Origin of the sequence: Serratia sp. CY32780, from assembly GCF_052169135.1 — a bacterium.
Classification (GTDB): Bacteria; Pseudomonadota; Gammaproteobacteria; order Enterobacterales; family Enterobacteriaceae; genus Serratia; species Serratia sarumanii.
In genome coordinates, this window is sequence record NZ_JBJNLI010000001.1 from 1794883 (window position 1) to 1852553 (window position 57671).

General features: G+C 59.5%; 45 protein-coding genes and 1 pseudogene. 14 read left to right on the top strand and 32 right to left on the bottom strand.

Annotated features, from left to right (window positions below):
• Nucleotides 1-8: 8 nt before the first annotated feature.
• Complete coding sequence (locus ACJ8HH_RS08675; protein WP_039565906.1) at nt 9-1319, bottom strand: MFS transporter; 1311 nt, start codon at nt 1317-1319, stop codon at nt 9-11.
• Nucleotides 1320-1349: 30 nt separating this feature from the next.
• Entirely contained in the window at nt 1350-2513 is a 1164-nt protein-coding gene (locus tag ACJ8HH_RS08680; RefSeq protein WP_033648468.1) for a M20 aminoacylase family protein, read from the bottom strand.
• Between the two features lie 385 nt (nt 2514-2898).
• Here ACJ8HH_RS08680 and ACJ8HH_RS08685 point away from each other — a divergent pair, with 385 nt between their 5' ends.
• The 3 genes from ACJ8HH_RS08685 to ACJ8HH_RS08695 all read left to right on the top strand — a co-directional run bounded on the left by ACJ8HH_RS08685 (nt 2899) and on the right by ACJ8HH_RS08695 (nt 6514).
• Complete coding sequence (locus ACJ8HH_RS08685; RefSeq protein ID WP_033653036.1) at nt 2899-4965, top strand: carbon starvation CstA family protein; 2067 nt, start codon at nt 2899-2901, stop codon at nt 4963-4965.
• Nucleotides 4966-5441: 476 nt separating this feature from the next.
• A complete protein-coding gene (locus ACJ8HH_RS08690; protein ID WP_033648472.1) occupies nt 5442-6053 on the top strand; it encodes a hypothetical protein in 612 nt (203 codons plus the stop codon).
• Complete coding sequence (locus tag ACJ8HH_RS08695; RefSeq protein ID WP_049233105.1) at nt 6050-6514, top strand: surface-adhesin E family protein; 465 nt, start codon at nt 6050-6052, stop codon at nt 6512-6514. The genes ACJ8HH_RS08690 and ACJ8HH_RS08695 overlap by 4 nt, the downstream gene beginning before the upstream one ends.
• Nucleotides 6515-6577: 63 nt before the next feature.
• Here the strand turns inward: ACJ8HH_RS08695 and ACJ8HH_RS08700 are convergent.
• The 10 genes and pseudogenes from ACJ8HH_RS08700 to fsa form a co-directional block, all read right to left on the bottom strand.
• Nucleotides 6578-6754 (bottom strand): annotated as a pseudogene (locus tag ACJ8HH_RS08700) (VENN motif pre-toxin domain-containing protein); the annotation flags it as partial.
• Nucleotides 6755-6811: 57 nt separating this feature from the next.
• Nucleotides 6812-7168: an immunity 8 family protein gene (locus ACJ8HH_RS08705; RefSeq protein ID WP_071883814.1), complete on the bottom strand. Its 357-nt coding sequence runs from the start codon at nt 7166-7168 to the stop codon at nt 6812-6814.
• On the bottom strand, nt 7168-7398 hold the full coding sequence (locus tag ACJ8HH_RS08710; RefSeq protein WP_223181994.1) for a hypothetical protein: 231 nt from the start codon (nt 7396-7398) through the stop codon (nt 7168-7170). The genes ACJ8HH_RS08705 and ACJ8HH_RS08710 overlap by 1 nt, the downstream gene beginning before the upstream one ends.
• 452 nt (nt 7399-7850) lie before the next feature.
• The gene (locus ACJ8HH_RS08715) at nt 7851-8240 is read right to left on the bottom strand and encodes a DUF6911 family protein (RefSeq protein ID WP_033648476.1); all 390 of its coding nucleotides are present in this window, start codon (nt 8238-8240) and stop codon (nt 7851-7853) included.
• Nucleotides 8240-9055, bottom strand: coding sequence for a cytidine deaminase-like fold-containing protein (locus tag ACJ8HH_RS08720; RefSeq protein WP_373275584.1), 816 nt, complete (start codon nt 9053-9055; stop codon nt 8240-8242). Before ACJ8HH_RS08720 ends, ACJ8HH_RS08715 begins: the two co-directional genes overlap by 1 nt.
• A gap of 42 nt (nt 9056-9097) precedes the next feature.
• Complete coding sequence (locus tag ACJ8HH_RS08725) at nt 9098-10612, bottom strand: VENN motif pre-toxin domain-containing protein (RefSeq protein WP_408987894.1); 1515 nt, start codon at nt 10610-10612, stop codon at nt 9098-9100.
• 24 nt (nt 10613-10636) lie between these two features.
• A complete protein-coding gene (locus tag ACJ8HH_RS08730; RefSeq protein ID WP_060427197.1) occupies nt 10637-10939 on the bottom strand; it encodes a hypothetical protein in 303 nt (100 codons plus the stop codon).
• Nucleotides 10926-21572 carry a hemagglutinin repeat-containing protein gene (locus ACJ8HH_RS08735; RefSeq protein ID WP_197766210.1) on the bottom strand — a complete coding sequence of 3549 codons (10647 nt, stop codon included), beginning with the start codon at nt 21570-21572 and terminating at the stop codon, nt 10926-10928. Before ACJ8HH_RS08735 ends, ACJ8HH_RS08730 begins: the two co-directional genes overlap by 14 nt.
• A 67-nt stretch (nt 21573-21639) precedes the next feature.
• On the bottom strand, nt 21640-23361 hold the full coding sequence (locus ACJ8HH_RS08740) for a ShlB/FhaC/HecB family hemolysin secretion/activation protein (protein ID WP_197766211.1): 1722 nt from the start codon (nt 23359-23361) through the stop codon (nt 21640-21642).
• A 268-nt stretch (nt 23362-23629) separates the two neighbouring features.
• Complete coding sequence (fsa, locus tag ACJ8HH_RS08745; protein ID WP_033647546.1) at nt 23630-24295, bottom strand: fructose-6-phosphate aldolase; 666 nt, start codon at nt 24293-24295, stop codon at nt 23630-23632.
• Nucleotides 24296-24444: 149 nt separating this feature from the next.
• Here fsa and ACJ8HH_RS08750 point away from each other — a divergent pair, with 149 nt between their 5' ends.
• The 4 genes from ACJ8HH_RS08750 to osmB all read left to right on the top strand — a co-directional run bounded on the left by ACJ8HH_RS08750 (nt 24445) and on the right by osmB (nt 29068).
• Nucleotides 24445-25344: a glycyl-radical enzyme activating protein gene (locus ACJ8HH_RS08750; RefSeq protein WP_060425815.1), complete on the top strand. Its 900-nt coding sequence runs from the start codon at nt 24445-24447 to the stop codon at nt 25342-25344.
• A gap of 4 nt (nt 25345-25348) precedes the next feature.
• Nucleotides 25349-27781 carry a formate C-acetyltransferase/glycerol dehydratase family glycyl radical enzyme gene (locus ACJ8HH_RS08755; protein WP_197766212.1) on the top strand — a complete coding sequence of 811 codons (2433 nt, stop codon included), beginning with the start codon at nt 25349-25351 and terminating at the stop codon, nt 27779-27781.
• A 50-nt stretch (nt 27782-27831) separates the two neighbouring features.
• A complete protein-coding gene (locus tag ACJ8HH_RS08760; RefSeq protein WP_004930631.1) occupies nt 27832-28578 on the top strand; it encodes a DeoR/GlpR family DNA-binding transcription regulator in 747 nt (248 codons plus the stop codon).
• Between the two features lie 271 nt (nt 28579-28849).
• Nucleotides 28850-29068, top strand: coding sequence for an osmotically-inducible lipoprotein OsmB (gene osmB, locus ACJ8HH_RS08765; RefSeq protein ID WP_004945176.1), 219 nt, complete (start codon nt 28850-28852; stop codon nt 29066-29068).
• Between the two features lie 190 nt (nt 29069-29258).
• Here osmB and yciH read toward each other — a convergent pair whose 3' ends face one another.
• Together yciH and pyrF are read right to left on the bottom strand one after the other, a co-directional pair.
• Entirely contained in the window at nt 29259-29585 is a 327-nt protein-coding gene (gene yciH, locus ACJ8HH_RS08770; RefSeq protein ID WP_033647552.1) for a stress response translation initiation inhibitor YciH, read from the bottom strand.
• A 10-nt stretch (nt 29586-29595) separates the two neighbouring features.
• A complete protein-coding gene (gene pyrF, locus ACJ8HH_RS08775) occupies nt 29596-30324 on the bottom strand; it encodes an orotidine-5'-phosphate decarboxylase (protein ID WP_049232982.1) in 729 nt (242 codons plus the stop codon).
• Nucleotides 30325-30653: 329 nt separating this feature from the next.
• Here pyrF and bhsA point away from each other — a divergent pair, with 329 nt between their 5' ends.
• Nucleotides 30654-30914 carry a multiple stress resistance protein BhsA gene (bhsA, locus tag ACJ8HH_RS08780; protein ID WP_033647554.1) on the top strand — a complete coding sequence of 87 codons (261 nt, stop codon included), beginning with the start codon at nt 30654-30656 and terminating at the stop codon, nt 30912-30914.
• Between the two features lie 172 nt (nt 30915-31086).
• On the top strand, nt 31087-31386 hold the full coding sequence (locus ACJ8HH_RS08785; protein ID WP_039565877.1) for an Arc family DNA-binding protein: 300 nt from the start codon (nt 31087-31089) through the stop codon (nt 31384-31386).
• 58 nt (nt 31387-31444) lie between these two features.
• On the opposite strand, the gene lapB is transcribed toward ACJ8HH_RS08785, so the two are convergent.
• The 11 genes from lapB to ACJ8HH_RS08840 all read right to left on the bottom strand — a co-directional run bounded on the left by lapB (nt 31445) and on the right by ACJ8HH_RS08840 (nt 42312).
• On the bottom strand, nt 31445-32617 hold the full coding sequence (gene lapB, locus ACJ8HH_RS08790; protein ID WP_033634721.1) for a lipopolysaccharide assembly protein LapB: 1173 nt from the start codon (nt 32615-32617) through the stop codon (nt 31445-31447).
• Between the two features lie 6 nt (nt 32618-32623).
• Nucleotides 32624-32926: a LapA family protein gene (locus ACJ8HH_RS08795; RefSeq protein WP_004930650.1), complete on the bottom strand. Its 303-nt coding sequence runs from the start codon at nt 32924-32926 to the stop codon at nt 32624-32626.
• A 291-nt stretch (nt 32927-33217) separates the two neighbouring features.
• Nucleotides 33218-34015, bottom strand: a complete 798-nt coding sequence (locus tag ACJ8HH_RS08800; RefSeq protein ID WP_060451612.1) for an SDR family oxidoreductase — start codon at nt 34013-34015, stop codon at nt 33218-33220.
• Complete coding sequence (locus tag ACJ8HH_RS08805; protein WP_060418846.1) at nt 34012-35535, bottom strand: FGGY family carbohydrate kinase; 1524 nt, start codon at nt 35533-35535, stop codon at nt 34012-34014. The genes ACJ8HH_RS08800 and ACJ8HH_RS08805 overlap by 4 nt, the downstream gene beginning before the upstream one ends.
• Nucleotides 35528-36592 carry an ABC transporter permease gene (locus tag ACJ8HH_RS08810; protein WP_039565870.1) on the bottom strand — a complete coding sequence of 355 codons (1065 nt, stop codon included), beginning with the start codon at nt 36590-36592 and terminating at the stop codon, nt 35528-35530. Before ACJ8HH_RS08810 ends, ACJ8HH_RS08805 begins: the two co-directional genes overlap by 8 nt.
• Before the next feature lie 10 nt (nt 36593-36602).
• Nucleotides 36603-38102, bottom strand: a complete 1500-nt coding sequence (locus ACJ8HH_RS08815; RefSeq protein WP_060427978.1) for a sugar ABC transporter ATP-binding protein — start codon at nt 38100-38102, stop codon at nt 36603-36605.
• A gap of 9 nt (nt 38103-38111) precedes the next feature.
• The gene (locus ACJ8HH_RS08820) at nt 38112-38729 is read right to left on the bottom strand and encodes a DUF2291 family protein (protein ID WP_039565865.1); all 618 of its coding nucleotides are present in this window, start codon (nt 38727-38729) and stop codon (nt 38112-38114) included.
• A 64-nt stretch (nt 38730-38793) separates the two neighbouring features.
• Nucleotides 38794-39726, bottom strand: a complete 933-nt coding sequence (locus ACJ8HH_RS08825) for a D-ribose ABC transporter substrate-binding protein (RefSeq protein WP_033647563.1) — start codon at nt 39724-39726, stop codon at nt 38794-38796.
• Between the two features lie 63 nt (nt 39727-39789).
• Nucleotides 39790-40590, bottom strand: a complete 801-nt coding sequence (locus ACJ8HH_RS08830) for a GolD/DthD family dehydrogenase (RefSeq protein ID WP_039565863.1) — start codon at nt 40588-40590, stop codon at nt 39790-39792.
• Nucleotides 40591-40600: 10 nt separating this feature from the next.
• Nucleotides 40601-41506 (bottom strand): transketolase family protein, encoded by a 906-nt coding sequence (locus ACJ8HH_RS08835; RefSeq protein WP_033647566.1) that lies wholly within the window; start codon nt 41504-41506, stop codon nt 40601-40603.
• Between the two features lie 2 nt (nt 41507-41508).
• Nucleotides 41509-42312 (bottom strand): transketolase, encoded by an 804-nt coding sequence (locus ACJ8HH_RS08840; RefSeq protein WP_033634732.1) that lies wholly within the window; start codon nt 42310-42312, stop codon nt 41509-41511.
• 388 nt (nt 42313-42700) lie between these two features.
• On the opposite strand from ACJ8HH_RS08840, the gene ACJ8HH_RS08845 reads away from it, so the two are divergent.
• Complete coding sequence (locus ACJ8HH_RS08845; protein WP_033647568.1) at nt 42701-43495, top strand: DeoR/GlpR family DNA-binding transcription regulator; 795 nt, start codon at nt 42701-42703, stop codon at nt 43493-43495.
• A 22-nt stretch (nt 43496-43517) separates the two neighbouring features.
• On the opposite strand, the gene pgpB is transcribed toward ACJ8HH_RS08845, so the two are convergent.
• Nucleotides 43518-44279: a phosphatidylglycerophosphatase B gene (gene pgpB / locus ACJ8HH_RS08850; RefSeq protein WP_197766213.1), complete on the bottom strand. Its 762-nt coding sequence runs from the start codon at nt 44277-44279 to the stop codon at nt 43518-43520.
• Between the two features lie 279 nt (nt 44280-44558).
• On the opposite strand from pgpB, the gene ribA reads away from it, so the two are divergent.
• Complete coding sequence (ribA, locus tag ACJ8HH_RS08855) at nt 44559-45152, top strand: GTP cyclohydrolase II (RefSeq protein WP_019452695.1); 594 nt, start codon at nt 44559-44561, stop codon at nt 45150-45152.
• Between the two features lie 56 nt (nt 45153-45208).
• Here the strand turns inward: ribA and acnA are convergent, their stop codons facing one another.
• The 3 genes from acnA to topA all read right to left on the bottom strand — a co-directional run bounded on the left by acnA (nt 45209) and on the right by topA (nt 52221).
• Nucleotides 45209-47881, bottom strand: a complete 2673-nt coding sequence (gene acnA / locus ACJ8HH_RS08860; RefSeq protein WP_197766214.1) for an aconitate hydratase AcnA — start codon at nt 47879-47881, stop codon at nt 45209-45211.
• A gap of 407 nt (nt 47882-48288) precedes the next feature.
• A complete protein-coding gene (gene cysB, locus ACJ8HH_RS08865) occupies nt 48289-49263 on the bottom strand; it encodes an HTH-type transcriptional regulator CysB (RefSeq protein WP_033634747.1) in 975 nt (324 codons plus the stop codon).
• A 360-nt stretch (nt 49264-49623) separates the two neighbouring features.
• Entirely contained in the window at nt 49624-52221 is a 2598-nt protein-coding gene (gene topA / locus ACJ8HH_RS08870) for a type I DNA topoisomerase (RefSeq protein ID WP_033647571.1), read from the bottom strand.
• Between the two features lie 427 nt (nt 52222-52648).
• Here topA and ACJ8HH_RS08875 point away from each other — a divergent pair, with 427 nt between their 5' ends.
• The gene (locus ACJ8HH_RS08875; RefSeq protein WP_033634749.1) at nt 52649-52900 is read left to right on the top strand and encodes a YciN family protein; all 252 of its coding nucleotides are present in this window, start codon (nt 52649-52651) and stop codon (nt 52898-52900) included.
• Between the two features lie 51 nt (nt 52901-52951).
• Here the strand turns inward: ACJ8HH_RS08875 and sohB are convergent, their stop codons facing one another.
• A complete protein-coding gene (sohB, locus tag ACJ8HH_RS08880; protein ID WP_033634750.1) occupies nt 52952-53998 on the bottom strand; it encodes a protease SohB in 1047 nt (348 codons plus the stop codon).
• Nucleotides 53999-54357: 359 nt separating this feature from the next.
• On the opposite strand from sohB, the gene ACJ8HH_RS08885 reads away from it, so the two are divergent.
• A complete protein-coding gene (locus tag ACJ8HH_RS08885) occupies nt 54358-55119 on the top strand; it encodes a YciK family oxidoreductase (RefSeq protein ID WP_033634751.1) in 762 nt (253 codons plus the stop codon).
• An 11-nt stretch (nt 55120-55130) separates the two neighbouring features.
• Nucleotides 55131-55721 carry a cob(I)yrinic acid a,c-diamide adenosyltransferase gene (cobO, locus tag ACJ8HH_RS08890; protein ID WP_033647573.1) on the top strand — a complete coding sequence of 197 codons (591 nt, stop codon included), beginning with the start codon at nt 55131-55133 and terminating at the stop codon, nt 55719-55721.
• A 37-nt stretch (nt 55722-55758) separates the two neighbouring features.
• Here the strand turns inward: cobO and rluB are convergent, their stop codons facing one another.
• Nucleotides 55759-56664: a 23S rRNA pseudouridine(2605) synthase RluB gene (gene rluB, locus ACJ8HH_RS08895; RefSeq protein WP_033647574.1), complete on the bottom strand. Its 906-nt coding sequence runs from the start codon at nt 56662-56664 to the stop codon at nt 55759-55761.
• Nucleotides 56665-56827: 163 nt separating this feature from the next.
• Nucleotides 56828-57625: an alpha/beta fold hydrolase gene (locus ACJ8HH_RS08900; protein WP_033634754.1), complete on the bottom strand. Its 798-nt coding sequence runs from the start codon at nt 57623-57625 to the stop codon at nt 56828-56830.
• Between the last annotated feature and the right edge of the window lie 46 nt (nt 57626-57671).

Consider the following 57671-nt stretch of genomic DNA (forward strand, 5'->3'; position numbering starts at 1 on the left):
CATTCCGGCTAGCGCAGCGGCTCGCCGCCGGTTTCGCGCAGCAGCGGCAGCACCGCCAGCGAAGCCAGCGTCGCCAGCATCAAATAGACGGCGGGCGCCAGCAGCGAGCCGCTCAGCGCGATCGACTGCGAGGCGATGTACTGGGCAAAACCGCCGAAGATCGCCACCCCGAGGCTGTAGACCAACGCAAACCCCAAAGCGCGAATGCGCTGCGGGAACAGCTCCGAAATCATCAGCATGGTCGGCACCGAACCGAGCGTGGTCAACCCGACCAGCAGCGCGACTATCAGCAACAGCACCGCCGGATGCGGCACCGCGCTCAGCCACCAAAACGCCGGCAGGGCCACGATCAGAATTGCGATCCTCGACCAACGGATCAGCGGCAGGCGGCCGTAACGATCGCACCAGTGCCCGACCAGCAGGCTGCCGCCGAAGGTGACAAGCCCCGCCAGCAGCATCGCGGCATAGCCGTAGGCCTGCGCCATCCCCAAGTATTTCACCGCGTAGGTGCCGAGATAATACATCGAGATGTAAGTGGCGACGGTGGCGCCGATGGTCAGCATCACGCCGAGCACCACCGCCCGCGAGTGCTTGCGCAACTGTGCGGGTGGCTCGTGCGCCCGCGGCACCGACGGCCGATCGCTCTCCAGCCCGAGACGCAGCCAGCAACCGAGCGGCGCCAGCGCCACGCCGATAAAGAAAGGAATACGCCATCCCCACTCGGCCATGGCGTTCGGCTCGCCGGAAAGCACCGGCAAGGCCGCGCTGAGCGCCAGCGCGGTGACGCCGCCAACCACGGTGGCGATGCCCTGCGTCGCCAACGACCAGCTGGAATAGAAGCCGCGACGGTTGGGCGGCGCCGACTCCACCAGCAACGACATCGACGCCCCTACTTCGCCGCCCGCCGCCACGCCCTGGATCAGGCGCGCCGCTACCAAGGTGACGGTTCCCCAGTAGCCGGCGCTGGCGTAGGTCGGCGCAAAGCCGATCATCGCCGTGCCCAGGCTCATCAAGGAAATCGTCAGGATCATCGCCGGTTTGCGGCCGCAGCGATCGGCATAGGCGCCAATCAGAATGCCGCCCAGCGGCCGCATGAAGAAGCTGACGCCAAACGTCGCGAACGCCAACAGCAATGCCAAATGCGGATCGCTGGACGGTGGAAAGAACAATACGCTGATGTAAATAACGAAGAAGTTATAAATACCGAAGTCGAAAAACTCCAGCGCATTACCGAAAGAGGCGGCGAATATGACCTTTTTGCCGCTGGCGTTCGGAGCCGATATTATTGCCGTTTGAGTTTCAGCCGTATTTTCACTCATCATTGTCTTCCCTGTTATTATTTTTCGCGTTTATTTTAAATACGCTTCCGCCAACGCTGCCCAATAATGGCTGCCGGCCGCCAGACAGCCGTCGTTAAAGTCATATCCCGGGTTATGCACCATGCAGCTGCCTTCGCCATCGCCGTTGCCGATGATCAGGTAACAGCCCTGCGGGTGCGCATCGAGCATGAAGGCGAAATCTTCGCTGCCCATCAGCGGCCGGGCGCCATAGTGCGCGCGAGCGGCGCCGAACTGCTGCTGTGCCACGCGGTGGGCGAAACGGGTTATCCCTTCGTCGTTGACCAGCACCGGCGTGCCGTTAACGTGTTCCACCACCGCGTGAGCGCCGAAGCTTGCCGCCTGCGCCTCGATCAGCGCCGGAATGCGCGCCAGCAAGGTTGCGCGCGCCTGGCGATCCAGCGAGCGCACGCTGAGCTTCATCTCCGCGCTGTCCGGGATCACGTTGGCCGCCTCACCGGCCTTGATGCTGCCGACGGTGATCACCGCCGCTTCCAGCGGATCGATATTGCGCGAGACGATGCTCTGCAGGGAAACGGTGATATGCGAGGCCACCAGCACCGGATCGATCGTCAGCTGCGGGATGGCGCCGTGGCCGCCACGCCCCTGCACCCGCACGTTGAACTGATCCATCGAGGCCATAAACGGGCCATGCTGGAAAAAGAACTCACCGAGCGGCATGCCCGGCATGTTGTGCATGGCGAAGATGGCGTCGCAGGGGAAGCGCTCGAACAGCCCCTGTTCCACCATGCGCGCGCCGCCGTTCAGCATCTCTTCCGCCGGTTGGAAAATCAGGTGCAGCGTGCCGTTGAAGTTGCGCGTATGCGCCAGGTAACGGGCGGCGCCGAGCAGCATGGTGGTATGGCCGTCATGGCCGCAGGCGTGCATGCGGTTGGCCACGCTGCTGCTCCAGGGTTTGCCGGTGTTCTCCTCGATCGGCAAGGCATCCATATCGGCGCGCAGCCCGAGGCTTTTCACGCCGTCGCCCGCCCGCAGCGTGCCCACCACGCCGGTGCCCGCCAATCCGCGGTGCACCTCATAACCCCACGAACTCAGATAATCCGCGACCAGATCGCTGGTGCGAAACTCTTCGAAACCCAATTCGGGGTGCTGATGAATATCGTGCCGAATAGCCGTGAGCTGCGGTAAATACCCTTCGATGATTTTATTTATCATAATTACATTCCTTTCGTGATTTTATTATTTATTTGGTGAATGAATAAACCTGAGGGTGAAAATAAAGGTATAACACGGCATGAATAATTTTATTTCGGCTCGCCTCGACAGATAAAATAATAATCCGCCAGACGCCGTATCCAGATAAAAAACGACAATGATTCGCTGTACGCGCCGCGAAAATGCAGAATGAATAACTGCCCGGGATTCTGTGGGCGGCAGCCTGCGCCAACGCTGTTTCATCACTTTGTTTTTACACTAAAACCCCACCTGCTTCACATTTCTCATCCGACCTGCCGCGGTTCAGCGGCAAAACTTCTACTGTTAAAACGTCATTCCAAATAACAACGTCGATTTTTACCTCTGTACGCCAAGGAGTTGTTTCATGAAAAACATCAGGTCCGGACTTATCTGGCTGCTGGTGGCGTTGGTCGGCGCCTTCGCCTTCGCCATGCTGGCGCTCAGCCGCGGCGAACACGTCAACGCCGTCTGGCTGGTGGTCGCCGCCGTCGCCTGCTACAGCATCGCCTACCGCTTCTACAGCCGGTTCATTGCCGACAAGGTCTTTGAACTGGACGATCGCCGTCTGACCCCGGCCGAACGCCGCAACGACGGCCTGGACTATGTGCCCACCAACAAATGGGTGCTGTTCGGCCACCACTTCGCCGCCATCGCCGGCGCCGGGCCGCTGGTGGGGCCGATTCTGGCCGCACAGATGGGCTTCCTGCCGGGGACCATCTGGATCCTGGTCGGCGTCATGCTGGCCGGCGCGGTGCAGGATTTCCTGGTGCTGTTCATTTCCACGCGCCGCGACGGGCGTTCGCTGGGGGAAATGGCCAAGCAAGAGTTGGGCGCCTTCGCCGGGGTGATCACCATGCTCGGCGCGCTGGGAGTGATGATCATCATCCTGTCGGCGCTGGCGCTGGTGGTGGTAAAAGCGCTGGCCGACAGCCCGTGGGGGCTGTTCACCATCGCCGCCACCATCCCGATCGCGCTGTTCATGGGCATCTACATGCGTTTTATCCGGCCGGGCAAAATCGCTGAAATTTCGGTGATCGGCTTCGTGCTGATGCTGCTGGCGATCATTTACGGCGGCAACGTGGCGCAAGATCCCTACTGGGGGCCGTTCTTCACGCTGCACGGCACCACCCTGACCTGGGTGCTGGTGATCTACGGCTTCGTCGCTTCGGTGCTGCCGGTGTGGCTGCTGCTGGCGCCGCGCGACTACCTTTCCACCTTTATGAAAATCGGCGTCATCATCGGCCTGGCCATCGGCATCGTCTTCGCCATGCCGGAGATGAAAATGCCGGCGGTTTCGCGCTTCATCGACGGCAGCGGCCCGGTGTTCGCCGGCGCCCTGTTCCCGTTCCTGTTCATCACCATCGCCTGCGGCGCCATTTCCGGCTTCCACGCGCTGGTCTCCAGCGGCACTACGCCCAAGCTGGTGGAACGTGAAAGCCACATCCGCTTTATCGGTTACGGCGCCATGTTGATGGAGTCTTTCGTCGCCATCATGGCGCTGATCTGCGCCTCGGTGCTGGATCCGGGCGTTTACTTCGCCATGAACTCGCCGGCGGCGCTGATCGGCACCACGGTGGAAAATGCTTCGCAGGTCATCAACAGCTGGGGCTTTATCGTCACGCCGGAAACGCTGGCGCTGATCGCCAAAGAGGTGGGTGAGAACTCCATCCTGTCGCGCGCCGGCGGCGCCCCAACCTTCGCCGTGGGCATGGCGCACATCATCAGCGAGGTGTTCAACAGCCGGGCGATGATGGCCTTCTGGTACCACTTCGCCATTCTGTTCGAAGCGCTGTTCATTCTGACCGCCGTCGACGCCGGCACCCGCGCCTGCCGCTTTATGGTGCAGGATCTGGTGGGCGTGGCGGTGCCGCAGTTGGCCAATAACCGTTCGTGGTTCGGCAACCTGGCGGGCACCACGGTGGCGGTGGCCGGCTGGGGCTTCTTCGTGTATCAGGGCGTGGTCGATCCGCTCGGCGGCATCAATACCCTGTGGCCGCTGTTCGGCATCGGCAACCAGATGCTGGCGTCAATGGCGCTGATCCTCGGCACCGTGGTGCTGTTCAAGATGAAAAAACAGCGTTACGCCTGGGTCACCATTCTGCCGACCGCCTGGCTGTTCGTGACCTCCATGACCGCCGGCTGGCAGAAGATCTTCCATGAGAAACCGAGCATCGGCTTCCTGGCGCAGGCGAAGAAATTTTCCACCGGCATCGAGCAAGGCACGATCATTGCGCCGGCCAAATCGCTGAAAGACATGGAAACCATCGTATTCAGCAACCAAATCAACGCCGCGCTGTGCGGGTTCTTTATGCTGGTGGCGGTGACCATGCTGATCGCCGCTTTCTTCGCGATCCGCCGGGCGTTGCGTTCCGAACAGCCGACGACGCATGAGGTGAGCGCCGCGCTGCGGGAGGAGACCGGCCGCGGCTGAGTCTCACCGTTAGGAGAAACGGCCGGCCTCTTGAGCAGTACGCTGCTTAAGGGGTTGGGCCGTTAACGCGCCGCTGGGCAATATTGCGTTTACGGCGGCATCCGCCTCCGCCTCACCGATCAACGGACTGCTGCAGCTGTTTTATTTCTTGCCTGCCTAGGCTATTTCTATTTTTTGCTTTCGCTCAGTTGCGTATGGCACGACTGGCACCCGGCCATGCCGTTCGCCTGACGCTAGACCACAACGTGCAGTAAAGACACGAGATAGGAGGTAGGAGATAGGAGATAGGAGATAGGAGATAGGAGATAGGAGATTTTCAGGGACTACTCGGGAACATACATACCAGAAGCTTCGGTGCAATGGGCATTTACCGAAGTGCAAAGAAACTGAAGTATCACAAGGGTATCATTGCTGATCTTCCATTATCGTTATGTTATATTTCAGATTATTTTAAAACGTAACATAAGGAAATGATTATGAAAAAGAGACATATGGCATGCTTGCTCTATATATTGATGGGAATTGCAGAATACGCAAACGCTAACTCAACAATTCAAGCACTCGCAAACTGCGATGCATCATTTTTTAAAGAAATACAGAATGATGGGAATTTAAAGTCGCTCATCCCTTCGTTAGATATATCCATGTTAAAAACCACCGGAAAATTATCGTTCCCGACCACATTTACATCCCCGGAAGGCATTGAGGTTAATAGTTTTATTGTTACTTATACCGACTTTGATAAATACAAAGAAATTAGCACATTTGATGTGAAAGGCCAATTCTACTATTGGGGATTTGAGTCCCTTCAATCCTTTAATGAGATTGTGAAAATTCTATCCCAGAAAATCAACCTAGTTAAAATTGGAAATATTTACACCTACAACCCAATGATACGAAACACCGTTGATGGCCAATGGATGGCTAATAACTCAGCCGTTGACGGTGTAGCACCAGAAGAGAACTCAGCAGAAAAATTGTTTATAATAGAAGACAATAAAGAGAAAGGTGTTGTGAGTATCATGTGTACATTACAAGGGGAAATTACTGACAAAGACTTATATCTTACTGGGTTATTGAAAAAATGAAAAAATACAACCAATTGATCATCACACTCTTAGGTTTCGCACTCATATCAGGTTGTAGCAGCGAAAAATCAAAAGACACATCTCCACCACCAGGGTATACCAAATTATTCCAGGGAAGCGACTCGATTACCTACCTGAAGAAAATGGACTCGTGGCATTACCAGGGCAATAGCGACATTATTCAATTTGAGATGATTATTTCATTCTTTAAAGAGGATACGGTAGTTGGTAAAAAGTTTCAATCCATAAAAGAAAAAATACTTTATGATTGCAATACCGAAAATAAGTACACAAAACTCCCCATTGGCTTCTTCTCTGACAAATATGCAACGGGAAAAGCGATTGTTCCCTACCCACTCAGTTCGAGCAGGTGGCTTATCGCAGAAAATAACAGTCTTGACGCTATTGGATGGCAAAATTATTGCGTGAAATATAAGAAGGCCATCGACGCACAAAGTTGACAATCCACTTTAATAAAAGAGGCTTATTTCGAGCCTCTTTTATGACATATATCAAACACACTAATCCTTCTCCTTGTTGAATATCGGGCTGATGCTGCCGTCGTTGGCATGTTCGGTATCCCGGTTTAGCTGCGCCACATCCTGTTGCTGTTTGTCGGTGTCACGGACTATCAGCGTTCCCTCACTGACCCCGGCTTTTGTCGTACCCTCGGCGTGCCCGCTGTTGTTGGCACCCGACAAGGTGCCGCCGGCAGTTACACATAAAAGCAACTACCCCAGCCAAGGACAGGCAACTACTTACGGATGGTAAGGCTGGTAATCTTCGAATTCCCAAGCAAAAACACGAGAGAGTTTCTGAGCAATCTCCATCCAGTCATCGCCTTCACATTGATCGATGTAATCGGTGATGGTTTTGGTTATCTCATCCAAATCGTATTTACGTACCAGCAACGTGTGACGCATCAGTTCCGGCAGCCAGTGGTGCTTGCAGAGCCATTCAGGGGTGCAGATAAAAACATCAAAATGATTGATTCCCTCCTCCCCTACTGGCCCTATACATAAATGAGCTAAAAATTGAAAACAATCATTCTGCTCAGGTTGATAGCTTGATAAATCAAACCAATCACAGCCAATACTTCTTAGAGATGCCTTCATTATTTTCCACCCAAAATGTTTAAGTGACCGTTACCAATCTTATCCATTTTTCCTGTTTCAATATTCTTTGTATAACTTTCAAAGTTGGCCTGAGTTCCTGTTGGATTTAACGAACCTGGAGTATTTGGCTTTTCTTTTGGCGAACGGTAAATTCTGGTTCCATCGGCACTTACTAACCCTGTACCATCACTCGTTGGTCGTGCCCCTTCCCCAACCCAAATTTTACCCAAGCAATCGGCTTCTTCTTTGCTGCCTGAGCCAATTAGGAGGCGCTGATACCCGCCGTGTTGGTGGCGCCTTGTGCTGCACCTCTGTCTCCCGGCTGCAAGCCGGCGGCGGCGTTTTTCGCCTCAGCAGACGCGATCACTACACTCGAGTTTACCCCGGTCCTCATGACAACTGACGTTTCAGCATCACACACTCTAGATCACCACCGTCACCGATAAGACCACCTGGCGCGAACTCTGCCAGGCCAGCCAACAGCGGCAAGATTTGGGGGCCGACCAGGCGCGAGAGAACGGCGAGCAGGTTATCGCTGGCGACTGGCTAAGTCAGCCCGGGATCACCGAGGCGGAACACCTGGAGGTCTCTGCTGCGCCCGGTGTGATCCGGTTGCGGCGGCGAGAAGTGGGAGGATTTAGAGATTAGAAGCACAACCCCGGTCAAGACCGGGGTTACTGTTTTAATTCAGAAGATCCATTGAAACATTGCCTGTATCAAAGAACTCTTTAAAGATCCTGACAACAAGATCAAAGTCCTTAGTAAGCTGCCGCTTCGGCCAGTAATTACCAAGAATCATGACATTTTCCCCAGAAGAAGAAGTTTGATCCCATATAGACCTTACATCGCTCCCAGACTCATCATATTCAAGCAAAGTCACCAGATAAAAGCCATTCTCTGCCTCAACACTGAGTCTTTCAGGCCCAACTTCTGGAGCATTAATGATCCTAATATTTACACTACCACTACTATTCTTCAAAATATTTAAAAAATCGAGCACATCGGGCCATAAAGGGGACTCATTTCTGGCATATTTCTCACCAGCCAATAGACACGAAAGTTCATAATTCATCATTTTGCCGGCCCTCGGTTCTCTATTTTTTTCATCCCTTGCTGCCAAAAAAGAACGTTACCAGTTGCTTCTTCGTATATCGTCAGTGACTTTAATCCGGCCTTTTCTGCCATAGTTCTTACATCACTCAGACAGTAGTTACATACTTCCTTACCAGCTACACTCATCGCCATTTCACGCCCTTGAGTCATTCCTTTATCAAAGGCTTGCTGAATCACACCTATTTCTGCATGAGCGGTGCCCATATTTCCATTAGGGTAATTTTTATCAGGCCTCTTATCTATCTTGGCCTGTACCACATCGTTGATAAGAGTCGGTTTATTAAAATCGGCTAACTGTGAAGGTCTAATACCTTGGTTAGTATCAGTAAACTTACTACCATCTACGTTCCCTTTCGCCACGACCTTCAGATTCGCATCAACAATCTTACCAAGCTGTTTCGCTGCCGCTGAACCAAGCACAGGAGTCAATGAGGCCGCTACAATCTTCATCCCATCATAGGTTTCGATGTAAGCCTCTGCCGTAGCCTTATCTACGCCAAGCTGCACCATGGCATAGTTCACCATCGCATCTTTCACCTGTTGCTGACTCTGCGCATCAACACTGGTGATATTCAGCAGGTTCACTATCTGGCCGTAAGCATCCGCGTATTGCTGGCTCACCTTCGAGTTATACGGCCCGGTTTCATACTCACCCTTGGCCGCGATAACCTCCAGTCTCGCCGCACCACAGGCCGCACTGGCTGCCGCACCATTTCCGCAGGCCTCTATCACCTTCTTGTCGCTGGCGATATCCTTTTCACGCAGTTCATTAATCGTCTGCTGGGCCTGCTCACGCTCTGCCGGATCTTTGCTGTTCTAGAGTTTCTGCTTCGCTAACTCAAGCTTCGTCTTTTCTTCCACACTCAGATAGTTATTCTCAACTGCATTCTTACCCGCCTGCCCGCCGGTCACGGCTCCCGCAGTATCCCCCGTCGCCAGACCGCCTGCAAGCCCTGCAGCCAACTGACTCAGCGCGCTCAGCTGCTGTTTCTCGCTTTCGCTCAGCTGCTGCGCCGTTTTGCCCGGGAACAGCTGGCCGGCAATGTAGCGCGCCGCCAGTTCACCGCCGCCCGCACCCAGCCCCCCTGCTGCGGCTGACTGGTTATTCAGCTGCGCGGTCACCGCGTCCAGCACTGCATGCGCCATCGCATTGGCGGCCATGTTGTCTTCACCGACCCGCTTCTTGATTTCCGTCGCTAGGTACGGCGAGGCGCCGCTTGCCAGCGCCCCCGCCAGGTTATTGCCTGCCAGCGCCGTCAGCGCCCCCGTCACCGCCTGCGCCGCCTTCTGCAGGTCGCTGCCGGTGCCATATTGCCGCATCGCGTTGTCGTATGCCCGCTGCATCACCGCCGCATCGGTCGTCGGTTTACCGCTCTTCTCAAGCTGCTCCCTGGCCTGCGCCAGCGCCACCGGGTCTTTCTGCGCCTTCAGCCCGGCGATATCTCCCTGCGTGCGGATGACGTCCATCGCCTGGCCGCCAATCTCCCCAATCAACTGCGCCTGCTTGAGCCGGTTTTGCTCCTTCTCCTTGTTGAATATCGGGCTGATGCTGCCGTCGTTGGCATGCTCGGTATCCCGGTTCAGCTGCGCCACATCCTGCTGCTGTTTGTCTTTGTCGCGAACTATCAGCGTACCTTCGCTGACCCCGGCCTTCGTCGTGCCCTCGGCATGCCCGCTGTTGTTGGCGCCCGACAGCATGCCGCCGGCCATGTTGGTCAGCAGGTCTTTGCCCACCGGCCCGCCGGTGCTGAAGCTGCCGCCGCTGTGCGTCGCGCTGTAGTCCGCCTGGTTGTGAATGTCCTTCCAGCCCAGCGTGCCGGTATCGAAGCGGTTCTTCTCTTTGTCCGCTTGGCTTGCAATAACGGCGCCGTCGAGCTGGGTGTGTTCTTTGACCTTGACGTCATACCCGCCCTTGCCGGCAAACAGCCCGGTCTGCTCTTTCACCGAGTCGAAGTTGCTGTGCAGTTTGTCCTTACTGGCGCTAAAATTCGCCGAGCCGCTGCCGGCGCCGATCGGCACGCTGATCCCGCCGCTCATCTGGGTCTGCCTGGCGTCATAGCGGTCGCTGTCCTGCTGGCTTTCCAGCGTCAGGTCACGGCCCACGTCGACGGTAACCTTTTCTCCGCTGGCCTGCGCGCCGGTCAGCCGGGTGTCGCGGCCGCTGGTCACCTTGAGATTACTGCCGGTATCCAGGGTAGTTTCGGTATGGGTCAGGCCGTTGCCGTTCTCATGCCAGTGCAGGTCCGTTCTCCAGTATCTGCGTCGCCATCGCGTGACGGAACAAATGGCAGCTCCCTTTGTCGATGCCTGACGCTCACGGCACCACCGCATTGGGATGCCGTGAGCCCCGCTACCTTACTTCAATGTCTTTAATAACTCATCCAGTAGTTCAGAAGCATCGTGTTTATATTCTGATTCCCAACGTGTTTGCCAGTCTGCGGGACGGCCTTCACTCTCCCATTCAGACAGAGCAAGTGCATTGATAATTTCTAGTTCAAACCATATTTTCTGATAATTATCTCTATTGTGCTCATTTTCAAATAGCTCATTTAGCTGAGGCAAATCTTCTGCGTAACTGACGAACCTCGCAAAGCTAATGACATCACTTAATGAATGAAGCGCATACTCACAGATATCATTCTTCTCATTTATCGCCATATTTAACCGTGACCACTCTACCAGATTCGTTCGTAACTACGGATACTTTACTCTCAGGATCAAAGTGTACTGTTGTTCCGCCTCGGCTAGGAGTCGATTTTCCATTTTTAATGGTATTCTCAACAACAGAAGGCGTTATTCCTCGATCCTGCATTCTGTCTAAGGCGTGCCCTGAATATTCTCGATTTCTGATCGTACCCGGCTGATTCCTTACAGGTTGATAAGATGGGTTACTTGGCTGATTCATCGGATTGCGCTTACTTCCCATTGGGAGAGTGGCAGATACTTCATCACTGGCCTTGTTAATCAGCCTGGACGCTTCAGCAACATCCCCTTTCTTCAGCGCTGTCTCTGCCGCCTTGATCGCTTTGCCCGCGGCATCACCCGCACCCGGTATAATCCCTATCGCCGCTACCAAGTAATCCAGCGCACTCTGCGCTTCCGCAAAGCTCTTGATATCCCCAACCACCGGCACAAAATCTGCACCTGTCGACAGGATATCTTTCAGTTCTTCCCGGCGCTCAGTATACATCTTCACCGAGCACGCTTCCGCGCTCATTCCGGCACAGTTTTGCTGCTTATAACGTTCGTTCTCTGCGTCGACACGTTCTTCGGCTACCTGCTGAGGTGTCTTACCCTGAGATACAGCGTCAACAAGATCACTCAGCGCGTTATTCTCCACCGCATTCTTCCCAGCCTGCCCGCCGGTCACCGCTCCCGCAGTATCCCCCGTCGCCAGCCCGCCTGCAAGCCCCGCAGCCAGTTGGCTCAGCGCGCTCAGCTGCTGTTTCTCGCTTTCGCTCAGCTGCTGCGCCGTTTTGCCCGGGAACAGCTGGCCGGCAATGTAGCGCGCCGCCAGTTCACCGCCGCCCGCACCCAGCCCCCCTGCTGCGGCTGACTGGTTATTCAGCTGCGCGGTCACCGCGCCCAGCACTGCATGCGCCATCGCATTGGCGGCCATGTTGTCTTCACCGACCCGCTTCTTGATTTCCGTCGCCAGGTACGGCGAGGCGCCGCTTGCCAGCGCCCCCGCCAGGTTATTGCCTGCCAGCGCCGTCAGCGCCCCCGTCACCGCCTGCGCCGCCTTCTGCAGGTCGCTGCCGGTGCCGTATTGCCGCATCGCGTTGTCGTATGCCCGCTGCATCACCGCCGCATCGTTCGTCGGTTTGCCGCTCTTCTCAAGCTGTTCCCTGGCCTGCGCCAGCGCCGCCGGGTCTTTCTGTGCCTTCAGCCCGGCGATATCCCCCTGCGTGCGGATGACGTCCATCGCCTGGCCGCCAATCTCGCCGATAAGCTGCGCCTGTTTGAGCCGGTTTTGCTCCTTCTCCTTGTTGAATATCGGGCTGATGCTGCCGTCGTTGGCATGCTCGGTATCCCGGTTAAGCTGCGCCACATCCTGCTGCTGTTTGCCGGTGTCGCGAACTATCAGCGTACCTTCGCTAACCCCGGCCTTTGTCGTGCCCTCGGCGTGCCCGCTGTGGTTGGCGCCCGACAGCATGCCGCCGGCCGTGTTGGTCAGCAGATCCTTGCCCACCGGCCCGCCGGTGCTGAAGCTGCCGCCGCTGTGCGTTGCGCTGTAGTCCGCCTGGTTGTGGATGTCCGTCCAGCCCAGCGTGCCGGTATCGAGGCGGTTTTTCTCCTTGTCAGCTTGGCTTGCAATCACAGCGCCGTCGAGCTGGGTGTGTTCTTTGACCTTGACGTCATACCCGCCCTTGCCGGCAAACAGCCCGGTCTGCTCTTTTACCGAGTCGAAGTTGCTGTGCAGTTTGTCCTTGCTGGCGCTAAAATTCGCCGAGCCGCTGCCGGCGCCGATCGGCACGCTGATCCCGCCGCTCATCTGGGTCTGCCTGGCATCATAGCGGTCGCTGTCCTGCTGGCTTTCCAGCGTCAGGTCACGGCCCACGTCGACGGTAACCTTTTCTCCGCTGGCCTGCGCGCCGGTCAGCCGGGTGTCGCGGCCGCTGGTCACCTTGAGATTACTGCCCGCATCCAGGGTGGTTTCGGCATGCGTCAGGCCGTTGCCGTTCTCATGCCCCTTGCCGGCATTGACGCCGGCCGAGACGCTGATGCCGTACCCGCCCGAGCCTGCGCCGATGCCGACACCGACGTTGCCGCCTTTGCTGCTGTTCTTGCCGACGGTGCTTTCGCTGTTCTGCGCCGACTGCAGGGTAATGTCCCGCGCCGCATCGAGCGACAGGTCTTTGCCCGCTTTCAGTTGGCTGCCGGTGACGACGATATCGCCACTTTGCGCGTTGTGGTTCTTGCCGCTCGCCGTTATCGACAGGTTTTGCCCGGCGGTGAGCGTGCTGCCCTGCGACTGGTGGCTGTCGGTGCGGGTTTCGCTCTTCGACGACTGGCTGCCGTAGGAGGCGCTGATACCCACCGTATTGGTGGCGCCCTGCGCCGCACCTTCGTCTCCCGGCTGCAAGCCGGCAGCGGCGTTTTTCGCCTCCGCCGAGGCGGTCAGCGCATTATCCCGCTCCCAGGCCTGTGCAGCCTGCACGCCGGACAGTGCCGCCTTGGTGTTTTGCAGCGCGTTCAGGCGCCCATCGCCTTCTTTTCGCGCCTGCTGCGCCGAGCTGACGGCGGTGTTGAGCGCGCCGCCCACGGTGCCCGACAGCGCAACGCTTAGGCCGCTCTGCTTCTGCTCGTAAGTCTCTTTACGCGTGCGCGCATCAACGCCGGGATCGATAGTCACGCTGTCGCCGGTAAGAGCCAGATCTTTGCCCGCCACCAGGTCGGCGCCGCCGATGTGCAGTTGGTTGCCCGCCGTGACGTTGACGCTGCCCTGGCTGCTGCCGACGGTGCTGACGCTTTGGCTTTGGGTCCGGCCTTTCTCGTCGATTTCGTGTTTGCTCGACTGTTTACCAATGGTGAAGCCGATGCCGCCGCTGCCCAGCAGGCCGCTTTTTTTCTTCTCTTCCAGCCGGTAATGCGTGTCGCTCTCGGTGGCCGCGCCGATGTCGACGTTACGGCCTGCCTGCAGGTTCACGTCCTGGTCGGCGGCAATGGCCGAGCCGGTGACCGTCAGATCGTTGCCGGCGCTGACGCTGACGCTGTTGCCGCTGAGCAGGCTGCCTTTCTCGCGTGTGGTGGCGTCATGCGCCACGCTGTGGCTGCTGCTTTTTTTCAGGAAACCTTTTTTCTGTGACCGCTCTTCACTGAGGGCCGACTCGCGTTCAGTGGCGGTATTGAGGGTCACATCCTGCTTCGCCTGCAGGGCGATGGCGCCCTGGTCGCTGTGCAGGGTGCTGCCGGTAACCGTGACGTCGCCTTCACGCCCGATCACGGTCACACCCTCGCGCCCGCTGAAGGTGCTGCCGGTGCTGATTTCGCGCTCGGTTTGCTCTTCGCGATGGCTCTTGGTTTTGCCTTCGCGCTTGTTTTCGCTGTCCTGGTCCTGCGTGCGGGTACGCGCGTCTTTAATGCTCACGTCCCGTGCGCTGACGCCAATACGCCCCTCTTTACTGTCAATCTGCGCGCCTTCGGCCAACAGGCGGTTGCCCGCCACCAGGGTGACGCCCTGGTCTCCGCCGAGTGCGCTTACTGTCAGGCGCTCTTCCTGGCGGTCGTTGCTGACTGATGAAGTACGGCTGTTGGCGTCCAGGTGCGTGGTATTGGTGGTGCTTTCGGCCCTGATGTTGATATCGCCGCCGGCCTGCACGCGGGTGCTGCCGGCGGCGCTGGCCTGGCTGCCCGTGAACGTGACGTCTCGCCCGGCATTGAGCGAGAGGTTGCCGCCAGCGTTAAGCTGACTCCCCAGAGCCTGCTGCCATTCGCCGCTGACGTGCGCCATCCGGGAGCCTGCCGCTTCCGTGCCGCCGCGGGTGCGGTTACCCATTGAACCGGAGATAACCTCAAGATCGGCGGTATGGCTGCTTTTCGCGGCGGTGATGGTCAGATCGTTACGCGCGCTCAGGCTGAGCGTATCGGTCGCATCCAGTTTCGCTCCGGTGAGCGTGATATCGGTGCCGCGCAGGCGAATGTCGCCGGCGCTCATGGTCGCCTGGCGCAGCGCGTCCTGCAGGTTAGTGCTCATGGCCAGACTGTCTGCCTGCACGTCAATGCTGCCTGCCCTGACGTCGCCGCCCTGATGCAGGAACTGCCCGGCGTCAACCGTCAGGGCTTTTTCGGCAAACAGGTTGCCGGCATTGGTGATGCTGTTTGCCGAGAGTTGCAGGTCGCCGCCGCCAATTAGCGCGCCATCGCCGGTCAGGCGCAGCGTAGTCTGTGCCAGATACACCTTCGGCACCCACACCGTTTGCGGGCCGCCTTCCGTTTGCACCGTCTCGCTCACCAGCCAGACGATATCCTGTTGCAACGCTGCAATTTGCTCCGGCGTCAGGGCCACGCCCGGCACCAGATGGAAGTCCTGGGCGACTTTACTGCCGTTGTTCATCAGTTGCTGATACTGCTCCATCGCATCCCAGCCCTTGACGGACGGTTTGCCGGTCAGCGCCAGCACCTGCTCGCGCACCAGACGCTGCTCGTAGAAGCCGTCGCCCAGGCGCTTATGGGCCTGCGCGGGGTCATACCCTACGCGTTCTAGCATATAGTCGCTGCTGATAAAGTTGTCGCGGCGGGTAAAGCGTTCATCGGTCACCACCAGGAACGGGCTGCCGGTCGCCGTATGCTGACTAAACAAGCCGTTATTGGGGATGGCGGTGGCCACATTGCCCAGGTGCTGTAACTGCGTCAGCGCCAGCTCAGACGGCAGCAGTGGACGCCCCAGCGGCGAGGACGGCGTGTCGCCCGGTCTTGTCATTTGCTCGCCCGGCGCCAGCGTCGTATCGCCGTCAGGTCGGGCAGCGCCCTCTACCGTGAAGGCCAGCGGATTGCGCTCAAGCTCGGCGCGTTCGGCATCCACCGCCTTTAACGCCGCATCAAGTTGACTGATTTGCGCCTGATTGACCGTGGTGTTGGTGATGCGGGCTCCGTTGATGGTGACCGTGCCATTGCCGGTGATCACCCCGTCAACGGTCGCCAGCGCCGTGGTTTCGTCCCGGTTGAACGTGGGGTACCAGTGATGCGTGTCCTTGTCATAATGGTCAACGATAGCCGCCTGGCGCCGCTCATTAACCGAGTAACCGCGGTTGTCCACGCTGCCGCCGCCGTCCTGCGTCAGATTGCCGTTGGCGGTAATGACGCTGGCGTCATTGAGCAACGCTCCCGTGATGCGCAGCACCATGTTGCCGCCGGCCAGAATACGCGCGCCGATCCCCTCACTCACCAGCTTGTCGCGCGTCACCGTGCCGCTCTCGGTACGTTCGCGGAAGTTGTTGTAATCGGTGATGAACGGCGCGCTGTCGATATCGACATGCTTTTCGGGATCCCAGGTCATCACCTGCGTCCAGTCGTGCTCCCAATGGAAGCCGTTTTGATAAGGCGTCGGGATGGTCGCCAGCTGATTGCCCCCACGCGTTTCATAGAACGTCACCGCATAGCTGCCATCGGCATTCGGCTTGAGCGCCAGGTAGTTGACCCACAGGTCGGTCAATTGGCCCTTATTGTCCTTGACCCGCACCTGTGCGCGCTTGCCCGCCACATCAATGGCCAGCAGTGTGCCGTAGCGGTTGGTTTGCGCCGCCGCGTCATCCTGATAGGTCAGCTGCTGGGTGGTCGGCGCCAGGGTGCTTTTATCGGGATTGACCTTTGAACCGTAGGAGCGCCAGTAGTAGTTGTAGCGGTGCCATTTGTAGTCGCTCTTCTCGGCGTTACGCTCAATCACCAGCCCTTCGCGCAGGTTGTTCAGGCGACGCGCTTCCACGGTGGCGTCACCGTCCGCTTCGATAAAGCTGGCCCGGTTTTCAATCAGGTCATCGCTGTGCAGGTGCAGACGGTCGGCGCTGTAAATCAGCGCTCCCTCCCGGTTGGTCAGCCGCTCACCGGCCTGCACCGTCAGGCTGTGGGTCGCCGCCATCACCGCAGGCGCACCGTGGTTGTCGATAATGCGCCCGTTCACGGTGATGTCGTCGCCCATCAGCGCCGCGGCGTTGTCCAGGGTATCGACGTTCAGCGTCATGCTGTCTGCCTCAAGGCGCCCGGTGTTTTGCAAGGCTCCGGTCGTCAGCTGCAGCGTTTTGCCCACCAGCGCCGCCGGATTGGTGATGCTGGCCGCATTGAGCGCCAGCTTGCCGGGCAGCAACCAATCCGCCAGGTTGGTAAAGGCGCCGCTCAGGGAGAACGTCACCGTACCGTTACTGCTGATCGTTTCGCCGGCCTGATGGGTGTAGTCCTGCTGCGCGGACAGCGTCAGCGCCTGCAGCCCCAGCAGGGTACCGTTCTGATTATCCAAGGTACGCGCATGCAAGGTAAGTTGCCCGGCGCTCTCCACGCGCCCGCCCTGGTTGAGCAGCGCCAGCGGCGAGTCGGTCCGTGACCGGTCAGTATTGATATTGAGGTTGCCGTTGGCCAGGATCCGCCCCTGGCGGTTGTCCAGCTGCGTTACCCCCGAGAGGGTCATCTGGCCGCTACTCTGCAGGCGGCCTGCGGTATTGTCGATATCACGAGAGGTGATATCGGTGCGCGTGGTGCCCAGTATCAACCCGCCATCGCGATTGTTCAGGCGCTCGGCCTGCACATCCAGTTCCGCCTGGCTGCTGAGCGTGCCCTGACCGCTGTTATCGAGCGTCCCGGCCTTGAGCGCCAGCCCGTGGGTTGACACCAATTGCCCACCCCGGTTGTTGACCTGCGCCCCCTCAAGCGTGAGCGCGTCGCCGCTGTGCACCTTGCCATGCTGATTGTTAAGCCGGTCGAGTCGGTAGGTGCCCGCCCCCTGACTGATGAGCGTACCACCGGTATTGTCCAGTTGCTTTGATGCCACCGTGATGCCGCCGCGGCTGCTGAATACGCCGCGTGTATTATTGATACCGGCGGCCGACACCTCTTGCCCGCCATTGCTGCGCACTGCACCGCCGGTATTTTCCAGCAAACCAAGAATGCGCAGCGCCACGCGTTGCTGGCCGTCTATCGTCCCACCGGCATTATTCAGCGCCTGCGCATCAAGCGCCAGCGCATCGCCGCTCTGTATTTTCCCGCCGCGGTTGTCGAGCCCGCCGTTCAAATTGAGCCGCAGCTGCTTCTGGCTGTAGAGTTGCCCCGCCTGGACGTTATCAAGGCTGCGGGCGGCGATAGTCAGCGCCTGGCCCGCCAGCCATTCGCCGCCGGTGTTATTGATGGTGCCAGCGTGCTCGCCGTCAGCGGCCCCTTGTACGGTCAGTTGCCCCTGCGCCGAGACCTTACCGCTGTGGTTATCGATATCCTGTTTGATGCGCAGCGCCAGGTTTTGCGCCGATTGCATCACGCCCCGGGCGTTATCCAACCAGTCAGCCGTAAGCTGTGTTTCCTGCCGGCTCTGTACGCTGCCCTGCGTATTGTCAAAACCGCCGCTGATGGCCCGCCAGCTCCCCAGGCTGCCCATCCAGCCCTGCGTGTTGACGATATCCTGTGCCTGCAACACCTGAGACGATTGACTGAAAACTCGCCCCTGGCGGTTATCCAGTTTGCCGGTGAACTGCATGTCCAGGCTATCCAGCGCGTTGATGGCGCCCTGAGCATTGAGCAGACTGGCGGCGCGCACCTGCGTGCGGCCATTGCCGGTCAAGGTGCCGTTTTGGTTATCCCAGCCCCCCGCCAGATTAAGAGAAAGCGCCTGGCCGCCCAGCACCACCCCTGCGGCGCGGTTGGTCAACTGGCCTCCCTGCAGAGACAGATCGCCGCCGCTCTGCAGGGAGCCGCCGTCATTATCGAACAGGCTGGCTGCTCCGCCGTTAACGGCAAGGGCCTGCTGCGCGGTCAGTTTGCCGGAACGGTTGAGGATATTGCCTGCGGCGTCAAGCGTCAGGCCTCCGCCGGACTGCAGCCGCCCGCCGGTATTGTCGAGCGACTGCGCGTTGGCGGTGACCTGCCGGCCACCTTGTGCGGTGCCGCCCTGATTGTCCCAATCGCCATCGGTGTTGACGGCGAGTGCGCTGCCGCCTTCAAGCCAGCCGGCGGCGTTGCTCAACCCTTGCTTCGCCGTCAGGTTCGCATCCTGCCTGGCGACCACCTTGCCCTGAGCGTTATCGAGGCGCTGCGCCGTTAGCGTGAGCGACTCGCCGCTGATTTCCCCCTCGCGGTTGCCAAGCACGCCCGACGCAGTGAGAGAGAGTCTCTGCCCGCCCAGCAGCTTGCCGACCTCGTTGTGGATGTCTCGCGCTGACACCGTGGTTTGCCCATTCCCCTGCACCCTACCGTGATGATTGCTCAGCTCGCCCTCACTGCTCACCGTCAGCATCTCATCGGCGCCCAGCAGCCCCTGCGTGTTGTCCAGCCCCTGACGGGCATGCAGGTTAAGCCGTTGTCGGCCAATCACCTTGCCCTGCGTGTTGTCGAGACGGTCAGACTGCACCGTCAGCACCGTGGCACTGATTTCGCCGCCGCGGTTGGTGGCGTTGCCCGAGGTCTGCAGGGTTGATGCATGACCTGAAAGCAGCTTACCGCCGTCGTTGTTGAGATTGCTCGCCGTTGCCGTCACGGCCGTTTCGCCTTGCGCCGTGCCGCCACGGTTATCCCAGTCGCCGGCGTGCACATTCAGCGCCTTGCCGGCGCCCATCAGGCCGCGTTGGTTATCCAGGCGGCCGGCCGTCATTTCGAGATTTCCCTGGCCAATGACCTGCCCCTGCGCGTTATCCAGCCGTTGTACCGCCAGACGCACGTCATCGCCGCTCAGGGTGCCGGACTGGTTATTCAGAGCGCTACCTGCCTCAAGCGCCAGGCCGTTCCCCGCCAGCAGATTGCCCCCGGCATTATTCACCGCGCCATCAACATGGAGCGTGAGCCCCGCCTGGGTTTTTATCGTGCCGCGCTGGTTATCGAGGCGGCCGGCGTCGAGGCGAAGAGCTGCGTTGCTGCCCATCGTGCCACCGCCATTGTCGAGCAGGCCACCCACTCGCCAGTGCTGCGCCGTTTCCCCCAACGCCACCAGGCGACCGCGCTGATTGACTAACTGACCGGCCGAAAGCCGGAGGCTCTGCGTCTCGATGGTGCCGTCACTGTTATCCAGCGCGCCTGCCAGGGTGAAACGGCTCTCACCGTCACCGGTCTGAGACCAGGTAGCCTGTTGGTTGAACAGGTTGTCAGCATCGACCGCCCAGCGCCCGGCCTTGACCTTGGCCTGCTGCGCATCCACATTTCCCTTCGTGCTCACGGCCAGCTCACCGCTGTCTACGGTGGACTGGCGCAAGGCCACGCCGCCCTCGCGGGCCGCCAGCGCGGTGCGGCCGGCCGCAACCTGCGCGCCGCTGATATCCACCCGGCGCCCGGACGCGTTGACGTTCTTTTTACCGAGCAGACTGCCACTGGCGCGGATATCGCCCTGGCTATCAAGCTGCAGATTGGCATCATGGACCAGCGTGCTTTCGGCATTACTGCCCGCCAGCAGGTGGCCGCTGCTTTGGATGCCGCGCGCGGCGTTCAGGTGCACATTCCCGGCCGCCGCCAACGTACCGGATTGCGTTAACATTCCCTCGCGACTCTGCACGGCCAGTTGGCCACCGCTATACACTTTCCCGTGCGTCTCGATGTCGCCTTTTGCCGCCAGCTGAATATCGCCGCCGGCCTGCGTGGGCGCATCAGAGCGCCAACTGAGCTTGCCTTCGCTGCTCACGGTGAGCGTTTTGCCCGCCCGGACCTGCCCGCCCTGGTTACGCACGCCGACGCCGGCTTCGGTGCCGATCATGCGGATACTGCCGCTGTACATGCCACCCATCTGCCCCATGTCGATGGCAAGCGCAGGCCTGGCGCTGCCGTCGTCCGAAAGCGGCGCGGCGGTTTTGCCGTCCGCGCTCACGCGGTTACGACCGGCCACCAGCGTCACGCCTTCTTTAGCCCAGACGCCGGCGTTGACCTCCACCGCGCGCGCCAGAATGTCGACGTACTCGGTATCATGACGGGTATCGCCGTTGAGCCCACCGCCCTCGATGCGCACCACGCCGCGCTCGACCTGGTAGCCCGCCACGCTGCCATCGGCGTTCAGTTGCGGTTTGCCGGTGGTCAGCGTCATGCGCCCAGCGTTGATGGTGCCGCAGCCGTTGCAGACAATGCCGGCGGGGTTGGCCACAATCACCTGCGCCTTGCCGCCGGCCACTTCCATAAAACCGCGCAGCTGGCTGGGATTGTTGCTGTTGACTTCGTTGAGGATGACGCGAGCCGGCGCGGAATTGGGATTGAGATTAGGGTTACCCTGGATCATCCCGGCCATCTGGGTCGCGGTCATCACCGCCGAGTTGTTGAGGATGGCGCCTTTGGCGTCGACGTCGAACTGCTGATACTGATTATGTGAAACCCCAGCCTGGTTGGGGGCGGTGATGTTGACCTGCGGCAAGCCATTCTGGGTAGTGATGACCTCCGGCCGCTGGGAAGGATTGGCACCGCCGTCCGCGACAATGCCGTCTGCCATGACGGGGCCGGCGAACATCAACAGCCCAAGCAGCCACACTGACCGACGCACGGTGACCCACAGACGACTTCCACCCGTTATTCCTGAACCGATGCGCTGCCCCGGCTCGCTGCTGCAGCTGCGGGCCAGTTCGGACACCACCCGCAACTCCCCGTGGGTGCGGCTGAAGATAAGGCGATAGCAATGTTTGTTCATAGGTCACATCCGTGAGAAAAGTCAGTCCGTTCAGATCAGCGCAGCAACGCTGCCGGTATCGCGATGTTCAGATTTCCAGATTTACGCTAAAACCCGCGGTCGCGCCGGAGGTATGGAACCCCGCAGGCTTGTAGAGCGGAACGCCGGCAAACAGGTCATAGCTGAATCGCCCCCACAGCGCGCCGCGCACGCCGAGCGCGCTGCCCGCCAATTGATGGCCAACCAAGTGGCGGGTGTTTGTGCCGTCCACCCGGCCGTAGTCGGCGGCCAGATACAATTCATGCCCGCGAGAAAACACGTTCCAGGCGATTTCATTGCGCCATAGCAGGCCCTTTTCGCCGGACAGCATCTGTTCACCGTCAAAGCCACGCACCGTGTAACGCCCGGCAATGGCCATCCGCTCCTGCGGCGTCAGCGCATTCGGGCTCCACTGCCCCCTTACGCTGGTATACACCCGCCAGGGCTGATCGCCCCAGGAGAACGGCTGATTGATGCCCAGGTCGCCGAGCAAAATGCCGGTACGTGCGCTGCCTTCATGACGCGACTCTTCCGGGGCAGGCAGGGCATTGAATGCGCCGGTGCCGCGGCGCCAGTTGATATTGGCGTCCAGCGTAGTGGTACCGAAGTAGCTGCGCTGATTCAGCCCCAGCTCCCAGCCGGCGGTGCGACGTTTTTGCGACACAATATCAACGTCGTCCACGGCGTTAGTCGAGTGCTTGCGGTAGCCGCGCAGGTTGAGCGTTAACTTGTGCGACTGGTCGCGGTACAGCAACCGGGAGACGGTCAACTGAATGTTGTCGCTCTTGCCGCTGTAGCGCAGCACCTCATTGGCGTTGGGGATGTTCTGGTGATAGGTGTAGTCGTTGTAATTGGCCGAGAAAGCCCAATATCCCACCGGGAAAAAGTAGTTCAGCGTATGTGAACGGTTGCCGAACGGCCCGTGCTGAAACACATCCTTGCCGATGTTGGCGTAAAACAGGTCATTCTGCGCAAACGGCGCATCGATAGCCAGAGTGGCCGAACCGAGATAACGCCCGGTACTTTTGGAGCCGCTGTCGTCCAGCCCCAGGCTGAGCCGCACCGGGCGCCCTTCGTGCCAGTTGACCTGCAGGTCACTGGTTCCGTCCTCGGCGCCGGGTACGATTTTAATATCGGCATTGGCGCTGGGCACCCGCCTGAAGTTCTCCAGCCCCTGTTCGATATCGCGCAGGCTGAGAATATCGCCGCGTGAGGCCGGAATAGCGTTCCACAGCCGCCCACGCCAGGAGACCGGCTCCTCAAAGCGGATCTCACCGATACGCCCCGGCTGCAGCGTCAGCGCCAACACGCCCGTGGTCAAGTCCTGCTCCTGCGCCATCACGCGTGTGGTGACATAGCCCTTGGCCAGTATGGCGTTTTGTACCTTGTTGATGGCAAGCACAATGCCCTGGCTGCCCAGACAGCGGCCCCTGGCATCCGCCGCGGCGTTCAACGCCCATTGAAAGCGATCGGCAGACTCGCCGACCAACGTTAGCCGATTGATGATGAAGCAAGGGCGTTCATCGGTTGGGTAATCGGGCAGCACAACGTCGGGACGGGAAAGGCGCGCATCGGCCTGTGGGGCATTTTGCTGTTGCAGGGCGCGCTCGCGCTCCTGCTGGCGCTGCTGTTCGCGGGCATCAATGGACGCCATTCCATCGCTGGTAGACGCCGAAGCGGAAAACAGGGGTACGACGCCGATCAATAATCCCGACAGCCCGCAGCGGATAGAATAAAGTAAAGCACGAGCAGTATCTGAATCTGAGCGCATCCTTGGCTCCTCACCGTTACTTATAGTTATTTATTTGGTCAAAATCATAAGTTAAGTAAATTAATGTAAATAAACTTACTCTGGGGCGAATTATGAGCTTCGGGGGGGAAAAATCAACAGCTTTATGGCACTGCGATTCACAAAACCATAAGGGAGGCGGCGGGCATACGAAGAATGGCGAAACGGCGGGAGGATGACGCCATGATGCGCCATCCTTTAAAATTAATTGTCGATCGGGAGGAGAATCAGTAAACGAGACGGACAGCTATCAGCCCAGCAAATTGCTGCCGAACGCCCCCTGCCAATCCTGTTCGAATTTCTCGACCGCGGCCTGCACCGCCGGCGCGCTCAGGAACTGCTCAGCCACATCCACCGGCAGCGTGATGGCCTGGCAGCCCGCCAACAGGCATTCCAGCGCCTGGCGCGGCGTTTTAAAGCTGGCGGCCAGCACCTGCGCCGACGGCGCGTGCAGGCTCAGCAGCTGCTGCAGCTCGTGCACCATTTCGATGCCGTCGCCGCCCTGCGCGTCCACCCGATTGACGTAAGGCGCCACGTATTCCGCCCCGGCCAAGGCCGCCAGCAGCCCCTGCCCGGCGCCGTATACCGCCGTGCCCAGCGTCGGGATGGACATCGTTTTAAGCTTCTTGATCGCCGCCAGCCCCTCGGCGGTTGCGGGGATCTTGACCACCAGCCCCGGTACGCGCTGGCTGAGCAGCGCGGCCTCCGCCACCATGCGCTCCGCATCGGCCGCCATCACCTGCGCGAACAGCTTGCCGGTGCCGCCGAGGGCGTCGCGCAGCGCGGGCAGCACTTCCCAAATCGGCTTGCCTTCCTTCGCCACGATGCTCGGGTTAGTGGTGACGCCGTGCAGCGGCAGAATGCGCGCCAGGCGTTTTACCGCCGTCACATCGGCGGTATCGAGATAAAGCTCCATCACGGACTCCTGTGTCATGTTCTGTGGGCGGATTCAAACTCTGATCATCATAGGGCAAAAACCCCGCCAACCTTTGACCAAAATCAATCCAACTTTCATTCGAAACATCTTTAATGGCGAAAGATTCAGCAACGCCAAACGGGTGACTCATGTTCTTCAATCTGCAGCGCTACTCGACCCATGACGGCCCCGGTATCCGCAGCGTGGTCTTTTTAAAAGGGTGCCCGCTGAGCTGCCGCTGGTGCCAGAACCCCGAAAGCCGCTCGCGCCACGCGGATCTGCTGTTTGACGAGCGCCTGTGCCTGAGCGGCTGTACGCTGTGCGCCGAGCGCTGCCCGCAAGGCCTGCGGCGTGACGAGGGAGCATTGACGCTGCGGCGCGACGTCATCAGCGCAGACGACTATGCGGCGCTGGCCGCCACCTGCCCGACCGGCGCGCTCAGCCTGTGCGGCAGCGCGGTCAACCTCGACGATATCATGGCCGAGGTGATGCGGGATAAGCCTTTCTACCTGCGCAGCGGTGGTGGTGTAACGCTGTCCGGCGGCGAACCCTTTATGCAGCCGGAGGTCGCGGCGGAGCTGCTGCGGCGCGGCCGCGAAGCCGGCATCCACACCGCCGTCGAATCCTGTCTGCACGTTCCGTGGCGTTACATCGCCCCTTCGTTGCCCTGGCTGGATCTGCTGTTGGCCGATCTCAAACACACCGATGAAGCGCGTTTCAAAACCTGGACCGGCGGTTCCGCCCGTCGGGTGATGAACAATTTCCGCCGGCTGGCGGCGCACGGCGTGCCAATGACCGTGCGCGTGCCGCTGATCCCCGATTTCAATGCCGATCGCCACTCTGTCCGCGCGATTGTCGACTTCGCCGCCGACGAGATCGGCGTGTCGGAGATCCATTTTCTGCCGTATCACACGCTGGGCATCAACAAGTATCACCTGCTCGGCGAACCTTACCGCGCCGCCCGCACGCCGCTGGACGCGCCCGATCTGCTGGCCTTCGCCGAAGCGTACGCCGGCGCCAAAGGCCTGAGCGCCATTTTGCGAGGATAACGCCATGACTACGTTGGATTTGAAAACCCTCAGCGCCCGTATCCAGGCGCATAAGAACGCGCTGATTCACATCGTCAAACCGCCGGTGTGCACCGAACGCGCTCAGCACTATACCGAGGCCTATCAACAGCATCAGGATCGGCCGCTGCCGGTGCGCCGCGCGCTGGCGCTGGCCAACCATCTGGCGAAGCGCAGCATCTGGATCGCCAACGACGAGCTGATCGTCGGCAACCAGGCCAGCGAGCTGCGCGCCGCGCCGATCTTCCCCGAATACACCGTCGGCTGGATAGAAAACGAGATCGACCAGTTGGCCGACCGGCCGGGTGCCGGCTTCTCGGTCAGCGAAGAGAACAAGGCGATTTTGCACCGTCTTTGCCCCTGGTGGCGCGGCCAAACGGTGCAGGATCGCTGCTATGGCATGTTTACCGACGAACAGAAGGCGCTGCTGGCCACCGGCATCATCAAAGCCGAGGGCAACATGACCTCCGGCGACGCCCACCTGGCGGTCAACTTCCCGCTGCTGCTGGAACTAGGCCTCGACGGCCTGCGTGAAAAGGTGAACGCGCGCCGCAGCCGCCTGCGCCTGACCGAGTGGGAAGATCTGCATAAAGCGCAGTTTCTCAACGCCATCGACATCGTGCTGGCGGCGCTGAGCGAACACATCCTGCGCTTCGCTCACCTGGCGCGCGATATGGCGCAGCGCGAAACCCGCGACTGGCGGCGCACCGAGCTGCTGGCTATCGCAGACAACTGCGATCTGATCGCCCATCGCCCGCCGCACACCTTCTGGCAGGCGCTGCAGCTGTGCTATTTCATCCAGCTGACGTTGCAGATCGAATCCAACGGCCATTCGGTTTCCTTCGGCCGCCTCGACCAATATCTCTATCCCTGGTATCGGCGCGACGTCGAGCTGGAGCAGAACCTGGCGCGGGAAGACGCCATCGAGCTGCTGCACAGTTGCTGGCTGAAGCTGCTGGAGGTCAACAAGATCCGCTCCGGCTCGCACTCCAAGGCCTCAGCCGGCAGCCCGCTGTACCAGAACGTCACCATCGGCGGCCAAAAACTGCTCGACGGCCGGCCGTGCGACGCGGTCAACCCGCTGTCCTACGCCATCCTCGAATCCTGCGGCCGCCTGCGTTCCACCCAACCCAACCTCAGCGTGCGTTACCACGCAGGAATGAGCGCCGATTTCCTCGACGCCTGCGTACAGGTGATCCGCTGCGGCTTCGGCATGCCGGCGTTCAACAACGACGAAATCGTCATTCCCGAGTTCATCAAGCTGGGGGTTGAACCGCAGGACGCCTACGACTATGCCGCCATCGGCTGCATCGAGACCGCCGTCGGCGGCAAATGGGGCTATCGCTGCACCGGCATGAGCTTCATCAACTTTGCCCGCGTGCTGCTGGCGGCGCTGGAACAGGGCCGCGACGCCACCTCCGGGCAGATTTTCCTGCCGCAGGAACAGGCGCTGTCCAAAGGAAACTTCGCCGATTTCGAGCAGGTGATGGCCGCCTGGGATCGGCAAATCCGCTACTACACGCGTAAGTCAATTGAGATCGAATGCGTGGTGGACAGCGTGCTGGAGGAGAACGCCCACGATATTCTCTGCTCCGCGCTGGTGGATGACTGCATCGAACGCGGCAAAAGCATCAAGCAAGGCGGCGCCAAGTACGACTGGGTTTCCGGCCTGCAGGTCGGCATCGCCAACCTCGGCAACAGCCTGGCGGCGGTGCGCAAACTGGTGTTCGAGCAAGGGGCGATCGGCCAGCAGCGGCTGGCGGCGGCGCTGGCCGACGACTTCGCCGGGCTGGATGGCGAACAGCTGCGCCAGCGGCTGCTCAACGCCGCGCCCAAATACGGCAACGACGTGGACAAGGTCGATCGGCTGCTGGTGCGCGCCTACCAAACCTACATCGACGAACTGAAGCAGTATCGCAACACCCGCTTCGGCCGCGGGCCGATAGGCGGCGGCTACTACGCCGGCACCTCGTCTATCTCGGCCAACGTGCCCTTCGGCGCCGCCACCCTCGCCACCCCGGATGGACGCAAGGCGCACCAGCCGCTGGCGGAAGGCGCCAGCCCGGCGTCCGGCACCGACCACCTGGGGCCGACCGCGGTGTTCAATTCGCTCGCCAAGTTGCCTACCGAGGCAATCCTAGGCGGCGTGCTGCTCAACCAAAAGCTGAACCCGGCGACGCTGGACAACCCGCGCGATCGGGAAAAGCTGATGCTGATGTTGCGCACCTTCTTCGAGAGCTATCGCGGCTGGCATGTGCAGTACAACATCGTGTCGCGCGAAACGCTGCTGGCGGCGAAGCAACACCCTGACCAATATCGTGATTTAGTGGTTCGCGTAGCTGGCTATTCCGCCTTCTTTACCGCATTATCCCCTGAGGCGCAGGATGATATTATTGCGCGCACAGAACATACTCTTTAAACCTTTGACTCTTAGCGGCCGCGCCTTGGCGGCCGCATCATCAGGCCGATATGAATTTACGACAACAGACCATATTGCAGTTGGTTAACGATCGCCGGCGGATCAGCGTCAATGAGCTGGCGCGCGCCTCGGGCGTCTCGGAAGTCACCATCCGACAGGATCTCAACCTGCTGGAAAAGCGCAGCTACCTGAAGCGGGTACACGGTTCCGCCGTAGCGCTGGAGAGCGACGACGTCGACGCCCGCATGATGTCCAATTTCACCCTCAAACAACGGTTGGCGCAATATGCCGCCGCGCAGGTCAACGACGGCGAAACGATCTTCATCGAGAGCGGCAGCGCCAATGCCCTGCTGGCGCGCTACATTGCCGAACGCAAGCGCATTACGCTGATCACCGTCAGCCACTATATCGCCAACCTGCTGAAAGAAACCGACTGCGACGTGATTGTGCTGGGCGGCATGTACCAGAAGAAAAGCGAGACCGTGGTCGGCCCGCTTACGCGGCTGTGCATTCAGCAGGTACATTTCAACAAGGCGTTTATCGGCATTGACGGCTTTCAGGCCGAAACCGGCTTTACCGGCCGCGACATGATGCGCGCCGACGTGGTCAGCGCGGTGCTGGCCAAAGGCGTGGAGAATATCGTGCTAACGGACTCGAGCAAATTCGGCCAGATCCAGCCCAACCCGCTGGCGCAGCCCGGCCAGATCAGCCGGGTGATCACCGATTCGCGTTTGGCGCTGGAGTATCAGCATCAGCTGAAACGCCAGGGCGTACAGGTGGAGCTGGTCAACGAATAACGCAGGTCGCCGCCGCACCGCGCGGGCTTCACCGCGCGCCTTCCCCTTGCGCAGCGGGATTTTAAGACTATTTACCTGTTTATCCTTCCCGAGAAACCTATACTCAGTTTCGGCGCCTTTTGGGCCGTAACTTGCTAATTATTCGGCCGTTAACAAAAAATGCCATTTTTTTATATCGATACTGTACGGGAATCAACGGCAGGCCTGATTTATGGTTAACGCCTATACTTATAGGGCACTTCCATATAGCCAATGCTAAGGAGAAGTCATTATGATGATTATCAATAAACGTTTCGCCACCGCCGCGCTGGCACTGACTCTGGCGTTTTCACTCAGCGCCTGTTCCAACATGTCCAAACGCGATCGCAACACCGCTATCGGCGCCGGCGCCGGTGCAGTCGGCGGCGCAGTGCTGACAGACGGCAGCGCGTTGGGCACGTTGGGTGGGGCTGCGGTAGGGGGCATCATCGGTCACCAGGTTGGCAAATAACCTGACCGAGAGACCTCGGCCGACAGGCTGGCAAAAGCGCCTCGGCGCTTTGACGTATTAACCAGAATAACGATGATTTCAGGTCTGTTTTACTTTAAGTCTATGGTTCTTTTACCGTTAACGGGCTAACCCCCGGCAGCAACAACCTCAAGCCATGCCGCAGTATTGCACCGCGGCATGGCGATTCACCTCAACCGCCCGCCAGTTTGACCTTCATGCCTTTGGCTTCCAGCAGCTGTTTAAGCAGATCGCGTTTATCGCCCTGGATCTCGATAATCCCGTCTTTCACCGAACCGCCGCAACCGCATTTCTTTTTCAGCTCGGCCGCCAGTTTGTCGAGCGCGGCATCATCCAGATCGACGCCGGCGATCAGGCATACCCCCTTCCCCTTGCGGCCGCTGGTCTGACGCTGGATGCGCACGATGCCGTCGCCCTTGGCGCGTTGCGGTTTAACGTCTTCCTGCTTGATGCGGCCGGTGTCCGTGGAATACACCAGGCGGCTGTTATCGTCATTCATCATTGCTTCCTCAGGCCAAAGAGGCGCGGATCGCGCGCAGCGTCGCGGCCGGATCCGCAGATTGGGTGATCGGACGCCCAATCACCATGTAGTCCACGCCGGCGGCCTGGGCCTGAACAGGGGTCATGATACGGCGCTGATCGCCCGCCGCGCTGCCTTCAGGGCGGATCCCCGGCGTAACCAGTTGGAAAGCCTGCCCGCAGGCGGCCTTCAGGCGCTGCGCTTCGTGTGCCGAACAGACCACGCCGTCCAGCCCGCAGTCGCGGGCCAGGCGCGCCAGGCGCTCGGCGTGTTCCGCCGGGCTGGCCTCGATGCCAATGCCGCGCAGGTCTTCCGCTTCCATGCTGGTGAGCACCGTCACGGCGATCAGCAGCGGCGCATCCGCTCCGTAAGGCAGCAGTGCTTCTTTAGCGGCGGTCATCATGCGCGCGCCGCCGCTGGCATGGACGTTGACCATCCAAACGCCCAGCTCGGCCGCTGCCGCAACCGCATGCGCGGTGGTATTGGGAATATCGTGGAATTTCAGGTCGAGAAACACGTCGAAACCGCGCCCGTGCAAATCGCGCACCAGCTGCGGCCCAAACAGCGTGAACATTTCTTTGCCCACTTTCAGCCGGCAGTCTTGCGGATCGATACGGTCGGCGAACGCCAGCGCAGCGTTCTTATCGGCGTAATCTAACGCCACAACGATTGGAGATGATTTTAAGTCATTGTTATTAGTGTTATTTTCAGACTTCATTTCTTCTACCTTCTGTAAAATGGACATAATCAGGTACTCACCCGCGAAACTGACCGCCGCATTCTACATGCCGGGGGCCAGAAATCCCAGCCGCAGCGCGTACCGCCGCTCTGTCATGTTACCTCTCACCTTTGTCATGGCGCGTCAACGAAAGCGCGTCAGCGATAAACCACGCAGCGTAAAACGTCGTAAAGATGCGTAAATTATCAATCAAAAATTTTGAACAACTTACTCAGCATTATCAGATTTTCAAACGGAGCAGATGCTTTATTATTCACCACATCGGAAGCGAATGGCTTCCTTCCTCAATAAACAGACTGGAGTCACCTATGAAAACCATCAAATATTTTGCAGCCGCTGCCGCTATCGCACTGACCTCTTTCGCTACCTTCGCCGCTGAGCCGGTCAACAGCCAACAGGCTGACAGCCTGACCGCCACCGGCATCGTTTCCGCGGGCCATGCGACCACCCTCAGCAGCCTGGAGAAAAAACTGGCCGCTAAAGCCGATGCCCAAGGCGCCGGCAGCTACCGCATCATCTCCGCCGGCGGTAACAACATGCTGAGCGGCACCGCGATCATCTATAAATAATGTTTCCGGTACAGGGCCCGCACGCTCGGGCCCTGCCTCTGTTTCTCGCCTAAAAAACCCGCGTTTGCCTCACCCCTCTTTGTTACAGAAATATTAAATTTTCATTACACACTAGACACCCGATCGCCAGTGGCTTAGCTTGAAGGCATCTTCCTGCAGAAAGGCTTTCAAAATGAGCGAGATATCGACACTTACCATCAAAATTCCTCTGGAACTGAAGGAAAAAATCCGCGCCGCCGCCGCTGAAAACGAATTTTCGTTGAGCGTGGAAGTATGCCAGCGCCTGGAAAACAGCTTCAACGCGCCCGCCACCAAGGCAGAAAAGCCGGCCAAAAAGGCGGATGAGCTGCACCACGGCGAGATCGACAATCAAAGCACCGAAGAAGAGGTTGAACAGCCGCTGAGCCAGAAAGAACTGAAGAAACTGCGCCAGCTGTTGAAAACCGGCGCCAAAGGCGGCAAGAAAAAGTAAGCGGCAAACGAAAAAACGGGGCGATAATCGCCCCGTTTTGTTTTGCCCCGCCGCCGCGTTATTGCCCGTCCAGACCGCGGATCGGTTTGACCGATGACCAGGCTCGGCACGACGGGCAATGCCAATAGAGCGAGTGCGCAGTGAAGCCACATTTGTGGCAGCGGTAACGCGGCTTGGTACGAATTTGCTCGCCGACCATATCGCGCAACAGCAGCAGGCTCTCTTTCGCCCGGCCGTCTTCGGCGTCCGCCAGGTGATAATCCATCAGCCGGTAAAACACGCGCATGGTCGGATGGCGCTGCAGCTGGCGGTTGATATAGACCTGCACCACGTCGCGCCCTTCGTGCTGTTCGATGATCTCGGCCAGCATCAGATCGGCGGTGGCGCCGGTGTTCTCTTCCACGCAGCGTTTCAGGAATTCAACCCAGCTGTGCTGTTGTTCCGGCAGATGCGTGTAGCATTCCTGCAGCATCGGCAGCGTTTCACTGACCAACTCTTTATCCTGGCTCAGCACGCGTTGCAGCGACTCTGCCGCTTTGGCGTAGTCGTTTTGCGCCATGTAGATGCGCCCGAACATGATGGATACGCGCGCACACTGTTTATCGGCTGCGTCCGCACGTTTGAGCAGGCTCATCGCCCGATCGAGATCGTCGCTGCCCATCGCCTGCAGCGCCAGTTCGCAATAGAAGTGCGCGATCTCGACGCGCTGTTTCTCTTTACCCAGCTTGACCAGCTTTTCCGCCACGTCGATCGCTTTTTGCCAATCGCTGGTGGCCTGATGGATCACCAGCAGTTGCTGCAGCGCCGATACGCGAAAATCCGCTTCGTCAGTCAACTGGCTGAACATGTCTTCCGCGCGATCGTACAGCCCGGCCGCCATATAGTCGCGGCCCAGCTGCTGTACCGCCAGCAGGCGCTGTTCAAAGGTCAGGGAGGCGCTTTCCATCAAGGCCTGGTGGATGCGGATGGCGCGGTCGACTTCGCCGCGCGAACGGAACAGGTTACCCAGCGTCAGGTGGGCTTCAACGGTGTTGCTGTCCTCTTTCAACATGTCGAGGAACAGATCGACCGCCTTGTCCTGCTGGTTGGAAAGCAGAAAGTTCACCCCTGCCACGTATTCACGCGACAGGCGGTTGGCTTCTTGCTGTTTATCCTGCTGAGCGCTTCTGCGCCCCATGTACCAACCGTACGCGGCAGCCACGGGCAGCAACAGAAACAGCAGTTCTAACATAGAGGATTATTCCTTGCTGACAACGGGCTGAGCCGCCGGTTCAGCGGGCTGCTCAAGCTGCAGCTCCAACCTTTTGATCTTGCGCTCGGCGCGGCCCAACGCAATGCGCGTGCGCAGGTAGAACAGGCCGCAAATGATCCAGCCGAGAACAAAACCGGCGCCAAACAGCGTGGCCAACAGGGTCGATACGCGATAGTCACCCTGCGCAACCAGATAGTTGAAATTGACCACCTGATCGTTATGCGCACCCAAGGTGACGGAAATCACGAAGATCACCAGAACCAACAAAAAAATCAGCAAATATTTCACATTCTTTCCCGCGATGCCGAGTGAATCGGATGAACGATGCCAAAACGTGGCGTCCCTAACCCTTAAGTTAGCATTTCCCACTGCGGCAGGGAAACCCTGCGGCACGATAAAACCACATATCTGCTGGCATATTCGGCAGTAAACGGCCTTAGCGAACAAATTGATGAGAAAGCTTCTCAAAACGTCGAATTTATAAGGATATGGGGGCGACGGCGCGGATTGCAATGGCGGGAAAATGTAAGCGGTTAATGCGGCGCCGATCCGACGCCGCGTTTTTGTGACACAGTCACGTCATGACATGATTAACCCGCCGTCCACATTGATGGTTTGGCCGGTGATGTAGTCGGCATCGTCCGAGGCAAGAAAGGCCACGAGACCCGCCACGTCCTCGGGCTGACCGGCGCGCTTGAGCGGAATACCCGCCACCCACTCGGCCATCAACGCCCCTTTGCCGTAGGTTTTTTCCGGCCCGCTGAGAATTTCGCCCCAAACGCGGTCGTTATATTCCCACATCTCGCTTTCAATGATGCCGGGGCAGAATGCATTGACGGTAATGCCATACGGTGCCAGCTCGAGCGCTAAACTTTGCGTAATGCCGATCACGCCCATTTTGCTGGCGGCGTAATGCGGTGTGTAAATGAATCCGTTACGCCCCTGACCGGAAGAGGTGTTGATCAGCCGCCCCTGGCGCTGGCCGACCATATATTTAGCCGCTTCCCGGCAGCAGAGCCACACCGCAGTGGTATTTACCGCCAACACTTTCTCAAAATCGCTTTTGGGCATCTGGTCAAAACGATCGATAGTGATCACCCCAGCGTTTTGAATGGAAACGTCGATCGCGCCGAATTGCTCCCAAGCCTGACGATAAAAATCAACCACCTGCGCCTCATCGGTGACGTCGAGGATCACCGGCAGAATCTCCACACCATAACGCTGGCGCAGCGTTTCCGCCGTGGTCAGAATGCGTTCCGCATTCGATGCAATCACCAGATTGGCGCCCAAACGGGCGAAGCGCTCAGCGATGCCGGCCCCAATGCCGCGGCATGCGCCGGTAATCACCACGGTTTTCCCCGTGAAATCACGACTCATGGTTGTTCTCCTGTCATCAATGAGCTCGCCTGCGGCCGCCACAGGGTGCGTTGCACCGCCTGCCGCCAGGCGCTGTAGTTTTCCTGCAGCTGCCGGTGGCGCTGCATATCGGGTTTAAATTCATCATGTTGGGGCAACAATGCCGCCAGTTGCCGATCGGTAGTCCCCCACAGGCTGCGCATCGCCATCAGCGCCGCCCCCAGCGCCGAGAGTTCCGCCGTGTTGCTGCGCCACACCGGGCAACCCAGCAGATCGGCCTGAAACTGCATCAGCCAGTCATTGCGGCTGGGGCCGCCATCGGCCATTAACCCCTGCAATGCAAAACCCGGCTGTTGCCGCAATACGCCGATCACATCGGCGATTTGATAAGCCACCGACTCAAATGCGGCCCGCACCAAATGTTCCCGCCGCGTGCCGCGGCTGAGGCCGCAGATCACGCCGCGCGCCTGCTCATCCCACCAGGGTGCGCCGACCCCGGTCAGTGCCGGCACAAAATAGACGCCACCGCTGTCGGCCACGCAAACAGGCAGTTCACTTAACGGCGTCTCGCCCCCCGCCGGCATGGCGGTGATATCCAGCATCCAGGCAATGGCGTCGCCGGTGTGGGGAATATTGCCCTCCAGCGCATACTGCATACGCTCGCCATCGTGCCAGGCGACGGTCGTTGCCAGAGCGCTCGTGTCGCATTGCGCTTCGGCGATCGGCGCCATCACCGATGAACCGGTGCCATAGGTGGCCTTAACCTGCCCCGCCTGGCCGAGCGCATGGCCGTACAGCGCCGCATGCGAATCACCGACCATCGCGCCAATCGGAATGCCGTCGGCAATGCCTTCCAATCCCAACGTCGCGCCGAACACATGGCTGGAGGGAGAGATCGTCGGCAACGCCTGGCGGGGAATGTTGAACAGCGCCAGCATCCGCTCGTCCCAATCGCCGGAGGCAAGGTTCAACAGCTGGGTGCGAGCGGCATTGGAGGTATCGCAGCCGAATGCCTGTCCTCCGCTCAACTGCCACAGCAGCCAGGCATCGATGGTGCCAAGGCAAATTTCTCCGTTCTCCGCCATCCGTTGCCCCCCTTCGCAGCGATCGAGCAACCAGCGCATTTTCGCCGCCGAGAACAGCGGTGAAAGCGGCAGGCCGGTGGCGCGACGCACCACTTCGGCCTGCCGATCGTGCCGCAGCCGTTCACAGAAATCGGCGGCACGCGCGCATTGCCAGGTTAGGGCCGGACCGATCGGCTGGCCGTCGGAACGCCGCCAACCGATGGCGGTTTCACGCTGGTTGCTGATGGCGATACCGGCAATACGGGATGCGCCGGCCAACGCAATCGCTTCCCGCAGCACCGCCAGAGAGGCTGCCAGTAAGGCCTCACCCCGCTGTTCCACCCAACCGGGCTGCGGCGTCTGCAGCGTCAACGGCCTGCTGGCTCTGGCGACGATCGCCCCCTGCGCATTCACCACCACGGCCTTGGCGTTGCTGGTGCCTTCGTCCAACGCGACAATGCAATCCGCTTTAACCATGGCTCACCTCAGCCAGCGGCTGCACCGCTTTTTTCTCCTGCCGCTGCATCAAAATGACCTTGCTCTGCAAACGCTGCTGGAACTGGTCAATCACCACGGCGGTAACGATCACCAGCCCTTTAATCACCATTTGCCAGAACTCGCTGACGCCCATCATCACCAGACCGTCCGCCAGAAAAACGATCACAAAGGCGCCGATGATCGAACCGAATACCCTGCCGCGGCCACCGCTGAGCGCCGTACCGCCCAGCACCGTCGCGCCGATGGCGTCCATCTCGAACATATTGCCGGTCATCGGGTGCGCGGTTTGCAACTGAGAAGCGATGACCAGCCCCACCAGCGCCGCACACAGCCCGGAGAAGGCATAGACGAACATTTTCACTTTGACGATCGGCACCCCCGACAGCCGCGCCGCCGGCTCATTGCCGCCAATCGCATAGATATAACGGCCCAGCGGCGTTTTCTTGGTGAGATAGACCCCCAACAACACGATGGCCAACATCAGCCAAATCGGGTTGTAAATCCCGAGAAAGGTGCCGGATCCCAGGGCCGCGAAACCGGTGTTGCCCAGCGCTTCCATGCCCACCAGATTGGGATAGGTTTTGCCGTCCGCCGTCAGCAATGCCGCCCCACGCGCCACGTACATTGCGCCCAGGGTACAGATGAATGGCGCAACGCCGAGCCGCGTAATCAGCGTGCCGTTGACCAACCCCAACAATACGCCCAACAGCGCCACCGCGCCGATCACTTCGAAAACGTTGAGAAACAGCCGGTTGCCATCCCACAGCGGGATACCGACGGTCAACAGCGCACCGGCGATCATCCCGCACAGGCCCGCCACCGCGCCGACCGACAAATCGATGCCGCCGGTGAGGATCACCAGCGTCATGCCAACCGCCAGCAGCCCGGTAATCGCCACGTGCTGCGTCATGATCAGCAGATTGGAGACGGTCAGAAAATTCGGCACCATGCCGCTGAAGAACAGCACCACCAGCAACAGGGCGATGAAGGTGCGCGCCTGCAGCAAATACATATACAACCGATACTTGGTTTGCATTGCCTTATCCTTATGCGTGTGGGGTTGAGGCGCGGATCAGCGTTTCGCGATCGGCCCGTTCGCGCGGCAGATCGGCCGTCAGTTTCCCGTCCGCCATCACCATCACCCGGTCGGCCAGTGAGACCACCTCATCCAGCTCCGACGAAGAGAACATCACCGCCAGCCCCTGGCGTGCCATCGCGCCAATCAGGTGATAAACGTCCGTTTTGGCGCCGACGTCGATTCCGCGCGTCGGCTCATCGAGAAACACTACCTGCGGCCCGGTCAGCAGCGCCTTGCCCAACACCACTTTCTGCTGATTGCCGCCGCTCAGGCTGGTGATTGGCAGCTCCCGGTCACTCACCTTGATCGCCAGTTTTTCGATCATGCCGTCGACCAACGCACACTCCCCGGCCGCCGCCAACGGCCGCAGCGCGTTGCGCCCCAGGCTGGCCAGGGTCATGTTGGCCTTGATCGACATCATCTGCACCAAACCCTCCGCCTGCCTGTCTTCCGGCACCAGCGCCATGCCCAACGCCATGCGCTGACGAAACCCCAACCGCTCCACGCTTTTGCCGTTGAGCAGAATGCGGCCTGCCGTCTGGCGCATCACGCCGTTGATCACCTTGAACAGTTCGGTGCGGCCGGCGCCCAACAGGCCATAAATGCCGATCACTTCCCCTTTGCGCAGTGAAAAACTGACGTCGTTAAGGCAATAGCCGCCGTTTTCACGCGGCAGCGTCAACTGCTCAACCTTCAGCACTTCATCCCCTTGCTCTGCCGCGCAATAATCAAAGTGCTTGCTCTTTTCCCCGACCATCTTTTCGATGATCCACGGGATGCTGACGTTGCAGACCGGCTCGGCGGCAACAAAACGCCCATCGCGAAACACCGTGATGCGATCGCCAATCTCCATCAGCTCTTCCAGACGGTGAGAAATGTAGATGATGGTGACGCCGCGTTTTTTCAGATCGGCGATCACCCGAAACAGCGTGCGCACTTCAGCCTGGCTCAGCGCCGACGTCGGCTCATCCATGATCAGCACCCGGGTGTCCTTCGCCAAGGCGCGAGCAATTTCCACCAGCTGCTGATGTCCGATGCCGAGACTGCCCAACGGCGTATGCGGATCGATGTCCAACTCCAGCCGCTGCAGCAAGGATTTGGCCAGCTGATATTGATAGTCCACATTGATGCGGCCACGCTGGAAGAACTCGTTGGCCATAAAAATGTTGTCCATCACCGACAGGTTGGGGAACAGGTTCAGCTCCTGGAAAATAATGCTGATCCCGAGCCGCTCCGCCTGCTGCGTGGAAGTTAGCGTCACCGCTTTACCCTCCAGCTCGATGGTGCCGGAGGACGGGGTTTCCACCCCCGCCAGCAGCTTCATCATGGTCGACTTGCCGGCGCCGTTTTCGCCGATCAGCACGTTGACCTGATTGCGAAACACTTGATAACTCACGCTATCCAACGCGGTGACGCCAGGATAGAGACGCGAAACGTTGCGCGTTTGAATAATGACCGGATCGCTCATCACGCCCCCTTAAGGTTGAATGCGTACCGGCGTGATCAACAGCGGCTCGGCAGGCGCCTGCCAGCTGCTGAATACGCCGTACACGGTAATGTGGTCACCCACCTTGGGCGGGGATCCGGCCAGTTCGTCGATCGAAGCCTGATTAATCGCCCTGGCAAAATCGCCGAACAGCGCTTGGTCATTGAAATCGCCGTAGCTCAGCCCGCGATAGCTGTCGCGCAATGCCGTACCGCGATAAACCGGCCCGATCTGCACCTCCACGCTGCTGAGCGGTGCATCGGTCAGCTTGAGCGTTAATTTTCCGCTGCGCGAACGGGTGTTGACCGCCGCGACTTCACCGCTGACCTTAACGTTGAAATAACATGGAAACTCCGGTTGAGCGCGGTACCCCAGCAGACCGCAGGCGCTGTCAAAATCCTTGGCCTGGGCGATCCGGGCGAGCAGCTCGCCCAGCGGCTGCGCCGTTTTGACCGCTTGCGGAGCGATTTGGCCGCGGTAAATTTCCGCCGCCTGCGCCACATGCGAATTCACCGGGGAGCGAAGCTCCGCCAGCTTTTTCTCCGAAACGATACGGCAACCGCTCAACGCCAGGACGACGGTGACGGCCAGCGCAATGCGCATCGACATAACAACACCTCCGATCGCACCCCGCCGCCGGGACGGGGTGGTGAAAGACGCCGCTCAGCGCGGATTACGGTTTGAAGTTGAAGTCACTGACCCGTTGCGCATTGTCTTTGCCGATCAGGATGCCGCGGAACATCACGCGCTCCTTGCCGGTATAGCTGCCGGATTGGAAATAACCGTCGAGGATTTCAACGCCCTGCGCGGCGATCGCCTGCGCCTGCAACATCACGCTGGCGTAGAGGCTGCCGTTGAGAATGGCGTCGCGTTCATCGTTGCTGCCGTCGATGCCCACCACGGTGACATCATGCCGGCCGGCGGCCTTCAGCGCCGCCACTGCGCCCAGCGCCACCGGGCCGTTGCCGCAGATCACGCCTTTGATGTCCGGATGCGCCTGCAGAATGCTGTCCATGATGCGTTTCCCTTCCAGCAGATTGCCCTTGGCATCCTGCCGCGCCACGCTGACCATCTCAGGGTATTGGTCGATCACGTTGTGGAACGACTGCGAGCGCGTAACGCAGTTATTGTCCGCCAGGTTGCAGGTCAGCTCGGCGTATTTGCCGGTTTCCCCCATTTTTTCTACAAACTGGTTGGCGACGTCCGAGCCGGCCTGGAAGTTGTTATGGGTGATCTGCGCCAACGCCACGCCATCGACCGGGATCTCGCGGTTGATCAGTACCACCGGAATACCGGCGTTTTTCGCCTGCTGCACGGCGGCGACGCTGGCCTGGGAATCGGCGTTATCCAAAATGATGCCCTGTACTTTGCGGCCGATAACCAGGCTGATCAGCTCCCCCTGGCGCTTAACGTCTTCGCCGTGCGACAACACCAGCGTCTGGTAACCGAGCGACTTGGCCTTGCTCTCGGCCCCCTTGGCCTCTGCGGAGTAATAAGGGTTATCCAGCGAATTGACGAGAATGGCGATCGTGCCCTTTTCCGCCGCCATGGCAGAGGTGCAGGCAAAACCGGTGAGCAGGGTAAGGTAAGTGGCTATTTTTCTCATGATGGTGTTCTCTTATCGTTGTGTTGAACATCGTCTGGTGTTGGCGATCGCTGCGGTTGCCGCTTACCAAATGGTAAAACCGCCGTCGATCATCAGGTCCGCGCCGGTAATCATGTCGCTGCCGTTGCTGGCAAAAAACAGGATCGCCGCCGCAATTTCGTCGGTATAAGCAAAACGCCCCAGCGGGATCAGCTTTTTCATCGCCTCGCCCTTCTCGCCGCGCCAGGCTTTCTCTCCCATAGGCGTCAGCACCACGGTGGGCGATAACGTGTTGACCGTAATGCCGTGCGGCGCCCATTCTTTGGCCATCACCTTGGTCATGCCCAGCAGCCCTGCCTTGGCGGAGGTGTACGCGCAGTGATCGTCAATGGCGATGGAGGCCGCCTGCGACGCGATGTTGATGATTTTCCCGCCGTGGCCGGCGGCTATCGCACGGCGCGCCAGTTCTTGCGAGCACAGGAAGGGCCCGGTGAGGTTGACCGCCAAGTGGCGCTGCCACTCCTCGAGCGTCACTTCCGTCGCCGGCTGCAAATTGACATAGCCGGCGCAGTTGACCAGGATATCGAGCCGGCCAAAGCGCCGCTGAGCCGCATTGAAGGCGGCAGCCACCGAGTCGGATTCGGTCACGTCGCACACCTGGCAGAACACCTGTTCTTCCCCCAACTCCCGCAGCGCCGCCGCGGCCTTGTCCTGTTCGAAGGCCGGATACATCAATACCAGGCGCGCGCCCTTTTCCAGCAGCAGGCGATTGGCAGCCATCGCGATGCCGCCCAGACCGCCGGTGATCACCGCCACTTTCCCTGCCAGCGACATCTGGCTATCGACACCGTAGCGTAAATTAACGTCGTATTCGTTCCGCTCCATCGCATTCCCCCTATGGCGTTAACTGAGCATGCAACCCTGCGGCGTCGATGGCGTATTGCCGCCGCAGCGCCGCCCGGCTGCTGCTGTGGGTAAATTCATAAGCCGGCACGCCCAGCGCGGTAAACGGCCGCGGCAGCTGATGCCGCAGCAACAGCTCACCGATGATGGTGCCCAGGCCACCGCTGAGGGCGTGCTCCTCCATGGTCAGCACCCGGCGGTGCGAACGCATCAACGCCACTACCGCCGCCTCATTGAGTGGCCAGAGCGAAGGCAGCGAGACGATGGTCGGGTTATCGCCCAATTCCAGCACCTTCATCGCCTCGTGCGCCACCGTCCCCAGGCAAAACACCAGGCTGTCAGATCCTTGATGCAGCACCTCCGGCTCTCCGGGGCGGAAGTGATAGCTCGCGTTCAGCACCGGCAGCTTGTCGCTGTCCATACGGATATAGGCCGGGCCGGGTTGCGCGATGACATAACGGACAATCTCTGCCGCTTGTCGCGCATCCGCCGGCGCATAGACGCTGAGATTACCCAGCGTGCGGGCGATGGCGATATCGTTCATGCAATGGTGCGTCGCCCCCAGCGGCCCATAGCCGAATCCGGCATTCAGGCCGAGCATTTTCACGTTGGTTTCCGTGTAGCAAACATCGTTTTTCATCTGCTCGTTAGAACGGGCGAACAGGAAAGGCGCGGCGTTGGCGGTAAAGACCGTGCGGCCGCTGAGCGCCATGCCGGCGGCCATGCCCACCATATTTTGTTCGGCGATGCCGACGTTCACCACACGCTCCGGATAAGCCTGCTCAAAGGGCGCGATTTTCGACGTGGACGTGGAGTCCGCCACCATCACGCTCAGATCTGCCCCCGCCAGCTGCTCTTCGATCAACGCCGTCACCACGGCATCGCGTAAGTCCTGCATGTTCACCCCTCCAGTTCCGCCAGCGCCTGCGCCAGCTGTTGTTCGTCCGGTACCGCGTGATGCCAGGCGGCAACGTTAGCCATAAACGACACGCCGTGCCCCTTTTCGGTATTGGCCAAAATCACCCGCGGCTTGTCCTGGCTCGGGCGTTGGATCGCCGCCACCAGCGCCGCCGGATCGTGCCCGTCGCACTCCAGGGTTTCGAAACCGAAAGCGCGCCATTTTTCCGCCAGCGGCTCCAGCGGCATGATGGCCTCTGTCTTGCCCGCCAGCTGCAGCCGGTTGCGATCGACGATGGCAATCAGGTTATCCAGCTTGAATTTGCTGGCCGCCATCGCCGCCTCCCAGTTGGATCCCTCCGCCAGCTCGCCGTCGCCCAGCAGCACGAAAGCGCGGCGATGTGCGCGCCCGGCCAGTTTGTTGCCCAGCGCCAGCCCCACGGCGATAGGCAGGCCATGCCCCAAACCGCCGGAGTTGATCTCCACCAGCTCCGGCAGCTTCTGCCGCACCGGATGCCCGGCCAGCAAGGTGTCGTCGCCCATGAACTGATCGAGCACCGCCGGATCGAGCAGGCCCATCGCCGCGCAGCTGCAGTAAAAACCGCCGGCGCCGTGCCCTTTAGACAAAATGAACCGATCCTGATCGGGCCGGGCATTGCCGCGATCCATCACCGCCATATACAAGGTGCAGATGATGTCGATTTCCGACAGATCGGCGCCGGTATGGCCCTTGCCTGCCTTATGGTTCATGGTCACCACATATCGGCGCGCCTGGCGCGCCGTGTTTTTAATCGCCTGGAAGTCCATCGTCACCTCTGCTTGAGCACATTGATTATCGTTATCGCCTCTAAAACGATCCGCTAACCCGTCATTGATTTTCGAATGGAAATCATATGCAGCAAAAACGATAATTAATGTGGGCAAGATCAAATTTCAAGCAAAAGCACGCAGCAGGCGGAATCACAATTCACAAAAAGCAATGAATAACAATTAAATAAAAGTATTCAAACAACTTAAAATTCGTTTTACCCGGTGACTTTCGCTGACACCATAGACTTTCGAATAAAAATAAATAGGGATTGACCGGGTTTATCCATAGCTTTATCAATAATCGCGAGCTAAAATTCAGCGCATCAATAAGGAGTTGCCGTGGCAAACCGCCCGGCGGGAACTGACAGGTGCAGGAGTCTTTCGATTGAAAAGCAAAAGCGAACAGCTGGCGGAAATGCAGCAACGGCGCGAAAAGATCCTCGACATGATCCGCGAAGACGGCTCGGCGACGGTCAAAATGCTGACCGATACCTTCAAGCTGACCGAAGCGACCATTCGCACCGACCTGCGGGTCCTGCAGCAACAAGGTTATGTGCAGCGTTTCCACGGCGGCGCAACCCTGGTCGATGGCAAGCAAAACACCCATGCCATGCTGTTGGAACGCCAGGTCAACCTGACCGCCAAGGATCGCATCGGCAAGCTCGCCGCCGGTTTTATCGAACCGGGCGACACCATCATTCTTGATTCGGGCACCACCACCACGGCTATCGCCAATCACCTGAGCCACATCAAGAAACTGTCCGTTATCACCACCGGCGTTAATATCGCGCTGCAGCTGGGCGGCGAACCGGGCGTGAACATTTTGCTGACCGGCGGCTCGTTCAAATTTCCGACGCTTTCCACTTCGGGGGACAAAGCCGCCGGCTTCTTCGAGAACGTTCTGGCCCAGAAACTGTTCCTCGCAACGGCCTGCATCTCACCCCGCCACGGCCTCAGTTTCCCAAGCGAGACCGACATCAAACTGAAAACGGCGATGATCAACGCAGCCAACACGGTGTATGTGGTTGCCGACTCCAGCAAAATCGATAAGGTGTCGATGTTCGCATTGCCCTGTGACTGGCAGCATATCGACTATTTGATCACCGACGACGGTATCAGCAATACCGCCATACAGGCCTTTGAGAAGGTGGGAGTAAAGGTGTTGGTGGCAGGCGCCTGACGGGCGCCTGCGAGAAGAATGCTTATTCCGGCTTGCGCGCCGCGATTTCCTGCTGCTCTTGCGGCGGCGGCGTCAGCGGGCCAAACCAGCGCTGCGCCAGCCAGCAGGTGGCCACCACCAACAGCCAACTGATCAGCGTGGCCATCGCCAGATCGCGAGGCCAGTGCATGCCCAGCAGCAAACGGCTGCCCATCACCCCCGTTGCCCACACCATCAGCAGCGCGACGGTTTTATAATGGCGGCGCGGCCACAGCAGCCCTACGCCCAACAGCGCCCAGGTGGCGGCGAACATCGTATGCCCCGACGGGAAAGCGAAGCCGGTTTCAAACTGCCAGTGCTTGCGCAGCCAGTTCGGCACCAGGGTCTGATCCTGCAATTGCTCGCGCACCAGCGCGCTGCGCTCTTTGCGATGCAGCGAATAGAAGTATTTGCCGTCCACGCCGTGGTTTTGCTCCAGCCATACCACAAACGGCCGCGGTTCTTGCACCCGATCTTTGATCAGCGACTTGATCCCCTGCCCAATCACCAACGCGGCGGAAAGCAGGATCGCCAGACCGATGGCCGCCTTGAGCCGAAAGCGCAGACACCACAAAAACCAACCGCAAAGGATAGCGCTGGTCAAAATGCCCCACGGCGAGGTCACGGTTTCGGTCACCCAGTACAGCGCTTTCAGCAGCCGATCATTGCCGCCGGGCTGCCAGTGCCAGCCGGATACCCAGACCGCCAGCGGCATCAACAGCAGCAGCAGCGCGCCGCCCGCCGTGCGTTTTGCTATCTCATACATTCCCGTTTTCCTCTGCGTGAATCAGACTGCAGTGTAACAAGAGTGTAATCTTGATAACACGCGAAAAATTAAACAGATAGGCAACCTATCGCAATAATAGGTAGCCGGAAAACGCCATCTGCTGGTTTGCTGAGCACCGCCCGGCAAGAAGTTGTGGCAAAATAGCCGATAATTAACGAAATAGAGATCGGCGCAGCACGTTTTAGTCTTGGTCAATTTACCGAACCGGACTTAGGATGCGCGACAATGATTGAATCGTAGGTTTTTGTGGAGAGTGACATGCAGCTTAAACGGGTGGCAGAGGCTAAACTGCCGACACCTTGGGGCGATTTCCTGATGGTAGGATTCGAAGAACTGGCGACCGGGCATGACCATCTGGCGCTGGTATTCGGTGATATTTCCGGCGAAGCGCCGGTGCTCGCGCGCGTGCATTCCGAATGTCTTACCGGCGATGCCCTGTTCAGCCTGCGCTGCGACTGCGGTTTTCAGCTGGAAGCCGCGCTGGAGCAAATCGCCGAAGAAGGCCGCGGCATTCTGCTTTATCATCGCCAGGAGGGCCGCAATATCGGCCTGTTGAACAAGATCCGCGCCTATGCCCTGCAGGATAAGGGCGCAGACACCGTGGAAGCCAACCACCAGCTCGGCTTCGCCGCCGACGAGCGCGACTTCACCCTGTGCGCCGACATGTTCAAACTGCTGGGCGTCGACGCGGTGCGCTTGCTGACCAACAACCCGAAAAAGGTCGAGATCCTGACCGAAGCCGGCATCAACATCAGCGAGCGCGTGCCGCTGATCGTCGGCCGTAACCCGAAGAACGAACACTATCTGGCGACCAAGGCCGCCAAAATGGGCCATTTGCTCGACCAGAAGTGATCGCCGCCGCGGCGGAAACAATCAGGGCGCCTTGCGGCGCCCTTTTTATTGCTTAATTACAGCATTTTCCTGATCACATAATGCAGGATGCCGTCGTTTTCGTAGTAGGTCAGCTCATTGCCGGTATCGATGCGGCAACGGGTGTCGATCACTTCCTTGCGCCCGTCGGCATAGGTGATGTGCACCGGCACCGTCTGGCCCGGCTGCAGCTGCTGCAGGCCGCCGATGCTGATCTGCTCATCCCCGGTCAGCCCCAGGGTTTTGCGCGTCACCCCTTGCGGGAACTCTAGCGGCAAAATCCCCATGCCGATCAGGTTGGAGCGGTGAATGCGCTCGAAGGATTCGGCGATCACCACCCGCACGCCCAGCAGGCGCGGCCCTTTCGCCGCCCAGTCGCGGCTGGATCCGGAACCGTATTCTTTACCGGCGATCACCGCCAGCGGCACCTTTTCCTGCTGATACTGCATGGCGGCGTCGTAGATAGACAGCTGCTGCTGCGACGGGATATGGCGGGTATAGCCCCCTTCCACGCCCGGCACCATTTCGTTGCGAATGCGGATATTGGCGAAGGTGCCGCGCATCATCACTTCGTGGTTGCCGCGGCGCGAGCCGTAAGAGTTGAAATCCTGCGGCGCCACGCCGTGCTCGCTCAGGTAGCGCCCCGCCGGGCTGTCGCGCTTGATGTTGCCCGCCGGCGAGATGTGGTCGGTGGTCACCGAATCGGCCAGAATCGCCAGAATGCGCGCGTCTTTGATGTCCTGCACCGGATCCGGCGTCACCTTCATGGTGCTGAAGAACGGCGGATGGCGGATATAAGTAGAATCCTCCTGCCACTGATAGGTCGCCGAGCCGGTCACCTGGATCGCCTGCCAGTTAGCGTCGCCGTCGAACACTTCGCCATATTCCTTGTGGAACATCTCGGTGCGCACTTCTTCCACCGCCTGAGCGATGTCCTGGCTGCTCGGCCAGATGTCCTTCAAATAGACCGGTTGACCGTCGTTGCCCTCGCCCAGCGGCTCTTTGGTCAGGTCAATCTTCATGCTGCCCGCCAGCGCATAAGCCACCACCAGCGGCGGCGAGGCCAGCCAGTTGGTTTTCACCAGCGGGTGGATGCGCCCTTCGAAGTTGCGGTTGCCCGACAGCACCGCGCCCACGGTCAGATCTCCCTCTTTTATCGCCTGCTCGATCGGATCCGGCAGCGGGCCGGAGTTACCGATGCAGGTGGTACAGCCATAGCCCACCAGATTGAACCCCAGCTCTTCCAGATAGGCGGTAAGTTTGGCGCTATCGAAGTAGTCGGTCACCACTTTGGAACCCGGCGCCAGCGAGGTTTTTACCCAGGGCTTGCTGCGCAGCCCTTTCTTGACGGCATTTTTCGCCAGCAGGCCGGCCGCCATCATCACGCTCGGGTTGGAGGTGTTGGTGCAGGAGGTGATCGCCGCGATCACCACCGCGCCGTCGCGCAGTTCGTGCTGCTGCCCGTCCAGCGTAAAGGTTTTGCTGTCGGCTTTGGCCTTTTGACCGCCGATATCCAGCTCGGTGGCGGCCTTGAACGCCTGCGGCACATTTGGCAGCGCAACGCGATCCTGCGGGCGTTTCGGCCCGGCGAGGCTGGCTTCCACCGTCGACATGTCCAGCGCCAGCGAGCTGGTGAAGACCGGTTCATCACCGGGGTTGCGCCACATGCCCTGCGCCTTGGCGTAAGCTTCCACCAGCGCGATTTGTTCTGCGCTGCGGCCGCTGAGCTTCATGTAGCCGAGCGTAACGTCATCCACCGGGAAGAAGCCGCAGGTGGCGCCAAATTCCGGCGACATGTTGGCGATGGTTGCCCGGTCCGCCAGCGGCAGATCGGCCAGGCCATCGCCGTAAAACTCGACGAACTTGCCGACAACGCCGTGCTTGCGCAGCATTTGGGTGACGGTCAGCACCAGGTCAGTGGCGGTAATGCCCTCGCGGAGCTTGCCGGTCAGCTTGAAGCCGACCACGTCGGGGATCAGCATCGACACCGGCTGGCCCAGCATAGCCGCTTCCGCTTCGATGCCGCCGACGCCCCAGCCGAGGATGCCGAGGCCGTTGATCATGGTGGTGTGAGAGTCGGTGCCCACCAGCGTATCGGGATAAGCCACGCGGCGGCCGCTTTCGTCGCTGTGCCAGACCGTTTGGCCAAGGTATTCAAGGTTAACCTGGTGACAGATGCCTGTGCCCGGCGGCACCACGCGGAAGCGGTTGAAGGCTTTCTGCCCCCAGCGCAAAAAGGTGTAGCGCTCGTGGTTACGCTGCATTTCGATACGCACGTTGTCTTCAAAGGCGTTGTCATCGCCAAATTCATCGACGGTAACCGAGTGGTCAATCACCAGATCCACCGGCGACAGCGGGTTCACCTGGTCGACGTTGCCGCCCAGCCGCCGTACCGCTTCGCGCATCGCCGCCAGATCCACCACCGCCGGTACGCCGGTAAAATCCTGCATCAGCACGCGCGCCGGACGGTAGGCTATCTCACGGTCGGCATGGCCGGTTTGCAGCCAGGCAACGATGGCCTTGAGGTCGTCAACCTGCACGGTATCGCCATCCACATGGCGCAGCAGGTTCTCCAACAGCACTTTCATTGATTTCGGCAACCGGTCGATATCACCCAGCTGCTTCGCCGCCAGCGGCAGACTGTAATAGTAATATTCGCTATTCAGCGCAACCAGCTTATCCATACTTGTTTCACGAAGATCGGACGACATAGCTCCTCCATTTCTTATTGTGATAAAACAGGGTAATCACTGAGGTCTTGTTTAAAGATACCACAAAGATAAGTTAACGTTTTGATAACAACACGATTTGATCACAACGATAGGCGGGAACAATCAGCGCAAAGGAAGTCCGAACGCCGCCAAGGGGTTAGGCGGTGCGCCAACGAAAACGCTGCAACGAGGCGGCGCTTTGGCGAGGAAGACCTCGCGGCTTTAGCGGGGGTTAGCTACGCCTTAGCAGCACATCCCGAAGGATATGAAAGTCAGATACCTGATAGAGAGTGTTCCTGGAGGACGGCGACTTTTCAGGATGATCAACAAGCAAGGTGCGGATTTCCGGGCTAAAAAAACCCGGTTTGGCAGGTGCCTCTCCGGGTTTGATTTGATATCGTCAACGATTACTTAATCGGCAGCTTGATGTCCTTGAACATCGCCTCGATCTCTTCGTTGGAACGCAGCGCCACCGCGCTGTCGACCACGTCACGCGTCAGGTGCGGCGCGAAGCGCTGAATGAAGTCGTACATGTAGCTGCGCAGGAAAGTGCTGCGGCGGAAGCCGATTTTAGTGGTGCTGTAGGTGAAGATATCGCTTGCATCCACCGTCACCAGATCCGGATCCTGCACCGGATCCACCGCCATGCTGGCGATCACCCCCACCCCCAATCCCAGACGCACATAGGTTTTGATCACGTCAGCGTCGGTGGCGGTAAAGACGATGCGCGGCGTCAGGCCGGCGCGGTTGAAAGCGGTATCCAGCTCCGAACGCCCGGTAAAGCCGAAGGTGTAAGTGACGATCGGGTAAGCCGCCAGCTCTTCAATGCTGATGCTGCTTTTGCCCGCCAAAGGATGATCGGGCTTCACCACCACCGCGCGGTTCCAGTGGTAGCACGGCAGCATGATGAGATCGTCGTACAGGTGCAGCGCTTCGGTGGCGATGGCGAAATCGGCGGTGCCTTTGGAGACCGCTTCGGCGATCTGCGTCGGCGAGCCCTGGTGCATGTGCAGCGAGACGCGCGGGTAACGCTCGATAAAGCCCTTGATGACGTTGGGCAAGGCGTAGCGAGCCTGGGTATGCGTGGTGGCGACGTACAGCGAGCCTTTGTCCGGGTAAGTATGTTCACCGGCAACAGCTTTGATGGCATCCACCTTGGACAGCACTTCACGCGCGATGCGAATGATTTCCTGGCCGGCCGGGGTGACCTGGGTCAGGTGTTTGCCGCTGCGGGCGAAGATCTGGATGCCCAGCTCATCTTCGAGCATGCGCACCTGCTTACTGATGCCGGGTTGCGAGGTATAGAGCCCTTCTGCCGTCGAGGAGACATTCAGGTTGTGGTTAACCACTTCCACAATGTAACGAAGCTGCTGCAATTTCATATCTTATACCATCCTAGGTTAAACACTGCGGCTTACCCGCAGCCAGGTATATCGGTGTCGCCCCGGTATGCTGAAACTCACAAGCCATAAACACCGTGTTTTACCCTGATGGTGAAGAAAACGCCGTTGTTAATAAGCTTTAATAATAAAAAAACTTTTTATATAACCACTATACCACGTTGCAGCTTCAAGTATAGATCCGCGTCACACTATGATAACGATTATTTTGCATTGGTATCAACGTGAAACGGCGGCGATGGAGGGGTAAAAACAGCAAAGGATAGATCCGTTTCCCCCTTTTCACCAATAAAAAACCAGCCGCCAGGGCTGGTTTTTCATCTTGCGGGCGGGACATTGGCCTTACTTCTTGCCTTCGACCCACTTGCCGTCCACGTAGAACGCGGACCAACCGGTCGCCTTGCCGTCTTTTTCAGAAGAGACGTACTGCTGTTTGGTTTTACGGCTGAAACGCACCAGCGTTTTATTGCCTTCGGCGTCCGCCACCGGCGCATCGGCCAGATAGCGCAGCTTCTCCGGCAGGCGATCCTTGAAGCGAGCCAGCTCTTCCACCAGCGGCGCGCGGGTCTCGCGCGATTTAGGGAAGGTGTTGGCCGCCAGGAACACGCCGGCAGCGCCGTCACGCAGCACGAAATAGGCGTCGGACTTCTCGCACGGCAGCTCCGGCAACGGCACCGGATCTTCCTTCGGCGGCGCGACGTCGCCGTTACGCAGGATCTTGCGGGTGTTTTTGCAGTTCTCGTTGGTGCAGCCCATGTACTTGCCGAAACGCCCCATTTTCAGGTGCATTTCCGAGCCGCACTTGTCGCACTCCACCACCGGGCCGTCGTAGCCTTTCAGACGGAACTCGCCCTCTTCGATCTCGTAACCGTCGCACGCCGGGTTGTTACCGCAGACGTGCAGCTTGCGCTGGTTGTCGATCAGATAGCTGTCCATCGCCGTACCGCATTTCTTGCAGCGGCGGCGGGCGCGCAGCGCGTTGGTTTCCGCCTCATCGCCTTCGAGGATGTTGAGCACTTCCGCTTCCGGCACCAGGTTGATGGTGGTTTTGCAGCGCTCCTTCGGCGGCAGCGCGTAGCCGGAACAGCCGAGGAACACGCCGGTGCTGGCAGTACGGATGCCCATCTTGCGGCCGCAGGTCGGGCAGTCGATGCTGGTCATCACCATCTGGTTAGGCCGCATGCCGCCTTCTTCCGGATCCTTCTCCGCCGTTTCCAGCTGTTCGCTGAAGTCGACGAAGAACTCGTCCAGCACCGCTTTCCACTCGGCCTGGTTGTTGGCGACCTCATCGAGACCATCTTCCATGCGTGCGGTGAAGTCATAGTTCATCAGCTCGCGGAAGTTTTCTTCCAGGCGATCGGTGACGATCTCGCCCATTTTCTCGGCATAGAAGCGGCGGCTTTCTACCCGCACATAACCGCGATCCTGAATGGTCGAGATGATGGAGGCGTAGGTGGACGGGCGGCCGATGCCGCGTTTTTCCAGCTCTTTCACCAGCGAGGCTTCGCTGTAGCGCGCCGGCGGCTTGGTGAAGTGCTGGCTTGGGATCAGTTTCTGCAGATCCAGTTCGCTGCCGATTTCGACGTATGGCAGGGTGCGATCTTCATCGCCCTTGCGCAGCGCCGGCATCACCTTGGTCCAGCCGTCAAAGCGCAGCGTACGGCCCTTGGCGCGCAGCTGATAATCGCCGGCTTTCACCGTCAGCGTGGTGGAATCGTATTGCGCCGGCGTCATCTGGCAGGCAACGAACTGGCGCCAGATCAGCTGATACAGCTTCTGCGCGTCCGCTTCCATGTCTTTCAACTGCTCGGCGAGCACGTTCACATCCGAAGGACGGATCGCTTCGTGCGCTTCCTGCGAATTCTCTTTGCTGCTGTACTGATTCGGCGCCTTCGGCAGGTATTTGTCGCCGAAGTTGTCGCCGATGTAGCCACGCACCATGTTGAGCGCATCCTGGCTCAGGTTGGTGGAATCGGTACGCATATAGGTGATGTGGCCGGCTTCATACAGCCGTTGCGCCATCATCATGGTTTTTTTCACGCCGAAGCTCAGGCGGGTACTGGCGGCCTGCTGCAGCGTGGAGGTAATGAAAGGCGCGCCCGGTTTGCTGCTGGTCGGTTTGTCTTCGCGATCCAGCACCGTGTAGCGGGCTTTTTCTAGCAGCTTGACCGCGGCGTGAGTCTGCTCGCGGTTGACCGGTTTGAACGGCTTGTCGTGCGCGTGGGTCACTTCCATCTGCAGCGCGGTTTCACCCTTCGCCAGCAGATCGGCATGCAGCTCCCAGTACTCTTCCGGCACGAAGGCCTTGATGTCGCGCTCGCGCTCAACCACCAGGCGCACCGCCACCGACTGCACGCGGCCGGCGGACAGGCCGCGGGCAATTTTCTTCCACAGCAGCGGCGAGACCATATAGCCCACCACGCGGTCCATAAACCGGCGCGCCTGCTGCGCGTTGACGCGGTCAATGTTCAGCTCGCCCGGCTGTTTGAACGCCTGCTGGATCGCGTTTTTGGTGATTTCGTTAAACACCACGCGGCTAAAGCGTTTGTCATCCCCACCGATCACTTCCCGCAGGTGCCAGGCGATGGCTTCCCCTTCGCGGTCAAGGTCGGTTGCGAGATAAATGTGGTCGGCGTTTTCCGCCAGCGATTTTAACTCGGCGACCACTTTTTCTTTACCCGGCAGGATTTCATAATGCGCTTTCCAGCCGTGGTAAGGGTCGACGCCCATGCGATTTACCAGCGCCGCCTTCTCATCTTTTTTAACTTTTTTCTTGGCTTTGTCTTCGGTTGAGTCAGCGCTCTTTTTGCTGGCTGAGCCACTGGTCGGCAAATCACGGATATGACCGACGCTGGACTTCACCACGTAGTCACTTCCTAAATATTTATTAATAGTTTTGGCTTTTGCCGGGGACTCAACTATTACGAGAGCTTTACCCATATTTACCTTTACCTAATTTATTTCTTCTAAAAAGAAGTCTTTTATCTCGCCGTGCCGCGGCAATTCGTGTCTCTTTTTTTATATTGCGGCAGTCTGGCAAGAGATCAACAGATTTTTTTCTTTTGGTTGCCCAACCGCTCAACCTGAACGCAAGTTGTTGATCCTGCCTGCTATTCACCCATGCCCCAGAAGTATGGCTGTGTGAGTTTTATTCATGGCGTAAACAAAACCTTCCACCCGACGCCGCAAAATCCCACACTGTACCTGATAAAAAGCGTCACGCAACCTAATTAGCACGGAAAGACCGATTTCGCCAACCGGCGGCCGCGCATGGCCATCCAGACGGCAAATAAACCTTAGTCGGTTTGCGGATAAAAGCGAACCGGCGTTAGAATATGCGCAGAGCTTTTAGTTTGGAGTCTAATAAATGCGCACAAATACTGCCCCTATCGGCCGCGAGGCCCTGCTGGCGGAAGCAAATAACATCATCCGCCAACACGAAGATTATCTGCACGGCATGATCGCCACCGACGTTGAACAAAAAAACGGCGTTTTAGTTTTCCGCGGCGAATACTTTTTGGATGCCGACGGATTGCCCACCGCCAAAACCACCGCGGTATTTAATATGTTTAAACATTTGGCCCATCTGCTTTCGGAAAAATACCACCTGGTCGATTGAGAAAAGAAAACGGGGGCGCCCGGCCCCCGCTGATTCACGCTATCGCCGCCGTTACAGCAGCGGCTTTTCCCCACGCTGCCACCAGCGCAACAGCAAGCGATCGACGCTTTCCGCCGCGCTGCCGGTAAAGCGATCCATCAGGCGTTTGCGGCGCGAATAGCGCACGGCGATCACTTCGTGGTTATCCAGCTCGGCGATCAGCAAGTCATCGCTGGTGCCGATAGCGTCAATCAGGCCCTTCTCTTTCGCCTGTGAACCGAACCAGTGCTCACCGGTGGCGACGCTGTCGATGTCGAGCGACGGGCGCTGCTCATGCACGAAGCGTTTGAACAGCTCGTGGGTTTCGTTCAGATCTTCGCGGAACTTCTCGCGCCCCTGTTCGGTGTTTTCACCGAACAGCGTCAGCGTGCGCTTGAACTGCCCGGCGGTGTGCAACTCCACGTCGATGTCGTTCTTCTTCAGCAGGCGGTGGAAGTTCGGGATCTGCGCCACCACGCCGATCGAGCCGATGATGGCGAACGGCGCCGCCACGATGCGATCCGCGACGCAGGCCATCATGTAGCCGCCGCTGGCCGCCACTTTATCCACCGCCACCGTCAGGCGAATGCCGCCTTTACGCAGGCGCTCCAGCTGCGAGGCCGCCAAGCCGTAGCCGTGCACCACTCCGCCAGGGCTTTCCAGCCGCAGCAGGACTTCATCCTGCGCCGACGCCACCGCCAACACCGCCGAGATCTCTTCGCGCAGCGAGGTCACCTCGTGCGCGTCCATGCTGCCCTTGAAATCCAGCACATACAGGCACGGCTTGGCCACCTCGACCGCGCCGGACTTGGCGCGCTGCTTTTTCAGCTTATCGTCGGCCTTGGTCTGTTTCTTGAACTGTTTCAGCCAAACCTTTTGCTCGGCGGCATCCATGCGCGCCAGGCGCATGTCACGCTGCATCTCGCGATACTGTTCACCGAGATCGGTCAGCTGCAGCTCCCCTTTCTGGCGGCTCTTGCGTTGCCCCAAACTGACAGCCAGGATGGCCAACGCGGCGATGGCGAGCACCACCGTGGCAACCTTGGCCAGAAACAGGCCATAAACAGATATAAACTCCACAGATTCCGCCTTTATTTACAGGTTGTTAGTATGATTCTTCCCATTTTAGCCAACCGCAGCGGCTGCTGTCGCGGCTAAATGAAAATTCATTGCGCACGGAGCATCACTATGGGGACGATTTGCGGCCGAACCAAGCCGTCGCCGCCGCGCTTTTGTTACAAAAGAATGCCATTTCAGCCTGCTACGCATTGAAAATGCCGGCGGATTAAGGCATATAACACCCATTATTCATCAATATGATGAGACGCATTCGCTGCGCGGCCCGCAGACGGTCGAGCCTTCGCTCCCGCCCCGGCCGCGCGTTTCACTCTTGCTCCCCGATATCTGCGGGAGAACGGCCACCCAGGCGAGGATTTATCGTGCATTACCAACCCAAACAAGATCTGCTCGAACAACGTATCATTCTGGTCACCGGCGCCGGCGACGGCATCGGCCGCGAAGCGGCGCTGACCTACGCGCGCTTCGGTGCCCGGCTGGTGCTGCTGGGGCGCACCGAGAGCAAGCTGCTGGCGGTACAACAAGAGATCGCGGCCCAGGGCGGCGCCCCGGCGTTGGTGGTGACGCTGGACTTGCTGCACGCCACGCCGGAGCAATGCCGGCAGATAGCCGACGATCTGGCGCGCCAGATCCCCCGCCTTGACGGCGTGCTGCACAACGCCGGCCTGCTCGGCGACATCGCGCCGATGGCCGACCTGTCGATGACCATGTGGCAAGAGGTGATGCAGGTTAACGTCAACGCCACCTTTATGCTGACTCAGGCGCTGCTGCCGCTGCTGCTGAAATCCCACGCGGGTTCGCTGGTGTTCACCAGTTCCAGCGTCGGGCGCACCGGCCGCGCAGACTGGGGCGCCTATGCGGTGTCGAAGTTCGCCACCGAGGGCATGATGCAGGTGTTGGCCGACGAGTATAAAAACCGCAATCTGCGGGTGAACTGCATCAATCCGGGCGGCACCCGCACCAAAATGCGCGCATCTGCCTTCCCACACGAAGACAAGAACAAGCTGAAAACCCCGGCCGATATCATGCCGCTGTATCTGTATCTGATGGGCGAAGACAGCCGCCGCAAAACCGGCATGAGCTTCGACGCCCAGCCGAACCGTAAACCCGGCGCGGCCGAATAAGGAGCGTTTTCATGGCGGAAGATCGTCATCAACAGCGCCAGCAGCGCCTGAAAGAACAGGTCGATGCGCGCATCGCGGCGGCGCAGGACACGCGCGGCCTGCTGCTGGTGTTTACCGGCAACGGCAAGGGTAAGACCACCGCCGCCTTCGGCACCGTCACCCGGGCGGTCGGCCACGGCATGCGCGCCGGGGTGATCCAGTTCATCAAGGGCGAATGGCCCAATGGCGAAAAGAATCTGCTGCAGCAACACGGCGTTGAATTTCAGGTGATGGCCACCGGCTTCACCTGGGAGACGCAGAACAAAGCCGGCGATACCGCCGCCTGCCAGGCGGTGTGGCAACACGGCAAACGCATGCTGGCCGACAGCAGCCTGGATCTGGTGCTGCTGGACGAAGTGACCTACATGCTGACCTACGGCTATCTGGAACTGGAAGAGCTGAAGGCCGCGTTGCTGGAGCGCCCTGCGCACCAAACGGTGATCCTGACCGGGCGCGGTTGCCATCGCGATCTGCTGGAACTGGCGGATACGGTCACGGAGATGCGGCCGGTGAAGCACGCGTTTGATGCGGGCGTGAAGGCGCAACAGGGGATCGATTGGTAACAAAAGTTCTGGCCCCGAACGGGGCCAGAATGAGAGATTAGCCGCGTTTGCTCGGCTTGCCCGGTTTACCCGGCTTGCTGCCTGGCGCACTGCGGCGGCCGCTGCCGGCCACCTGCGAATGGCGCTTGACCGCGCGGCGGATCTGGTTGGCCTTCACGCGGCGGCGCTCACGCTCCACCGGCATCTTGCTGACCGTTTCCGGCTTCAATTCCACCAGCTCGCGCAGGTAGTTGATCGCCGGCAGATCCAGCTCGGCCCAGCCGCCGCGCGGCAGGCCTTTCGGCAGATCGATGTCGCCATAACGCACGCGGATCAGGCGGCTCACCTGCACGCCCACCGCTTCCCACAGGCGACGCACTTCACGGTTGCGGCCTTCGGTCAGGGTCACATTGTACCACTGGTTGAGGCCTTCACCGCCCTGGAAGCTGATGGTGCGGAAGGCGGCCGGGCCGTCTTCCAACTGCACACCCTTGCTCAGCTGCTTCACTTTCGCATCGTCGACCTGGCCGAACACGCGTACCGCGTACTCGCGCTCCACTTCACGGCTCGGGTGCATCAGACGGTTGGCCAGTTCGCCATCGGTGGTGAACAGCAGCAGACCGGAGGTGTTGACGTCCAGGCGCCCTACCGCCACCCAGCGCGAACCGCGCAGCTTAGGCAGACGATCGAACACCGTCGGGCGGCCTTCAGGATCGCTGCGGGTACACAGCTCGCCTTCCGGTTTGTAGTAGGCCAGCACCCGGCAGACCACGTCTTCAGACTCTTTGATCGACAGGACATGACCGTCCAGGCGAATTTTCATCGCCGGCGTCACTTCAACGCGATCGCCCAGCTTGGCGACCTTGCCGTCGACGCTGACGCGCCCGGCTTCAATCATGGTTTCGATTTCACGACGCGAGCCATGCCCGGCGCGCGCTAAAACTTTCTGTAACTTTTCGCTCATTGAGCAACCTCTAATGTCGCCTTCACAGGCGTCGGGGGGATAACCGTCGCGGCCAACCGCCACAACGGTAACAATACATTTATCAGGATCGAACCGCGCATTATACAGGCTTTCTAAGGTGTTGAAACCCACTTTATCGGCGGCGACCTCCCTCGGGCGGCGTTTACGGCGCCAAAAAATCCTCCACCGCCCACAGCACCGCGTCGGGCCGTTCCAGAATGCCGAGGTGAGTGCGAGCCTCCCCCAAACGCACCACGGAGAAAAACGGCTGCTCGGCGGCAAATGCCTGCTGGCGCCGCAGATAGTCGTCGCGGCGATCCAGCGAGTAGATGTGGCGACACGGCGGCGGCGCGCTCATTCCCGCCAGACGTTGCAGCGGCGAGCCGAATTGCCGGTAGGCCTGTTCGATGGCCACGCCGGCGGCACGCCAGAGCCGGTAATCTTCTTGTGCCATCTCGACCTCCAGATGGCGTTTGACCCGTTCGTGGCGGATGCCGCCCTGCCAGAAGGCGAACAAGGCGTCGCGCGCCGCCAGCCACTGCTGCGGCTGCTGCATGCGGCTCACCGCCGTAAAGAACGCCGGTTCCGGCTGCGTCATGATCCAATCGAGAAACACCATGCCCCGCACCCGCTGCGGCAACGCTTCGGCCAACGCCACCGCCAGCCAGCTGGCGTGCGCCACCGACAGAGTCACCACGTTGTCCAAACGCAGCGCCGTCAGTAGCTGACGCACATCTTCCAGCAAATCGTCCGCCGCGAGCGACATCTCCGCCGTTTTTGACGACAGGCCGTGGCCGCGCCAGTCGATGCTGATCACCCGATAACGTTCTGCCGCCAGGGCGATGAAGGGATCGAACACGGTTTTCGGCTCGCACCAGCCGGGCAGCAGCACCAGCGTGAGCGGCCCTGAGCCGATATCCTGATAATCGAGAGCGATGTTGGCGCTGTGAAATGTGGTCATATAACCTCCTGCGCGTCTCTCCCCGACCCGTTCGGGGGATGCCGAC

Coding starts and splice junctions, on each gene's coding strand:
- ACJ8HH_RS08675 (WP_039565906.1), bottom strand. CDS start 1,319: ATGAGTGAAAATACGGCTGAAACTCAAACGGCAATAATATCGGCTCCG.
- ACJ8HH_RS08680 (WP_033648468.1), bottom strand. CDS start 2,513: ATGATAAATAAAATCATCGAAGGGTATTTACCGCAGCTCACGGCTATT.
- ACJ8HH_RS08685 (WP_033653036.1), top strand. CDS start 2,899: ATGAAAAACATCAGGTCCGGACTTATCTGGCTGCTGGTGGCGTTGGTC.
- ACJ8HH_RS08690 (WP_033648472.1), top strand. CDS start 5,442: ATGAAAAAGAGACATATGGCATGCTTGCTCTATATATTGATGGGAATT.
- ACJ8HH_RS08695 (WP_049233105.1), top strand. CDS start 6,050: ATGAAAAAATACAACCAATTGATCATCACACTCTTAGGTTTCGCACTC.
- ACJ8HH_RS08705 (WP_071883814.1), bottom strand. CDS start 7,168: ATGAAGGCATCTCTAAGAAGTATTGGCTGTGATTGGTTTGATTTATCA.
- ACJ8HH_RS08715 (WP_033648476.1), bottom strand. CDS start 8,240: ATGAATTATGAACTTTCGTGTCTATTGGCTGGTGAGAAATATGCCAGA.
- ACJ8HH_RS08725 (WP_408987894.1), bottom strand. CDS start 10,612: ATGCGGTGGTGCCGTGAGCGTCAGGCATCGACAAAGGGAGCTGCCATT.
- ACJ8HH_RS08730 (WP_060427197.1), bottom strand. CDS start 10,939: ATGGCGATAAATGAGAAGAATGATATCTGTGAGTATGCGCTTCATTCA.
- ACJ8HH_RS08735 (WP_197766210.1), bottom strand. CDS start 21,572: ATGAACAAACATTGCTATCGCCTTATCTTCAGCCGCACCCACGGGGAG.
- ACJ8HH_RS08740 (WP_197766211.1), bottom strand. CDS start 23,361: ATGCGCTCAGATTCAGATACTGCTCGTGCTTTACTTTATTCTATCCGC.
- fsa (WP_033647546.1), bottom strand. CDS start 24,295: ATGGAGCTTTATCTCGATACCGCCGATGTGACGGCGGTAAAACGCCTG.
- ACJ8HH_RS08750 (WP_060425815.1), top strand. CDS start 24,445: ATGTTCTTCAATCTGCAGCGCTACTCGACCCATGACGGCCCCGGTATC.
- ACJ8HH_RS08755 (WP_197766212.1), top strand. CDS start 25,349: ATGACTACGTTGGATTTGAAAACCCTCAGCGCCCGTATCCAGGCGCAT.
- ACJ8HH_RS08760 (WP_004930631.1), top strand. CDS start 27,832: ATGAATTTACGACAACAGACCATATTGCAGTTGGTTAACGATCGCCGG.
- osmB (WP_004945176.1), top strand. CDS start 28,850: ATGATGATTATCAATAAACGTTTCGCCACCGCCGCGCTGGCACTGACT.
- yciH (WP_033647552.1), bottom strand. CDS start 29,585: ATGAATGACGATAACAGCCGCCTGGTGTATTCCACGGACACCGGCCGC.
- pyrF (WP_049232982.1), bottom strand. CDS start 30,324: ATGAAGTCTGAAAATAACACTAATAACAATGACTTAAAATCATCTCCA.
- bhsA (WP_033647554.1), top strand. CDS start 30,654: ATGAAAACCATCAAATATTTTGCAGCCGCTGCCGCTATCGCACTGACC.
- ACJ8HH_RS08785 (WP_039565877.1), top strand. CDS start 31,087: ATGAGCGAGATATCGACACTTACCATCAAAATTCCTCTGGAACTGAAG.
- lapB (WP_033634721.1), bottom strand. CDS start 32,617: ATGTTAGAACTGCTGTTTCTGTTGCTGCCCGTGGCTGCCGCGTACGGT.
- ACJ8HH_RS08800 (WP_060451612.1), bottom strand. CDS start 34,015: ATGAGTCGTGATTTCACGGGGAAAACCGTGGTGATTACCGGCGCATGC.
- ACJ8HH_RS08805 (WP_060418846.1), bottom strand. CDS start 35,535: ATGGTTAAAGCGGATTGCATTGTCGCGTTGGACGAAGGCACCAGCAAC.
- ACJ8HH_RS08810 (WP_039565870.1), bottom strand. CDS start 36,592: ATGCAAACCAAGTATCGGTTGTATATGTATTTGCTGCAGGCGCGCACC.
- ACJ8HH_RS08815 (WP_060427978.1), bottom strand. CDS start 38,102: ATGAGCGATCCGGTCATTATTCAAACGCGCAACGTTTCGCGTCTCTAT.
- ACJ8HH_RS08820 (WP_039565865.1), bottom strand. CDS start 38,729: ATGTCGATGCGCATTGCGCTGGCCGTCACCGTCGTCCTGGCGTTGAGC.
- ACJ8HH_RS08825 (WP_033647563.1), bottom strand. CDS start 39,726: ATGAGAAAAATAGCCACTTACCTTACCCTGCTCACCGGTTTTGCCTGC.
- ACJ8HH_RS08830 (WP_039565863.1), bottom strand. CDS start 40,590: ATGGAGCGGAACGAATACGACGTTAATTTACGCTACGGTGTCGATAGC.
- ACJ8HH_RS08835 (WP_033647566.1), bottom strand. CDS start 41,506: ATGCAGGACTTACGCGATGCCGTGGTGACGGCGTTGATCGAAGAGCAG.
- ACJ8HH_RS08840 (WP_033634732.1), bottom strand. CDS start 42,312: ATGGACTTCCAGGCGATTAAAAACACGGCGCGCCAGGCGCGCCGATAT.
- pgpB (WP_197766213.1), bottom strand. CDS start 44,279: ATGTATGAGATAGCAAAACGCACGGCGGGCGGCGCGCTGCTGCTGCTG.
- ribA (WP_019452695.1), top strand. CDS start 44,559: ATGCAGCTTAAACGGGTGGCAGAGGCTAAACTGCCGACACCTTGGGGC.
- acnA (WP_197766214.1), bottom strand. CDS start 47,881: ATGTCGTCCGATCTTCGTGAAACAAGTATGGATAAGCTGGTTGCGCTG.
- cysB (WP_033634747.1), bottom strand. CDS start 49,263: ATGAAATTGCAGCAGCTTCGTTACATTGTGGAAGTGGTTAACCACAAC.
- topA (WP_033647571.1), bottom strand. CDS start 52,221: ATGGGTAAAGCTCTCGTAATAGTTGAGTCCCCGGCAAAAGCCAAAACT.
- ACJ8HH_RS08875 (WP_033634749.1), top strand. CDS start 52,649: ATGCGCACAAATACTGCCCCTATCGGCCGCGAGGCCCTGCTGGCGGAA.
- cobO (WP_033647573.1), top strand. CDS start 55,131: ATGGCGGAAGATCGTCATCAACAGCGCCAGCAGCGCCTGAAAGAACAG.
- rluB (WP_033647574.1), bottom strand. CDS start 56,664: ATGAGCGAAAAGTTACAGAAAGTTTTAGCGCGCGCCGGGCATGGCTCG.
- ACJ8HH_RS08900 (WP_033634754.1), bottom strand. CDS start 57,625: ATGACCACATTTCACAGCGCCAACATCGCTCTCGATTATCAGGATATC.